The organism is Methylomonas aurea, assembly GCF_024505045.1.
Lineage (GTDB): Bacteria > Pseudomonadota > Gammaproteobacteria > Methylococcales > Methylomonadaceae > Methylomonas > Methylomonas aurea.
Genome location: NZ_JANIBM010000013.1, coordinates 1 through 57,671, shown reverse-complemented (window position 1 = coordinate 57,671; position 57,671 = coordinate 1). Strand labels below are relative to the sequence as shown.

Here is a 57,671-nt window from a genome sequence, read left to right as displayed (position 1 = left end):
ATAGACGGCGAATACCCGTTGCGCGACGGCGTCGCCGCGTTCGCCCATGCCGCCCAGCCCGGCGTGCGTAAAATTCTGCTGCGGCGCTAAACCGAGTCTTGCCGATGTAAACCGACGATGGTCCGAATATTGACCAGCATGGCCACACTCTCGGCCAGCAACGCCGGCCAGGCCTGCCAATACAGGTCGTTGCCGATCCAGGCCAGGCTGGACGCCAGCAAGGCCATGCGCATGCGCCGATTGTCCAGATAAAACAACGCGACGGTGGTATTGATGGTCGCAAAGCCCGGCGCCAACGATATCGGCCCCTGCCAGGAAAATGCGGTGAACGCGGCGAACGCCAAAGTAAAGCCCGCCGCCGTCCAATGTTTGCCGGCCCCGTGGGTCACGTAAGCGGATAACAACGTGCGCAACGCGGTGCCGGCCATGTTCAAGCCGGCAGTCCAGGCATTCAGTAAAAAATACTGGCCGGCCCAAAACAAGGCGCCGGCCGCCGACCAGCGCCGAAACGCCCGGCCGCCCGGCAACCAGTAGGCACGCCACTCCAGCACGATGCCGATACTGCCGACCGCATAGGCCAGGCTGTGCAAATCCAGGGTGTCGATCAGTGCGGCCAAATGCGGTAGATTCCTTGTCGTAGATTAAATGCGACCGCTAGCGTGTTACCTGCCGGCGCGCCCGTTGTTCGGACCGGGCCGTTAATGTCCGATACGGCCCCCGTCCGACAGCGATGATATACACTAATCCGGATCGGGCATACCGTCGGCCAAAGCCAAGCTTCGCAACCCGACCCAGCAAACCCGCCATGTTTCATTACCAAATCGATACCGAAATCGAAATCGCCGCTCCGGCCGCCAAAGTCTGGGCTATTTTGTCGGACTTTGCCGCCTACCCGGCCTGGAACCCGTTCGTCCGCGCCATTTCCGGCGAAGCCAAAGTCGGCAGCCGCTTGCAAGTGCACATCCAGGCCGGCAAAACCATGAAATTCCAACCCATCGTCATTACTGTGGAGCCGGAACGGGAACTGAAATGGCTGGGCCGGGTTCTAGTCCCCGGCCTATTCGACGGCGAGCACCGGTTTACCATCGACCCGCTGGCCGCCGACAAAATCCGCTTCCGCCACAGCGAGCGTTTCAGCGGACTGCTAATCCCACTTTTCGCCGCCGGCTTGCAACGCGACGTGCTGCCCGGTTTTGCAGCGATGAATCAGGCGCTGAAAGACCGAGCGGAGCAGCAATAATGCGGGCTGAATAGGATTCGGCAGAACCGAAACGCCATATTCATTACCATAATTTGTATGACTGGATTGAACAGTGTGAAACACAGCTTGAAAATTAATTATTATCCGTTTATTGAAAAACAGTTTATTAGGCGTTAGTTTGGTTAAAAAACAACTATATTCCGTGATATTTTCAACCTCATCAGCTAAATATAGATTACCCACCTTGACAAATATAGAAAACCAACAACCTGTTAAAGATGAAAAATCATAACATAAGTATTTATACGCATTGTGGTAATAGTTAATTTAATGTAAAAAACAAAAAAGTTTTTGACTTCTGATTCGGAAAAACCAAACTGCCGGAAGTTACTTAGGAAACGTCATATTTTTTTGTCAAAAGGTTGAATTTTATGAGCAGAAATATTAAGTCACATTTAATTAGTCTGGCTGCACTTCTCGTTTCCAGCATGGGATATGCAACAGATAATTCGCATTTTAGTGGCGTTTACACTGGAGCAGCGGAATGGACAGACTGGAATACAGCCGAAACAGGCAATCCGGGCAAGGCTCATGGTATATTGCGCAGCACTCGCACTATCGTAGATTATTTTGGGGAAGTATACGGAGAAATTAATCACCCGCCGGTAGATAATAATGTCGCAAGCACATATACAAACGGAAAATTTTGGGGCTGGGTGCCTGAAGCCTCATTCAATGTTGTCGATTCGCTTAATACACCGGACTCCGTGGGCGATATTATTTTGATACAGGGGAATTTTCCTCAAGAAAATAAAATTGTTTTTTCGGAACCGGTATTGAACCCCTATATCGCCATCTGGAGTCTTGGTAACATCACTAACCCGGGTCCGGACTCGTTTACCTTCAATTTGAAACCGGAATTGGTAGTGGGTGGGCCAGCAAATGCGGCGCAAGGTAATTATGTATTTGCCGGCAGTGAGTCAATCACGGTAAATGGTAACACCGTTTATGGAGTAGAAGGGAATGGCATCGTACAGTTCCACGGATTAGTGAAAGAAATTTCTTGGACGGATTCGGCAGAGGGTAACAACGGTATTGGTGGTAATTACGGTTTTACCGTTGGTAGTGTTAAGTTGTCTAAAAACGACTGTAAAAAAAATGGTTGGCAGAATTACGGCATATTTAAGAACCAGGGCGACTGCATTAGTTTCGTTACCACTCATTTTAAGAATCAGCCAGCTAATGAAATCCAATAGACTACTTACTAATCTCTACGGAGACTACGAGAGGTTAGATCGGACATTTCGCTAAGCCACGTAGGGTACGCACCGCGTACCTTCAGGTCCTCGCTAACATGATGGTCTTCTAATGGTACGCGATGATTACCCTACACCTGGATTAGGCGACAAACCAAATCATTGACAGCCTCCCCCTCGACCTTGCTGGCGCAGCATCAAGGCGACGGAAAAACAGCCCCTGTCATGGCATTCACCCCGCTGCGGCCATTAAAACCGATGCGCGACAGTCTGGTATTAGCCGAACTCAGCCAAAATATACTGACAGGCGCTTCTGCAAATTACGTATCCTTGAATAAACTGCTCGGCAAGTAGCCAACAATTGCCAGCTCACCCCCCAAGCGCCCGAATCTCCCCACGCAACCACGCCAACTCCGGATTGGCTTCTACCCCCGTCCGCCAGATCGCTGCGAAATCGAACGGTGGGATGGGTAGCGGCGGTTCCAGCATGATCAGATTGGCCGGTAAAGCCGATCCGGCGACGGCGCGGAAAGCGACCGTCAAAACCAGGTCGGTGCCGGCGAGCAAGGCGGCGGCGACGGTAAAATGCGGCATGATCACGGCGATGCGGCGGCGCAGACCGCGCGCGGCCAACGCGGTATCGACGTGGCTGTGGTGCATGCCCTGCACCGAGACGTGCACGTGCGGCGCCTGCAGATAATGATCCAGCGTCAGTTTGGCCGTAACCGGCAGGTTGTTGCGGTCGGTCAGTACGACGAAATGCTCCTGAAACAATACGTCGGCTTGCAGGCCCTCGGCCAGCATCGGAAACACGCCGAGCGCCGCGTCGAGCTCCCCTTCCGCCACTTGGCGCAAGGTTTCCAGCCGGGAATGTTGCGACAACTGCAAATCGACGCCGGGTGCGATTTGGCGCAGCCGTCGCACCAGGCCGGGCAAGACCACCGCCGATCCGTAGTCGCTGATTCCCAAACGAAAGCAACGCCGGCAGCGTTGCGGCTCGAAAGCCCCGGCCGCGACGACGTTACGCACCTGAGCCAGCGCGTCGGCCAACGGTTGCGCCAAGGCGGCGGCTCTGGCCGTCAACCGCATTTCGTTGCCGACCCGCACCAGCAACGGGTCGGCGAACAGATCGCGCAACCGGTTCAAAGCATGGCTGACCGCCGGCTGCGTCATTGCCAGCCGTTGCGCGGCGCGGGAAATATGGCGCTCGGCCAGTAACGCGTCCAGCACCACCAGCAGGTTCAAATCGATATGCCGCAAGTCATGCACCGGATTCATAGCGCTATTGCCATTTCTTCATTTCAATTACTTTGAATAATATCCGAAACTCAGCCACGTCCCATTTTCCGAACGCTAAAGCGCAGGAGACCGCCATGGCAGATAACTCTACAGCACTCGAATTCAACGCCGGCTTGCGCGTCGCCCAAGTCCGGATCGCCCGCCCTACCCGGCAACTGGACGCGGTGACCCGGTTTTACCGCGACGGCCTGGGGCTGGCGGTAATCGGCTCGTTTGCCGGCCACGCCGGTTACGACGGCGTCATGTTTGGCTTACCGGGCAGCAGCCATCATCTGGAATTTACCCAACACCACGGCGACAGCCCGTGCGGGATTCCGGCTCCGGATAATTTATTGGTGCTGTACGTGCTCGACGCCGGACAGCGGCAAGACCTGTACCAGCGCCTGGCTGCGGTCGGCGCCCGCGAAGTGGCGCCGGAAAATCCGTACTGGCTGGACAAGAGCCGCACATTCGAGGACCCGGACGGCTGGCGGGTGGTCATCTGCGCGCAAACCGGAGTCTGAGGCGATGGCACTGCGACACGGGCTGCTGGCCTTGCTCTGCGTGCTGGTCTGGGGCGGCAGTTTTGCCGTGATCCGCTGGGGCTTGCACGATTTGCCGCCGCTGGCCTTCGCCAGCCTGCGCTTTTCCGTGGTGGCGCTGTTGATCCTGTTCGTCGGCCGGCCGGCCATCAGCTGGCGGATGCTGTTGCTCTACGGCTGCGGCTGGGGCGTGGTGCAATTCGCCGGCCTGTTCCTGGCCTTGCGCTTCGGCTTGCCGACCAGCCTGAGCTCGGTGCTGGCGCAATTGCAGGTGTTTTTTACCTTGCTGTTCAGCGTCGCCTTGGGCTGGGAATCGCTGAGCCGGCGAAAATTGTTCGCACTGGCCTTGGCCGTTATCGGCGTCTGTTTGATCGTGTCCTACCGCTCCGCCGATTTGCCGGCCGCGGCGCTGGGTTTCAGCCTGCTCGGCGCGGCCGGCTGGGCCAGCGGCAACCTGGTGGCCCGGCGTTTGGCGGTCGACGGCCTGCGCGCCGACACGCTGGCCTTCGTCGCCTGGGCCTCATTGCCGCCGGCCGTGATCTTGGGCGGGCTCAGCGCTGCGCTCGAATCGCCGCAACAAATGCTGGATTTGTCCGCGGAGGCCGCCGGCCGCGCGCTGGCGGCGGTGTTGTACCAGGCGCTGGGCGCGCTGCTGATCGGCACGCTGTGCTGGAACCGGCTGCTCAGGCATTACCCGGCCACGCTGGTCGCGCCGTTCTCGTTGCTGGTGCCGGTGATCGGCTTGCTGTTGGGCGTGATGCTGTTCGACGAAAAGCTGTCCGCGGCGGCGATCGGCGGCTGCCTGTCCTTACTGCTGGCCTTATGCGGCAACCTCGGCGGGGCCCGGCGGGCGCGGATTTGATCCTGGCACGAAGTAGTCGGCTTACATCAAATGCCGTTTTGGAACAACATCCCGAATTGAGCTTCTTGTTCAAAACTGCCTGGTTTCGACAAGGATGTGGAACGCCTGCGCCATCCTTGGCTCCTGAATTCGGGCATTCCCTGCCGGAACCAGGTACTTTCCTTGACTTAACCGCATCGGGCATTGCCTGCCGGGGCGACCTGCTGTGCTCAAACTAACGCCCCCCCAGGATCCGCCTGCCGCCTGCCTTGTCGGCGTTGGATTAAGCACCGTCGGTGACGTACACGATTTCGGGCAAAACCAGTTCCCACGATTCGGTTCTGAGTTTGGCTTTGTTGTCCTGCTTTTTGTCCCGCACCAACACCGCCGCCACTCTGACCGCAATGATGCGGCCGGGCGGCGGCCGGAACGCCTTTGCCATGCGGCCGACCGCGATGCCGTTGGCGTCGGCCAGTTCCCAACCCTCGCTGCCGTTACCGAGTTCGCGCAAGACCAGTTCGCTGCCCCAATCCAAGCCGGCCAGCGCCCGGTGTATCGGCTGGTTGGCGGCAAAACTGCCCGGCCAGGACAACCAAACCTGCGACGGGCCGGCGACCCAGACCCGCTCCAGCGTGCGGCCGAGGCCCTCGACGCGCTGGCCCCGGCTTTTCAGGCAGAGCGGCTCGCAATCGGCGATGAAGGCATGGCGCCCGCCTTGGCGGGAACATAACGCCAGCGTTTTACGCGCGCGGGTCATCGCCACGTAAAACAAGCGCCGTTCGTCGTCGGCGGCCGAGCGCCAACCGCCGCCGTCCAAGACCAGGACGTGGTCGAACTCCAGCCCTTTGGCGCGATGGGCGGTCAGCAGTGTCAACGGCGAATTGATTTGCTGGCCGGCAGCCTGGCTGCCGGCACCGAATTCGTACAGCGCGTCCAGCACATCGGCGGCTACCAGTTGGCAGCCGGGCGTGGCGGCTTCGGTTTCGGCGATGAATTGCGCCAACAGCGCACGGTACGGATGGGCGATCTCTGCCGTCACCGCTTGGCGGTAGCGGCAGCGGAACCAGCGCGACAACGCCCCCCAGCGCAGCAACAGCCGCGGCTTGCCGCCGCGCCGCTCCCGCTTGCTCAACAAGCGGATCAAGACCCGGCCTTCGCGCGTGCTGTGCAGATCCAGCAAATACTCGTCGCGCAACGAACGCACCGGAATTCCTTGCCGGCGGCACAAGGCCTCGAGCGGTTCCAGGCTTTGCCAATGGCGGGCAATCACGGCGAACCGGCCCCAATAGCCGGACGGGTTGCCGGGTTGCAACCGGTTCAAACGCTGCAGTTCGGCCAGGACCGCCTCGGCTTCGGCGACGGCGTCGGCGGCGACCGCCAGAATATGCACCCGGCCCTGGGCCAGACTGTCCAAATCCTGCCATTCGCCGCCCGGCGCCGCCTCGCGCCGGGCGTGGTCCACCCTCAAGCTCTGCCCGGTTTTCATCCGACCGCGGGCCGGAGCGATCACCCGGCTGGCGCAGTGGATGATTTGCGCCGTGGAGCGGTAGTTTTCCAGCAGATAGAAGGTTCTGGCCTGGTAGTCGGCACTGAATTGCTTGATAAAGCCGACATCGGCGCCGCCGAAGGCATAGATATTCTGGTCGTCGTCGCCGACCGCCATCAAAAACAGCCGATCTTCCTCACTGCGGATGCTGCGGCCGGCCAACGCGCTGATCAAGTCGTAATGGTCGGCGTTGATATCCTGGTACTCGTCGACCAATAGATAGCGCAGCCCGGACAGCACGCGGTCGCGGCGCACCGACGGCCCGGCCTCGTCGCCGGCCTCCGCCTGGCGCAAGTAGGCCGCCGCCTGTTTGATCACCGCCGAAAAATCCACGCTTTCGCCGTGTTCGGCGGCCACCGCGTAGCTGGTGCCGGTCAATTGCATCGCCAGGCCGTGCAAGGTGCGGACGCTGACACCGGCGGCGTCGGCGCCTGCCAACGCCCACAGCCGTCGGCGAATCTCGACCGCGGCGGAGCGGTTATAGCTCAGCACCATGATCTCCTCCGGCAACGCCATGCATTCCCGCAACAACCAGGCCACGCGGTGCACGATGACCCGGGTCTTGCCGGCGCCGGGGCCGGCCAGGACCAGATAATTGCCCTCGGCGGGCGCGGCGACGATGCCTGTTGCTCCGGATTCTTCAGATCGGTCAGAATCCGGCGATGCGCGGCCTCGGTGGTCGCCATTTCCAACACGTCCTGGCGGCCGGCGAAATAGCGGCGGACGAAGGCTGCGCGGTCCATGCCGAAATAGTCGACGATAAACGCCATCGCGGCCTGGATTTTGCCCAGCGCCAGCTTGGCGTATTCGGCCATCACATGGACCTGGACGATTTTGTCCTGGTAATGCAAGGCCAATTCGGCGTAATCGGACTTCTTGAACTGGCGGCGCCGGGCCTCGGCGTTGAGCTGTATGCTCATCGCGGCGCGAAACACGGCTTTGCCGCGGGCCAAATGCAATACTTCATTGGTGTCGAGATAGACCAAAGTCGCCGCCAGCGCGACGCTCCAGTCGCGCACCTCCAGATCCTGCAGGGTCAGGTCGGCCTGCAACGCGGCTTCCAACTCGCCCTGTTTACATACCACCAACAAGTTGTTGCCCTGGCGCCGCTCGGCAAAATAATGCAGCAAGGCCTGAGCCAGGCGCATGCGCTTATGGCGAATGGCATCGATTTCGCGCCAGTCGCGCAGCAATTTGACGTAACGATTGTCCTGGCCGCCGGGCCGCAACGCGAAAAAACCGCGCTGGCCGACGCTGCCGCCAAAGGCTTCGGCGAAAGACTTCATCAGCCTGGTCAAGCGTTCCGGCTCCAACTCGACGCCGGACTCGCGCCGCAGCGTGTCGCACAAACGGCGCACGTTCAAAATCTGCCATTGCTCGCGGTCGGCGTCCGGTGCCGCTTCGCGCAGACAGGCCACCAACGCATCCTCCAATTTGCGCAACGCTTCCAGCCGCTCGGCGCTGTCCGGGTCGCGGTAAAAGGCGATGCCGATTTCAGTATCGTTGGACAGCAGTTTGAACCGGTCCAGATCGCGCAACATGTGCATCACCTGAAACGAATCACGCCTGGTGGCCAGCATCAGGTCGTCGGTGCTGATGCCGGCGTCGTCCTCGCAGGCAAATAATTGAGCCAGCATGGCCAGATAAGGTTCGATATCCGCCTGCGGCCCGAGTTTTTTCTCGAGCACGTCGCGGGCCTGGTCGAGACTCGACACCAGCAGGCTGCCCGGAAACACGCGGGTATGGTTTTCCCGCCGCTCCAGCAAACGCGCCTCTTCCAGCCAGGCTACGGCGATCCTGACCTTGGTGTCGGCATCGGCGGCGTCCGGGTCGATACCGTGTTTGTCCGGAATCTCCAGCAAAATTTCGCCGCTGGTGACGACGACCTCGCCTTCGCTGCGGTCTTTCCGCTCGATGCTACGCAACGCTTTCAGAATGGCGTGGATATCGTGCTGGCTCAAGCGGGAATTGCGCAACAGGCGAAATTGCACGTCCAGGTCGGCCTCGTCGTACAACAATATGCAACGCGCCGGTTGCTGGTCGCGGCCGGCGCGGCCGGCTTCCTGCAAATAATTTTCCAGCGACCCCGGCGTATCCAGATGCAGCACCAAGCGCACGTCCGCCTTATCCACGCCCATCCCGAAGGCGTTGGTAGCGGCGATTACGCGCAATTCGCCGGCGATGAAAGCTTCCTGCACCCGGCGCTTTTCTTCCGGCAACATGCCGCCGTGAAAATAGCCGCACTCCAGGCCGGCCTGCTGCAAGAATCCGGCGACATCCTCGACCGTTTTCTGCCGGGCGCAGAACACGATCGCGCCGCCGTCGTCGCGTAGGGCCTGTTCCAGCAGGCGTAACGCTTCCGGATATTTCGCCTGGGCCGGTACCGCGTGGACTTCATACCACAGGTTTTCCCGCTTGACGCCCCCGGTCAGCACTTGCAGCGAAACGCCGAGGCGGTCGGCGAAATGGCCGACGATGTCCTGCACCACGTCCGGTTTGGCGGTCGCGGTAAAGCAATGTAGCGGCGACGGATTGCCCGCTTGGCGCTGCTTGATGTAACGCGAGACGTACAAGTAGTCCGGCCGAAAATCGTGGCCCCATTTCGACAGGCAGTGCGCCTCGTCGAACACCCAAGCTCCGATTTCGCGCTGGGCCAGAGCCTTGGTGAACGCCGTACTGCGAAATTGCTCCGGCGCCACGAAAATCAAGCCCAAATCGCCGAGCCGCAATTTGTCGAGCATGATGCGCCGCTCCAGCGGATTCAACAGGCTGTTCAGATATCCGGCGCAGGTAATCCCGCGCGACTCCAGGTTGTCGACCTGGTCCTTCATCAAGGATTGCAGCGGCGAAACGATCACGGTCAGGCTGCCGTTACGGTAAAACCGCGCCAATGCCGGCAACTGGTAACACAAGGATTTGCCGCCGCCGGTGGGCAATATCGCCAGGGTCGGCGTGCCGGCGAAACCGTTTTCGACGATGGCCTGTTGCAGCGAGCGGCCGTCGGCGCTGGCCGGTTGCGGGCGGAAATGGCTGATGCCGGGAAAATAACGCGGCAATAGTTTCGATAGATCGTGCTGTTCGCTGCACCAGACGCAATCCGGATCGCCGCAGGCGATATCGCGCAGCCGCGCTATCAGCTCGCGGGTTTTCGGAAAATTGGCAACCACCCACGGCGGCAACACCGAATTGGCGCCTGCCACTCGCAGCCAAGCCAGTACGTAGGCCAGCGGCTTGTGCCATTCCGGGTCGGGCAAACAGGCGGTAACGGCTTGCATCTGCGCCCGCCGGCACACCTTGCCGTCCGTCGCCCGCCGCCATGCGGTTTGCGCTTCGGCCAAGGTCGGCCGCAACGCGGCGCGCAACGTCGCGAAGAAATTGGCAACGCCCTTGCCGTTTTCCGGCGCCAACAAAAAATGCAGGCACAAGGCCTCGTCGGGATGTTCCGCCACGCGTTGGCGCAAGGCGGCGGCCTGATCCAGAAACAGCTCATAGGCCAGTTCGGCGTCGCGGACCGGGTCGTTGCGGGTGGTGGTACAAAGCTTGTAGTCCTTGACCAGGCGATGGTAAGGGTTTTGCGGAAAGGCGACCGGCGACAACTCCAAGGTATCGACCAGCGGCAGCCGGTGCAGCGCCAATTTCGGATGCAACAGTGCCAGCGCCGGTTGGTCGAAGGCTATCACATTGTGGCCCAACACGAAGGCCGCACCGGCACAGGCTTGATCCAGTTTGTCCACCAGATCGGCCGCCTTGCCGGCAATTCTGAGCCTGAGGCCGGTATCGAGCCGGTAGGCGCCGATTTCTTTCAGTTGCAGGTGGTCGTGGCGTGCGGTTTCGATATCGATGCAAAGGCAACGGGCCCGCAATTTTTCCGGCTGTTGGTCCATTAAGCGACGTCAGGTGGGTGGTAAATCAAGCGGCTCGCGAGAACGCTCGAACCATTCAGTTTGCCAAAGCGGCCGGCACCTGAAAAGTTCCCGGCGACAAAAAGGAATAAACCACATTGCTCGAACGGCCGCGGCCTGTTAACGCCGGCGCGGACAGCCTGCCGCCCCCCAAAAACACGATGCCGTAAAAAAGCCCCGGTCAAGGGGCTTTAGCCGGCTCGGTAAACCTGCTTTAAAAAGGAATATCGTCGTCGAAATCGTCGTAAGCGGCCGGGCCTGAGGGCGCCGGGCTGCCGGCACCGGCCGGACGGCTGTCGTAAGCGCTCGGCGGCGGCGTATTGCTGTCGGCGTAGCTGGCGGTTCCGCCGCTGCGGCTGTCCAACATATGCATATTTTCGGCGACGATTTCGGTGGTGTAGCGGTCCTGGCCGTCCTGGCCCTGCCATTTCTGAGTGCGGATGCGGCCATCGACATAGACCTGGCTGCCCTTCTTAAGGTACTCGCCGGCGATTTTGGCCAAGCCGCTGAAAAACACCACCCGGTGCCATTCGGTTTCTTCCTTGCGCTCGTTGGTATTGCGGTCTTTCCAACGCCGGCTGGTCGCCAGGCGGATCGTGGTGATGGCGTCTCCGCTCGGCATGTAACGTACTTCCGGATCGGCGCCGAGGCGGCCGATCAGCATGACTTTGTTCAGCATGGTTGTCTCCGTGTGTTGTTCAGCAGCAGCCTAACGCCATTGCTGTAAAAATTGGTTGAGTTGGTCTTTGTCCAGGCGTTGGCTGTCGACCTTCAGATAAGCCGCCCGTTCTTCGAAATGCAGCCGGACTTCTTCGACACCGGCAATCGCCAGCAATTGTTTGGAAAATTCGCTACCCCGTTCGGCGGCAACGCCTTGCAACGGCAGCAGCAGATTGGCCCAATAGCGCGGCGGCGACATGAACAGCGCGATCAACGCCCAGCTGGCGGCCACCCCGGCCGAGAACAGGAACACGGCGACGGCGCCGAATTCGCCGTACAACCAACCGCCGGCCGCCCCGCCCAGAAATGCACCGAGGAACTGCCCGCTGGAGTAAATTCCCATCGCGGTGCCTTTCAAATCGCCCGGCGCGGTCTTCGAAATCAACGACGGCAAGGTCGCTTCCAGCAAATTGAAACCGCAGAAGAAAATCCACAGACAGGCGATCAGGCCGATCAGCTGGCCGTGCAATACCACGAAGCCGACATTGGCGACGACCAGGGTCGCAATTGCGCCAAGAAACACCGGCTTCATCTTGCGTTTCTTCTCGGCAATGATGACGAACGGAATGATGCCGGCCATCGAGGTCACCAACACCGGCAAGTACACCATCCAGTGGCTACCGCCCTCCAGACCGGCATCGCGCATCAGCAAGGGCACCACGACGAAGCTGGCCATCAGGATCAAATGCAAGGCAAAAATGCCGTAATTCAGGCGTAGCAGGTCGGGGTTGGTAATGACGCTGCTCAATTCCGACGGGATGTATTCGGCGTCACGGTGAGTGCTGATTTTTTCCGGATTGGGTACGACGAACAGAATCACCAGAATCGCCAGCGCGGCCAGTAACGCGATCATCCAGAAAATGCCGGCAATGCCGAACTGGTGGGCAATGATCGGCCCCAGCGTGATGGCGACCCCGAACGACACGCCGATGCTGGCGCCTATCGTCGCCATGGCTTTGGTGCGGTGTACTTCCTGAGTCAAATCGGCGAGTAGCGCCATGACCGCCGCCGAAATCGCCCCGCAGCCCTGCAAGGCCCGGCCGATCAGAACGCCGTAAATATCGGTAGCCAATGCCGCCCAAATGCTGCCGGCCACGAACAAGACCAAGCCGATCACGATCACGGTCTTGCGGCTGAAGCGGTCGGACAGCAGGCCGAACGGGATTTGCAAAATGGCTTGGGTCAAGCCGTAAATACCCATGGTCAAACCGACCAGTTTCGGCGTGGAACCGGGCATTTGCTCGGTGAACAGCGACAACACCGGCAACAGCATGAACAAACCCAGCATTCTGAGCGCATAGATACTGGCCAGCGACACGGTCGCCCGCTTCTCCATGGCCGTCATCGGACTGGTAATATCCTGAACCTGTGTCAAACCCTTAACTCCTCTTTGCCTCGGTACGATTTAAGCCGCTTATAGTACCAGTTTCTCGCCGGCTTCCTCCAGCGCGAACCGGCGAAATCGGCCGGTCGCCGGGCGCGGATTGCCGGCATACGCCGGTTGCGCGACAAGCCAAGGCACGGCCATCTTACCGGCTGCCGACGCAGGCGATATACTCTGGCTTTGTTGCGGACTCGGCCGGGTCCGTTAACCCCGAATTTCAAACTCGCATCCCGGAGGGAAGCCATGAACCGTTTCACCCTGCTTCATTTGACCGCCTTGCTGCTGAGCGGCAGCCTGCTCGGCGCCTGCTCGTTTTCGACCAGTTCGGAAAGCGCGTTCGACAGCTCGAAAGGCTTGTTCAACAGTGCCTCCAGCCCATTCACGTCCAGTTCCGATTCGTCGGGCGACGCCAAGGAAAAATACGAGGCAGACGTCGCCGATTACACGGCCGATTTCGTGGTCAGTTCCAGCGGCACGCTGGACAGCTTTCGCACCCGGTTGAGCGAACTGGCGGAAAACCACGGCATCACCGATTGGGAGAACGACCGCTACACCTACCTCGGCATCGGCCGCGGCCTGCGCAAAGCCAAGCTCGGCAAGCCGCAAATCTCGGCATTTACGGAAAGCCTGAGCCGAAACGATCCGATGAAAAAACAAGCCATCGAAGACGGCCTGAAAAAATAACCGGACACCGCCATGTCGCAGCGTGCGCGCTTGGTTTTCGGCCGCTGGCTGGTTAGCGCGCTACTGGCGGTCGCGTCCGGATCGGCCGCCGGCGCCAGTTTCGACTTTTTATACATCGAAGCCAACGAGGGCAACGCCAGCGGCGGCCACGCCGCGCTCCGCTTCGGCGACCGGGTTTACCATTTCCAGCACGTCGAGCCGGGCTTGTTACGACTGTACCGCGACGACTTCGCCGCGTTCCGCTTCGCTTATGCCGACCAGCAGAACCGCACCCTGCACGGTCACCGCATCGAAGTCGCCGACGCGTACTACCAAGCCTTGCAGGAGACTTTCGATAGCCGGCTGGCGCAACAGAATCGCGAACTCAGCGTGTTGCGCGAGTTGCAGGAAGACGCCGATCTGAGCCGCGATTTGTACGACTCGGAGCAGGTTCCGCAACTGCGTCTGCGGGCTCTGGGCTATTTTCTGGAAGAGTATCGGGCCGCACCGATTCCGGCCGCGGGCGAAGGCGGCGATAGTCCGGAACTGGCAACATTGCGCACGATGGCGCTGCAAAAGTACGGCGCGGATTTTCTGGCGCAAAAACGCCGAACCCTATGGCAGGAGTTGTCGACGCTGGCGCCGGACGATTCGGCGCAAGCAAGCGCTTCGGTCCCGCCGGCCGGCAGCCTGACTTTCGCCCAGCATTATAAAAACCGCTTGCTGAATCTGGCCGCACTCGACCTGCTGCTGGCCGGCAAGTCGCCGCGCGCCGATGCGTTATTGACCCTGAGCGGCGCGCATTACCGGCTGAGCGAAGCGCAGCAAACCGCGCTCCGCCGATACCGGGATCAGACCCGCGCCGATCTGCTCCGGCTGCTGAACAGCGAGCGGCCGGACTGGGGTTATCCGTTATTGGTGGGCATGGCCCGGCTGCACGCCCTGCAGCAGTCCTTGGCCGGCGGGTATCTGACGGTACTGGATCGGCGCGCTGCCGACGCCGACCCGTATGCGCCGGCCGTCGACCTGCCGGCCGCGCTGCAGTATTCCCGGCAATTATTGGGCGCCGCCAACGCCCAATTGGCTGCAGCGCAAGCGCTCGACGAACGCGGCTACGCCACGATCGAACACGGCGCAAATGCGGTATTCGCCTTGGAACGCGCCGAACGGGAACAGCAAGCCGCCGCCCTACCCCGCTTCAGCAATACGCCGGACAAATCCGCGCCGGCGGACTGGCCCCGGCCACCGCTGCCGGCCGCGACAGCCGAGGCTTACCGCACCGGTGCCGCAGCCCGTTTGGCCGATTACCGACAGCAATTGTTCGAGCGCTACGCTTACCATTTAGTGCAGCGCAATTGCGTGACCGAAATCTTTCGCTTGCTCAACGCGACCGCCGCCGCGCAAGCGTCGGCCACAGTCGATGCATCCGACCTGGCGACGCTATCCGAACAGGCTCTGGGCGCTTATCTGGACAGCGAATTTCCGCATCCGATTCCGTTCGCCGCCTTCGATCGGGTCGGCGAGCGCTACCGCACCGTTGCCAGCTACCAACTGCCCGCCTACCGCGACCGGCAGATTCGGGAGCGTTACCGGACCGCGCCGGATTGGTGGGTGGATCTACAGGAATCGAACAGTTTGACCTCGTCGTTATACCGCTGGCAAGGCAGCGACGCCGCCTTCGTGTTTTTCACCCAGGACGCGGTCTGGCCGCGGCCGCTGCAAGGCGGCTTCAATCTGGCGGCAGCGGCGCTGGAAACCGGATTCGGCCTGCTGAGCTGGCCGTGGGACGCAGGGCAACACGTGGCAAAAGGCATCAAAGGCTGGGCGGTGAGTCTGCCGGAGTTGATGTTTTTTAACATTCGCAAGGGCTCGTTTCCACAGTTATTGCCCGGTAACTCATCAAGAAAAAACGAACAGTCGAATTGATTTGCCGTTATAAGGCGTCGGAACAACTAGCCAGCGCGTCGGTTCCAGCCACCTTTTCGAAATGGAGACCAATTCCCACCCCCAATTCCCTCTGTTTTCCAACGAAACCTTAAAACCTCAAAGTGACCGCTGATTAAAGCAGATTTTTAAGATAAACCGAGACATAAGCCATTGATTTAATTCGAACCAAAATTCGAGAAAGCGAATTAATCAGAGACTCCCAAACTCTCTATAACACCGGATAGAAATATCCTTATTTACTGCGCGGAATTAATGTATAAATCTGCCCGGAGCCGATCACGCACAGCTCACGTTTCCAAAGGGGAATCTATGCCAGAAACCAAACGTCCCATAGAAGAAAAAACCTTCACCACCCACGATGGCCTCGCCTTGTTTTATCGCCATTGGCCTGCGCTAGAGGAGTCCAAAGGCGCTATCGTGTTGATTCACCGCGGCCATGAACACTCCGGACGTATGGCCCATCTGGCCGAAGAACTTGAGTTACCCGAGTTTGCCTTTTTTGCCTGGGATGCGCGCGGCTACGGGCGTTCTCCCGGCGTGCGCGGCTATAGTCCAAGTCTGGGTACATCGGTGCGCGATATACAAACCTTCATCGACCACATCGCCGAGACCTATCGCTTTGCCGTCGAAAATATCGCGATTGTTGCGCAGAGTGTCGGCGCCGTGGTCGCCGCAACTTGGGTACACGATTACGCGCCGAAGATCCGCTGCATGGTACTGGCATCGCCGGCGTTCGACGTGAAGCTTTATGTGCCTCTCGCCAAACCGTTTTTGAGGTTGATGCTGAAGCTGCGCGGTAATTTTTTCGTCAACAGCTACGTCAAAGCCAAGTTCTTGACCCACGATCCTGAACGAATTGCCAGCTACAACTCCGACCCGCTGATTACCCGGCCGATTTCGGCCAACATCTTACTGGAGTTGTATTCGACCTCGGAACGCATCGTCGCCGATGCCGAAGCGATTCACGCTCCCACGCAGTTGCTGGTTTCCGGCGACGATTGGGTGGTCAGGCCATTGCCGCAATACGAATTTCTGGCTCGAATCAACTCGAAAACCAAATCCTTGTATTTTCTGCCGGGATTCTTCCACGATACCTTCGGTGAAATCGACCGGGCATTGCCGATCAGCAAATGCCGTTCATTCATCAAAGATAATTTCGCTCGCGCTCGCCAAAATCCCCATCTGCTGAACGCCCACCACGACGGATACACGCAACGCGAAGCGGCGGCGTTGGCGGCGCCGTTGCCGGCCCATTCCTGGCGCGCACTCTATTGGAATCTGACTCGAGCACTGTTGAAATTATGCGGCTATGTCTCGGACGGTATCCGCCTGGGCCACCAAACCGGATTCGACTCCGGCAGCACCCTGGATTATGTCTACCGCAACCAGCCGTCCGGAACCACCCCGCTCGGCCGCATGATCGACTGGTTTTATTTAAACTCCATCGGCTGGCGCGGCATACGCCAGCGCAAGGTAAATATCGAAGAATTGCTGCAAAAAGCGCTGGCATTGTTGAGTCGGAACAATCAAGCAATACGCATCGTCGATATTGCTGCCGGCCATGGCCGATACGTATTGGAAGCATTAGCCGCAAGCGAGATACAGGCGGACTCGATCCTGCTGCGCGATTATTCCGACATCAATGTCGAGGCAGGTAACGCCCTGATCCATGAGAAAAATTTACAACACATCGCGCGTTTCGAGATCGGCGACGCCTTCGACAAAGACGGTCTGGCGGCTCTAACACCAAAGCCAACGCTGGCTATCGTTTCCGGTTTGTACGAATTGTTTTCGGATAACGCTTTGATTCGGCGTTCGCTGGCCGGTTTGGCGGAAGCCGTGCCTCCGGGCGGTTATCTGATCTATACCTGCCAACCCTGGCATCCGCAACTGGAATTCATTGCCCGCGCCCTCACCAGCCACCGCAAAGGCGCGGCATGGGTCATGCGCAGACGGACGCAAATGGAAATGGACCAATTGGTGGAAGACGCCGGTTTCACCAAATTGGAACAACGGATCGACGACTGGGGGATTTTCACGGTCGCTTTAGCGCAGCGTAATGCCTGAAAATACGGCCGAGTCGGTCGCCAGCCGCCGCCCTTGGCGGCGCGGCCTGCTCTGGCTGGGGTTTCTCGGCCCGTTTTTTTTCGCCAGTTACGGTTTAAGCAATTGGTTGGCCGTCCGGCGCGACGACGTGGGATCCATCGTCTTTAACTGGGAATACCAAATACCTTTCCTGCCTTGGTCGATTCTGCCGTATTGGTCTATTGACCTGTTCTACGGGCTGTCTTTGGTGGTGGCGCGTAACCGTCAAGAATTGGACGCGCACGCCAAACGCCTGCTATTCGCGCAATTGGTTTCCTGTATCTGTTTCATCGCCTTTCCGCTGAAATTCAGTTTCGATCGGCCGCAAACCAGCGGTATTCCCGGTTGGTTGTTCGATGTATTGTTGGGTTTCGACAAACCGTTCAACCAAGCGCCTTCATTGCACATCAGCCTGCTGGTCATTCTGTGGACATTTTATGCCCTATATTTGTCGGGCATCCGGCTTTGGTTGCTCCGCGCCATTGCGATAGTGATCGGTTTATCGGTACTGACAACCTGCCAACATCACTTTATCGACATTCCTACCGGCGCTTTGGTCGGTTGCATCGCGGTCATGCTGTTTCCGTTGACGCCTCAAACCGGGCTAACACAACGCGATCCGGCGCGATTCCGCATCGGCCTTTATTACTTGGCCGGCAGCCTGGCACTTGCCGCGACGGCTTGGACGCTGGCCGGCGCCTGGTTTTGGCTAATGTGGCCCGGATGCGCATTGGCGGCGATGGCAGGTATTTATTGGCTGGGGAACGCTGCGCTGTTCCGCAACATTGGCGGACGCATGGATGATGCGGTCAAGGTGCTGCTGGCGCCCTATTTGATTGGCGCGTGGCTGAATTCGCGCTTGTGGACTTACAGAAATCCGGCGCCGAACGAAATTACCCCGGATCTATGGCTGTCCCGCTGCCCTTCGTCCGCGGACATACGGCAATTCAACATCCAAGCGCTAGTTTCTTGCTGTCCGGAAATCGCGATCGATGCCAAAAATTTACCGATTTACTCGATAGCGGTGTTGGATTTGCTGGCACCGGAAATCCAGCAAATAGATCAAGGCGTTGCGGCAATCGACGCAGCCAGACGTCATGGCAAAACCTTACTGTTTTGCGCCTTGGGTTATTCGCGCAGCGCCACCGTTGCCGTAGCGTGGCTATTGGCCCATGGCCTGGCCGATTCGATCGATTCGGCGGTGGCCCGATTGCGCGGCGCACGTCCGGGGCTAATCGTATCGCCCAAACATATCCGGCAATTGGAGTCCTGGCAGGCATGGCGGGTGTCGGCTCGTTAAAAGCCATGGCCGAACTGCCCTACAGCATTAGGCGCAAAAAATAGTAACTGAGCGGCGCCACCAGAATCAGACTGTCGATCCGGTCCAGCAAGCCGCCGAAGCCGGGCAGCCAACTGCCGGCGTCCTTGACTCCGGCTTCGCGTTTGATCGCCGACTCAAACAAATCGCCCCACACCGAACCGACCGCAATCAGCGGCGGCAAACCGATCAACAGTAGCCAGTACAGGTGCTCCGGCAGCGCAAAGCTCATCAGCCCGGTACCGAGGTAGGCGCCAAGCAGGTTGCCGCCCACGCCTTCCCAAGTCTTGTTCGGGCTCAATGCCGTGAGTTTGTGTTTCCCGAACAGCGAACCGACCGCAAACGCCATGTTGTCGCTGAGCGCCACCGCCGCGCCGATCACCAGCAATACGCCGTCGCCGCCGGGAATATAGCGGCCGATCAACACCAGATGCGCCAGCAGCCAGGCGATGTAAGCCCAACCGAACGACGACAAGGCCAATTGGTGGATGCCGGCGCTGACCGCCTGAAACGCCAACGGCTGCGCCACGGCGACCAGCAACAACAACGGCGCCAGCAGATAAAACCCGTCCAGCGAGGCCAAGCCGACCGGCACCGCGGTAATGCCCATGACTTTCAATACCCACCGGTAATGGCTGACCAAGCCGACCATCTCGGCATATTCGCGCAAACCCTGCAAGGTCATGCCCAGCACTAGGACGCCGACCGCCAGCGGGCCGCCGAATACCGCGCCCAGATAAATCGGCGCGATGATGGCCCAGGTGCGCCATTTCAGGAACAAACCCTGGCGCAACAAGGCGCGGCCGTGCTTGCGCAACACCCACAGGATCAATAGCAGCGACAGGCCCAGCAGCAGCCCGATGCGCTCGGCGGCGGGCTCAAACAGTGGGTTTAATAACGGATTAGCAACCAGCGTGGACAAAACAACCTCCCAGAAGACCTGTGTGCGGACGGATTATTAACCCGGCTCTTAGATATCCGTTCGTCATGAGCTCGTCGAAGGACGTTCCACCCGGCCTCCGACAAACTCGACCCAACCGGATTACCGGCGCTAAAAATGGCCGGGTGAATAATCAAGCATTGGCATGCAGATAGTGCGCGGCGCGGCGCACTCGCAGCACGCAAGTTACGACGCTACCCAGCGCAATAATCGCCAAGGCCAACGTCATCAACCCGTAACCGGATGCGCCGAATTGCAGACGCCAAGCGTCCGGGGTAAATCCGAGATAGGCGCAGCAGACAATCACAATCGCCATCCGCATCGGTTTGGCCATCGGTCCGCCGAAATCGCTCGGTGCGCCGACGCTACGCGCCGCCACGCGCACATAAGCCGTGAATACGGCAGCGAAGGCCGCCGCGTAACCCAACAGCTCGTGGCCGCCGGCACTGAAGCCGGCCCCGGCCAGAATCAACAGATCGGCGACCCGGTCCGGAATTTCGTTGTACAAGGCGCCGACCGGCGAGGCCTTGCCCCACTCCACCGCCACCATGCCGTCCAGCATGTTGCATAACAAGCGGGTGCCGACCAGCAAACCCGCCGTAATCCACAGCGCGTGCTGCACGATGCCTTCGGTTCCGCGGGTGGCGGCCAACGCGACGGCAGCCAGCGCCGCGGCGGCTACCCCGGCCAGCGAAATCGCGTTGGCGGAAATATTGGCGTGCGCCAGCAGGCGCGCCAACGACTTGGACCAGCCCAACTCGCGGGCGGGAACGTGGCGGCGATCGGAATTTGCGGATTCTTGGTTCATGCCGGAATCTCCTCAGGTTAGTCGGAATCGGGTTGCTGAGCGTCGATCAACGCCGCCAAGCGCTGGCGTAACAGGTCGGTCGCTTGCTGCTTGTCCATGTTCGGGTCGACGACGATCGCGCTGCCGAACGTAACAACCACCGGGCTGCGCCGCGGCCAATGCGCCCCTTTCGGTAAAATCCGGTGGCCGCCGGAAACCGCAATCGGCAACACCGGTAGCCCCAGTTCGGCCGCCAGATAACCGATGCCGGGTTTGAACGGCAACAATTGCCCATCCGGCGAGCGGGTGCCTTCCGGGTAAATCAGCAGCGACCAGCCGTTATCCGCCAACTCGCCGCAATGCTCCAGGCTGCCGCGGATCGAGCCTTCACGGCTGAAGGCAAAGGCGTTGATCGCCAACTGCAGCAACCAGGCCAGCGGCCGCTTACTGAAAAAATAGTCCGCCGCCGCGGCAATGCACAAGCGCCGGCGAACCGGCCGCGGCAGCGCTCGCAGGACAGACAGGGTATCGACGTGGCTGGCATGGTTAGCGATGAACATGACCGGGAACTGCACCTGCTGCAACTGCTCCAGACCTTTGACTTGGAACGAACTGCTGACCGAACCCTGCAACAGCGGCAACAACAGGTTTTGCAACTGCCCCCGCACAGCCACTGCCCAGGCGGACAAAGGCCAACCCGGGAAACGTATTTTCTTGGCCGCCCGCTCGCTGCGGCCCAGCAGCGCCTTCAACTCGCCGACCTCGCGCACCGCGATTAGCTCGGCGTCGTCGCAAATGATGCCGAGCTGAGCCTCGATCAACCCGGCCAGTTCGACCCGGGTCAACGAATCGCAGCCCAAATCCAATACCAAGTCGGTACTGTCGCTGACGCTCTGCACATCGACCCGGCAAACGTTGGCCAGCAGTTGTTCCAGCGTAATCGACGCGTTGCCGGCCGCGACCACATCGGCTACGGCATCCTGGCCGGCTGCGCTATCGGCAAAGCGGGACTTGACTTTCCAACGCTGGATCTTCATCAGCGCCGTTCTGGGAAAATCGCCGCTCCAATAACGGATATCGGAAATGCGTTGGTGCGGCGCCAGCGCCGCGTTGGCGTTGCGCACCGCGTCCTGGCCACGGCGTTGCCGTTCCGCGTCGGCCATCGTTTCCGGAAAACTCAGGATCGCGGCGATGCCCTGGCGGCCGTGGCGGTCGATCAAATCGGTCACCATGCACGGCCCAATGCCGGGTTGTTTGGCCAATTCCAGTTCGATATCTTCCGGAAACACGTTCAGGCCGTTGGCCAGCACGATCATGTCCTTGCTGCGGCCCTTGATGTACAGCTCGCCGCGAGTGCCGAACGCCCCCAAATCGCCGGTGCGGTAACCTTCCGTTTCGCTGAACACCTGCCGGGTCGCTGCCGGATTTTGCCAATAGCCGCGACTGACGTTGGCGCCGCGCACCAGAATTTCGTCCTGTTCCGACAAGGTCACCGTGACCCCGGCCACCGGCCAGCCGACCGAACCCGGCATCCTCTGATCGTAGCGGTTGACCGAAATCACCGGCGCACATTCGGTGGTACCGTAACCTTGAATCACGCGCACGCCGAGCAATTCCCAGTGCCGCTCCAAATTAAGTGGCAACGGCGCACCGCCGCTGACGAAGAACACCGGCGTGCCGGCCATGGCCGGAAACAGGCGCTGCGTCAATGCCCGCCGCCAGGCGAACGGCACCTGCTCGGCGAAGCGCCACCACAGCCGCCAGCGCTGTTGGCCGCCGCTGGCGGCGATCTGCTTTTCCAGGGCGTGCCAGACCAGTTCCAGCATCTGCGGCACTGCGATGACGCCGTCGATGCGCTTGGCTTCCAGCTTGCGCATCACCACCTCGGACTGAAAGTTGCCGGCGTAATAGACCGTCGCCCCCAACGCCAGCGGCGCGAACAAACCGGCTGTCTGCTCGAACAGGTGCGACAACGGCAACAGCGACAGAAACCGTAACGGCCGCTGCGTCGGGTAAATATCCCGGATCGCGTTGACGCTGCTCAATATGTTGCGGTGGCTCAATACCACGCCCTTGGGGTTACTGGTAGTGCCGGAGGTGAAGACGATTTCGGCGATGTCGTCCGGCTGCGGCCGATATTCGAAATCGGCCAGATCCTCCGTCGCAGCAGCCAAATCGGCGACCGCGAATTGCGGCAAGGCCGAATAGTTGGGAATTTCGCCGTTGCCGAGCACGGCGCGGGCGCGGGTCGATTCGGCGACGCGGCTGACGAAATCGGCCGACAGATGCGGATCGAGCGGTACCGCGATCAAGCCGGCCTTGAAACAGGCGAAGTAGGCCGCCACCAATTGCGGATTGGGCTGGCCGCGCAGCAACAGGCAGGTGCCGGGAGCGAAGCCGTATTCGTGAACCAACCGGCCGGCGATCCGCTCCGCCGCCTGCAGCAAGCGGCGGTAGCTCCAGCAGTCGTCGCGTAAGCCGGCTCTGCCGACCAAGGCAATCCGTTCCGGAAATGCCGCCGCCGCGCGTTGCAGAAGATCGAACAGATTCGTCGGATGAGTCATGGCAAACGGCAGGCTGAAGGATTGGCCGCATCTTAGCCAGCGTTGCCGGGATATGTCCATACGATTGTTCCGGTCACGGCGTAACGGAATGCAAGCGCCACTTTCCCTATACCGCTAAAGCCTCGTATAGTATCCGGCTGTTAAAAATCCCAGGACTTTACCGCAGTGGACACCATCAGCATACGCGGCGCCCGCACCCATAATCTGAAAAACATCGACCTCGACTTGCCGCGCGACAAATTGATCGTCATCACCGGCCTGTCCGGTTCCGGCAAGTCGTCGCTGGCCTTCGATACCATTTACGCCGAGGGCCAGCGCCGTTACGTCGAGTCGTTGTCAGCCTATGCCCGCCAGTTCTTGTCGATGATGGAAAAGCCGGACGTCGACCATATCGAAGGCCTGTCGCCGGCGATTTCGATCGAGCAAAAATCCACCTCGCATAATCCGCGTTCGACAGTCGGCACCATCACCGAGATTTACGATTATCTGCGGCTGCTGTATGCCCGGGTCGGCATTCCGCGCTGCCCGGAGCATGGCGTGTCGTTGCAGGCGCAGACCGTCAGCCAGATGGTCGATCAAGTGCTGGCGCAGCCGGAAGGCGAGCGCTGGATGCTGCTGGCGCCGGTAATTAACGATCGCAAGGGCGAGCACGTATTGTTGCTGGAAGACTTGAAGGCGCAAGGCTTTTTACGCGCCCGCATCGACGGCGAAGTCTACGAACTGGACGAGCCCCCTGCCCTTGATTTAAAGAAAAAGCACACCATCGAAGTCATCGTCGACCGCTTCAAAATCAGGGACGACATTCAATTGCGTTTGGCCGAATCGTTCGAGACCGCACTGCGGCTGTCGGAAGGCCTGGCAATCGCCGCCTCGATGGAAAACGATCAGCAATTGCTGTTCTCCGAGCGTTACGCCTGCCCGCATTGCGGCTATAGCCTCAGCGAGCTGGAGCCGCGCATCTTCTCGTTCAACAACCCGAAAGGCGCTTGCCCCAGTTGCGACGGCTTGGGCGTGCGCCAGCATTTCGATCCGCAATTGGTGGTGCACAACCCGGACATCAGTCTGGCCGGCGGCGCGGTGCGCGGCTGGGATCGGCGCAACGCCTATTACTACCAGATCATTTGCGCGCTGGCCGCCCATTACAACTTCGACCCGGAAGCGCCGTTCGCCAAGATTCCGCGCGACGTGCAAGCCATCATTCTTTACGGCAGCGGCAACCAAAACATCGAGTTTCAGTTCCAGATGGGTAACGCCAAGCCCAAAGTGTCGCGCCATCCGTTCGAAGGCATCATTCCCAACATGGAGCGCCGCTACCGGGAGAGCGACTCGCAAATGGTCCGCGACGAGCTGGCGAAATATCTGGCGCAACAGACCTGCTCGGTCTGCGACGGAGCCCGGTTGAACATCGGCGCCCGCAATGTGTTCGTCGAGGACCAGCCCTTGCACCATTTGACCCGGCTGCCGATCCGCGACGCCTTGCATTTTTTCCAGGCCTTGACCATCGCCGGCCACCGCGGTGAGATCGCCGCCAAAATTAATAAAGAGATTCAGGAGCGGCTGGAGTTTTTAGTCAACGTCGGCCTGGATTACCTGACGCTGGACCGCAGCGCCGACACCTTGTCCGGCGGCGAAGCCCAGCGCATCCGCCTCGCCTCGCAGATCGGCGCCGGCCTGGTCGGCGTGATGTACGTGCTGGACGAGCCGTCCATCGGTTTACACCAGCGCGATAATGAGCGCTTGCTGAACACGCTGTTCAGACTGCGCGACCTCGGCAATACCGTGATCGTGGTCGAACACGACGAAGACGCGATTCGCGCCGCCGACCACATCGTCGACATTGGCCCCGGCGCCGGCGTCCATGGCGGCCAGATCGTTGCGCAGGGTACGCCAGAACAAATCCTGGCCGACGCCAACTCGCTGACCGGCCAATACCTGTCCGGCGCGGAAACCATTGCGGTACCGAACAAAACCACGCCCAACGATCCGGCCCGGCAATTGACCATCAAAGGCGCCAGCGGCAATAACCTGAAAAACGTCACGGCCAGTTTTCCGGTGGGGCTTTTGACGTGCGTGACCGGCGTGTCCGGTTCCGGCAAATCGACCTTGATCAACGATACGCTTTATAGCCATGCCGCTCGCGTCATCAACGGCGCCAGTTGCATACCGGCGCCGTGCGCGGCCATCGAAGGCCTGGAGCAGTTCGACAAGGTGGTGGACATCGACCAAAGCCCGATCGGCCGCACGCCAAGATCGAACCCGGCCACCTACACCGGCATTTTTACGCCGATCCGCGAATTGTTTTCGGCGGTGCCGGGAGCCCGCTCGCGCGGCTACAACCCCGGCCGCTTCAGCTTCAACGTCAAGGGCGGCCGCTGCGAAGCCTGCGCCGGCGACGGCGTGATCAAGGTGGAAATGCACTTTCTGCCCGACATCTTCGTACCCTGCGACATCTGCCACGGCAAACGCTACAACCGGGAAACGCTGGAAATCCGCTACAAAGGCAAGACCATCCACGAAGTACTGGAAATGACGGTCGAAGACGCCGCGGCGTTTTTCTCGGCCATCCCCAGCCTGGCGCGCAAACTGCAAACCCTGATCGACGTGGGCCTGAGCTACATCACGCTGGGCCAGAACGCCGTGACCCTGTCCGGCGGCGAAGCGCAGCGGGTCAAACTGGCGAAAGAACTATCGAAACGCGACACCGGCACCACGCTGTACATCCTCGACGAACCGACCACAGGCCTGCACTTCCACGACATCAAACAATTGCTGAGCGTACTGCACACGCTGCGCGACCACGGCAACACCCTGATCGTGATCGAACACAACCTGGACGTGATCAAGACCGCCGACTGGATCGTCGACATGGGCCCGGAAGGCGGCAGCGGCGGCGGCACCCTGGTCGCGGAAGGCACGCCCAAACAAATCGCCAAGCATAAGACTTCGCATACCGGGGCTTATTTGAAGCGGTTTTTTGCGTGATTGAAAAAACACGCAGAGTACAATCGGCAAAAACCCAGACTCATCGAGGGCAACATCATGCAAGCCGAAAAAGTCTACTTGCGTACCGACCAACAGGGTCGGCTGTTAAACGTCCCGGCTTTGCCGCCGAATGTCCAATTTGAAGCTATTTTTTTGGTTCTGGACCAATTGCCTCAAACCAAACGGCGTAGACCCTCTCCGTTAATTGCCGGCAAAGGTGCGTTGATCGGGGATCATCATGGCTCCCGCAGTCGAGAAAAGCGACTGGGATGCCCTTGAATGATTCTGCTGGATACGCATATTTGGCTGCGTTGGTTGGTAAACGGCAACCCCTTGCGGCAACACATTATCGATACGATTGAAACCGGCGATGCCATTGCGGTTTCCGCGATCTCCGTATGAGAAGCGGGATTGCTACTCCAGCGCAAGCGCGCAATGAAATCAAACACAGGAATATGGAATGACTGAAGACTTCTTGGATTCGCACCAGCGACATTGGGATGATGCCGAACGGCTGTATGTGGCAAATCGTTGGGCCAATGCGGATCATCTCTATGGGCTAGCCGCCGAATGCGGTTTGAAAGGTTTAATCGAAAAACTCGAAGGCAGGTCTTTAACGAGTGATGAAAGAGTCCACGTCATGGAAGGGAGAAAACCTAGCAATGCTTGGGACAAATTCGAATCGTGTAGACATGGGAAAACTCATGGCTGCAAATTTGTCATGCCAGCATCAAATCCATTTACCAATTGGGATGTTTCGCAGCGCTACTACAATCAAAGCCAGTTCGATCAAGCGCGGGTCGATCCTCACCGCGAGGGAGCGAAAATGGTGTCGAGATTTATCGCCATTGCCGATCAGGAAGGGCTTCTATGATAACGTTCGATAAGGTATTACCAATCGTTAGCGAGATACTGGCTAAATACCAAGGCGCTGCTTTAGATAATTTAGGCCAAATCTTATTGAATCGGGATTTGAATGGGCGCATCCGGCTGATCGTATCCGACCGTTTATCCGATAATCCAACCGCTCTTGAAACGCTCCAAGCTATCTCAACCGAATTACAAGCCCAACTGGGCCGACGAACGTACTCGACTGATCGGGCGATATTGTTTGAACAGGACCTCAATAAAATCATAGCCGAAACACCGAGTTTTCCAGTGGAAGGTTTCGAACACATTTCCGTGGTTGATCGACTAGCAACGGAAAGCAATTGGGCCTCGATTAACCCGGAATCTTCCGGCGTACCCCGCGTGGTTTTCTTTTCCATCAAGGGGGGCGTTGGACGTTCTTCCGCGTTGGCTACGGCAGCATGGTCGCTTGCTCAATCCGGAAAGCGCGTACTGGTTTTAGATTTAGACCTTGAATCTCCTGGTCTATCGACTTCATTGCTACCCGCAGACAAACAGCCGGCGTATGGTATCGCCGACTGGCTAGTCGAGGACTTGGTCGACAACGCCGACTCCATCATCGACTCCATGTTTGCTACGAGTAATTTTTCTCACGACGGAGAAATTTATGTCGTTCCAGCACATGGAGCTGATCCTGGCGAATATGTTTCCAAACTTGGCCGAGCCTGGATGCCAAAAGTGGGCGTCGATAGCTCCCGCGAGAGTTGGTCGCAACGACTACAGCGGCTGATTACGGCCTTGGAGGAGCGAATCAGACCCAACGTACTATTGATTGATTCGCGCGCTGGCATCGACGAAGTGGCCTCGAGTTGCGTAACCGACTTGGGCGCGAACCTGGTGCTCTTGTTCGCGATTGACGGCACACAAACGTGGTCGGGCTACCGCATTTTATTTGATCATTGGCGCCGAGCCAAAGTGGTCAACGCGATTCGCGAACGCTTGCAGATCGTTTCGGCTTTAACGCCGGAAACCGATCAGCTGGATTATCTCGAACACCTTCGCGACAGTGCCTACGATCTTTTTCTGGAAACGCAATATGAAGAAATTCCGCCGGGTAAACTCGCCGATCAACGCTGGAGTTTCGAATCGTCAGACATCTCGGCACCACATTACCCATGGGCGGTAAAATGGCATCGTAGTTTTTCGGGCATTTACTCCCTGCACGGCCGTCTGGCCGAAATCGATACCGATACGGTGCGCGCCTTGTTTGGCCCGTTGATCGACGGTATCGAACAAACCCTAAACCTGGAAGACACCAATGCATCATGACTTGGCCGCATTGCGCGACGCAATCATTCACTCGCCACTGGAAACCAGTAATTTTGGCGAAGAACCAGCCCCCGGAACTTTATACGTTCCCTCCTCGCATGTGAAGGCACTCCGACTGGATGCCAATGTCGTCGTTGGCGGCAGAGGCGTCGGAAAATCGTTCTGGACATCGGCATTGCGTTCTACAAATTTACGTTCCATTTTCGACGCACACGTGCCAGAGCTGACTAACCTCGAAATTACAGTCGGCTTTTCCAATCGGGAAGAGATTGCTCTCTACCCCAATGAGGATGGTTTCGCGGCAATGCTGGATTTGGGTTTTGACCCTTACGATGTTTGGCGCGCGGTAATAATGCGTTGGATTGCGCATCGCACCAAGCAGGCGATACCCAGCGACTCGTGGCAAACCACGGTTTCTTGGCTTAAACAGCGCCCCGAAGACGCCGCAAAAATGATGCAAGCGCCGCGCGACTGGCGCGGATTGATCATTTTCGACGCGCTCGATCGAACCAGTAACGATTGGAGGCGCATGGACGAAATCGTTCGAGGTCTATTAAAAGCCGTGTTGTGGCTAAAATCCTTTCCCGGCTTATTCGCCAAGGTTTTTCTTCGGGAAGATCAAGCTGAACGCACGGTATTCAATTTTCCCGATGCGTCGAAGTTATTGGCGACCAAAGCGGAACTCTCCTGGCAACGGCACGACCTTCACGGCTTGCTATGGCAACGCTTGATAAACGCGCCAGACGATGACGGACAACTTTTGCGCAACGTATGCGAGTCGGTATCAGGCGCTCCGCTGGCTAAACAATTGCAACACTGGCAGTTATCGGAAAACATGAAGCGCGAGGGAGATGTCCAACGAGGCGCATTCGAACTATTGGCAGGCCCGTGGATGGGCAAAGATAAACGTCGCGGTGTACCTTACACCTGGTCGGTGAGCCACTTGGCCGACGGTCGCGGCCTGACCTCGCCACGCTCATTTCTCGCCGCCATACGCCAAGCCGCCGAGGATTCTCGTGAACGTTATCCATCGCACGAGTTTACCCTTCATTACGAAAGCATCAAACGCGGGATCCAGAAAGCTTCGCAAATACGGGTAGCGGAAGTCGCGGAGGATTATCCTTGGGTACAAGACGTGCTTTCGGCTCTCGAAGGCTTGAATGTCCCCGCCGATTACGACACGATTCGCCAACGTTGGGAAGATCGTTATCCCATCGGCCCTCAAGGAATTGGTAGCAGTCGTCTACCTGCTCAACATGCGGATCGAGGCTGGGAAGGCATTCGAGACGACCTTGCACGGCTCGGCTTAATCAAAATCAAAACAGATGGCCGTATCGATATGCCAGACATCTACCGCGTTGGTTTTGGTCTGGGCAGAAAAGGCGGTGTAAAACCGGGCAATTAAAAACAGGCAAAACTCCTTGGATAAACGACAAAGCCGGAAGCGTTCGCAAAGTCGCACATTTCGATCTTTGTCTTGTTACAAAAGCAGCCCTAACCATGAGCGATCCAAACCCACCCTTAGCTCCGACACCCAAACCATGCTGGACTGCCTCCAACTCGCCGTAAATAAAACCTTCGAACGTAAGCGCCGTCTCGGTCAATACGTGGTTCAATGGGATGGCAAGGCACCATTTGCCATAGGCGACGATGCGCCGGAGGAACTGAAGCCAGTGCTTTCCGACTCTGCTTCATCGGGCGTCGCCGAGGTCCCGCCGTCATAAGTCAGTATCCATCGGCTTCCCCCATTGGTTTACTCAGCCCGCCTGCAACCGCCTTTTCTCACTCTCCGCCATCATCGCCGATAAATCCTCTACCGGGCGGATTTCCCAGGGGCCCATTTTGATGCCGGGATGGTTGGAGATCAGTTGGATGGCGTGGTTCATGTCCGTCGCTTCCAGTATCAGCAGGCCGCCGAGCAGTTCCTTGGTTTCGGCGTAAGGTCCGTCGGTGCAATGCACGGTGCCGTTACGATGGCGTAGCGTGACGGCGGTATCAGGGCCTTGCAGGCCTTCGCCGCCGATCCAGTTGCCGTTTCGTTTCAGGACGGCATCGTAGGCAAAGCAGGCGTCGATCATGGCCTGTTGTTCGGTTTCGGTTTTGTTCGCCCAGTTTTCCAGGTCCAGATAGCCGAAGCAGAGGTATTTCATGGTGTTCTCCTTTAAACGCGGTTGAGACTATGGTGCTTTCCGAACCTTGTCGTTTGGGAAATTGCGGAATCGACATGCGCTGGAAAATTTTCCGCTGCGGCCCGGCGGGCCGCTCCGCCCGCTGGTTTCCGCGTCGTGCCGAACCGAGTCATAATTCTAAAAAGAGCAATTGCTGAGAGCAACGTCGAAGCATGAACCGCTGACAATACACTCACCCAACGGGTGAATGAAAAATCCCGCCCTTCGACAAACTCAGGACGAACGGGATTTTTCATCGCCCAATTACTCTTTTTAGGATAATGGGCCATGACCATAGCACCCGCGCGCCCTACCCGCCTCGGTATCATCTCCGACACCCACGGCCTGCTGCGCCCGGAAGCGCTGGCGGCGCTTCGCGGTTACGAGCGGATTTTGCATGCCGGCGACATCGGCAAGCCGGAGGTGTTGCAAGCGCTGAGCCAGTTGGCGCCAGTGACGGCGGTGCGCGGCAATAACGATAAAGGCGCATGGGCCGAGGAATTACCTGAATGCGCCCGTTTGACGCTGGCGCAAACCGGCATTTACCTGATCCACGATCTGGCCGATCTGGACATCGATCCGGCGGCAGCCGGAATTCGGGTCGTGATTTCCGGCCATTCCCACCGGCCGGCGATTACGGAACGGGATGGCGTGTTGTTTTTAAACCCCGGCAGCGCCGGTCCGCGCCGATTTAAGCTGCCGGTGACCGTCGCCGAACTGGTCATATCCGACCGAGTGCAGGCTAGAATCATCCCGCTACAGGTTTGAGAGGCTTTGTTTTAACGACTGGCGGGTAAGATCGCCGCGGCCGCAACTTAAACACGTAAGCGCAAACTGCGCCTACTCAACCCGCTTAACCACGACAAAACCAACGACCATGAGTTTCGACTTCAACGCTTACCTTAACCGCATCGGCATAGCCCGCCCCGAACCCACCCTGGCCGGCCTGAGCACTTTGCAACAGGCGCAACTCGGCGCGATTCCGTTCGAGAACATCAATCCGCTGTTGGGCCTGCTGCCCGATTTGGCACCGGCGGCATTGATGACCAAGATCGTCGCCAGCCGGCGCGGCGGGTATTGCTTCGAGCTGAACGGCTTATTCGAGCAGGCGCTAATCGAACTGGGATTTACCTACCAGCCGATCATGGCGCGGGTGCGGATGGGCCGCAGCGAGGGCGGGCCGCGGCTACATTTGGCCTTTATCGTCGAGGCCGACGGCGAATCCTGGCTGGTCGATGTCGGTTTCGGCGGCCCCAGCCACTACCGGCCGTTGCGGCTGGGCACCGAGCAGGAACAAACCCTGGACCATAACCGGTTTCGCTTGCGTTTGGAGGCGGAATCGGGGGAAACCGTGCTGGAACGGCAGCAAGACGGCGAATGGTTTGCGCTGTACAGTTTCGACCGCTCCAGAGTGCAGCGCTGCGACCTGGAAGCGGCCAATCTGGTCTGCACGACCTGGGATCAGTCGCTGCTGTCGCAAAATCTGTTGATTTGCCGCAATACCGCCTCGGGCTGGGTGCAGTTGTTCAACACCAACTTTTCCCAATTCCATGCCGGAGAACAGGTCAGCGCGCCGGTTGACAGCAGGACGCATTTGCGCGATTTGCTGGGCGGCCATTTCGACATCGAGCTGGCAGACGAGCAATTGGCTAGGCTGGCTGAGAGGCTGGCGTTATCAGAAGCTTGAATCGGAACAAGACAAGGTCGCGACGTGATTAAATGCCAAGGCAGGCAACCCAAATCGAGAGATGACTCTGCGAGTCGAATGATCGAGAGTAGAGTCAGGTGCAGGCCGAAACCGGCTGCAACGACATTGAAACTTCGAGTCTGGTGGGTGCTGAGGGGTTCGAACCCCCGACCCTCGCCTTGTAAGGGCGATGCTCTCCCAGCTGAGCTAAGCACCCGACTCGAGGCCGCGCATTTTATCGAAAACCCCGCTCCGCGCAAACTGTTTTTGCCGTTTTTTATCCGGCCCGCCTGCGATCCGATCTTGCCGGACCAGGAAATAACGGTAGCGGCTTTGGCGAACCGCTGTACGCACGACAATCCGTTAAACCAACAAGACCGAGTTGCTCTACAGCGAAACTCGGGGGCTGCCGTTGGCGAACGGCAATCGCGAAACCCGTGCGGTTGAAAAATTCGCGTTTTGGTTTACTTTAATGTAGGTATAAGACTACATATAGTCGTCGTATCGATACTCCCATTAACCGCCGCTAGGTTTACCGTCAAAAATCGCATGAGTAAAAGTTCTTCTTTCATACCTATTTACGATTTTTCTCCTAGCGTAAACGCCAACTACCTGAAACAAATTCTACCGCTGCTGGTCCGGCATAATGTAGCGGCCAACCCGATCAATTACGCGATCTGGTACGACTATGTCGCCGAAAGTAATGCCAGCCTGACCCGGGCGGTCGACAACTTGATCGCCGAGCAAAAAAAATTCGATTACGAAACCAGCGTCGAACTGTATAAAACCCATATTTGCAACGCCTCGCTGGAATCGTTCGAGCAGATCAACCGCCAGTTGCATAAGGTGATCGAACAAGCCACCAGTGCGATCAACGACACCTATAACAAGGCAGAGGAAAGCAACGATAGTTTCCGGAAAAAGTCGGCGATTCTGGAAAACTTTTCCGCATCCGACGGCTTGAAGACAGTGTTGCAGGAAATCATCCAGGAAACCAAGTCGCTGGCGCTGACCAGCCAGGCCATGCAGGCCAAACTGACCGACGCCAACCGGGAAATGGAACAACTGCGGGAAGAACTGGCCCAGGTCAAGCAGATTGCTACCACGGACGGCTTGACCGGTTTGCTGAACCGGCGCGCTTTCGATATGACCCTGGCGGAGATCGTCGAACGCTCGGCGCCGGAAACCGCCTGCCTGTCGATGCTGGATATCGACCATTTCAAACGCGTCAACGATACCTACGGCCACACCATCGGCGATAACGTGATCAAATATGTAGCCTCGTTGATGAAAAAACACGCCGAAGACCACCACCACGTCGCCCGCTACGGCGGCGAAGAACTTGCCATCATCATGCCGAATACCAGCCCGGATCGGGCGATACAAATCTCGGAGAACATCCGTAGCGCCATGGAAGCCAGCAAGCTGCAGCGCAAAAACGACAACCAGCCCTTGGGCAAAATCACGCTGTCGATCGGCATCGCCCGCTTGCAGCAGGGCGACGACTCGGAAAGTTTTCTGGTCAGGGCCGATAAAGCGCTCTATCAAGCCAAACAAAGCGGCCGCAATAAGGTAGTGCCGTCGTAATCCGGCCCAACGCCGGAGCTTCAGGCCTCGGCAAAGCGTTGCACGACCAAGCAACCCACCATGTCGCCCTCGACGTTGACCATGGTCCGCACGGTATCCAACAGCCGGTCCACCGGTAACAAAATCGCGACCGCCTCGGCCGGCAAACCGACCGCTTGTAATACCATCACCATCGTCACCATACCGGCGCTGGGTATGCCCGGCGCGCCGATGGCGGCCACCATCGTCGTAAAACAGACTATCAACTGCTGCGCCAGATCCAGCTCGATTCCGGCCAGATTGGCGACGAATAATGCCGCAGCCGCCTCGTACAGCGCGGTGCCGTCCATATTCACTGTCGCGCCGAGCGGCACCACAAATCCCGCAATGCCGGGCTTGACGTGCAGATGCTGTTCCACGCAACGCAAGGTCACCGGCAGCGTCGCCGAACTGGAACTGGTGGCGAAGGCCGTAACCAAAGCGGCACGCGCGCCGCGGAAAAATTTCAGCGGCGCGACGCCGGTCGCCAGGAATAATAAGCCCGGCAACACCACGAAACCGTGCAGCAAGGTGGTACCGATCACGACCGCGACGAATTGGGCCAAACTGCTCAACAAAGCCATGTTCTGCGTCGCCAGCAACTGCGCCAGCAAGGCGCAAATCCCGAACGGCGCCAGACGCATGATCCAGCCGACCAGGCGCAACATCAATTCCAGCCCTTCCTGTAGCAATAACAGGATATTGCGGTAACGGTCGCCGCCGACCACTAGCGCAATTCCCAACAGCAGCGCAAATACCACTATCGCCAGCACGTTGGCCTGCGCCAACGCGGCAAACGGGTTGACGAACAGGCCGTGCAGGAAACTGGCGACGAATTCGGCGAAACTCATCTGCTTGGCGCTAAATCCTTGGCTGGCGTGCTGGAACAATTCCAAATTCAGACCTTTGCCGGGTTCGAACCAAATCGCCGCTCCCAGCCCCAGCAGGATCGCCAGAGCCATCGACAATACGAAAAAGCTCAGCGTTGCGATCCACACCCGGTGGAGCTGGCTGTGCAAGCGCAAATTGGCGACGCCGACTGCAATCGAAGTAAACACCAGCGGCACCAGCACCATTTTTAACAGATCGACAAACAGATTGCCGACCAAACCCAGCAGATAAATACCCTGCCGGCTAAGCTGCGCCTCCGGCCCCAATCCGGCGAAACCGATGCCTAGCGCGATACCCAACGCCGCCCCGAAAAAAATTTGCCCGTTCAATCCGATTTTCACCGCGTTCTCCGTTTGCACACTGGTCGCGCCGATTTTAACCCGGCCGCCGGCGCCGAACCCGGCCTTTTATTCCAAGCGCTGGCCATGGCATTCGGCTTCGACAGCAGGAGTGGATCGCTCTATGATTCATTGCCAACGCATCGGCACCTCGTTAAACGCAATGCAATTTTTAGAATCTAGCAGGACAAGCAAAGGAGCAAGTCGCCATGAAAATCGAAGCCAAACCGGAAGCAAACCGAGCCGGCAAGCGGCTGAAACCCAAAATCGGCGTGACGGCGAGCGAGCGACGCTTGCAGCAGGCGTTGGCGCGGATCGCCGAGCTGGAACAACGCTTGGCCGCCCTGGAACAGGCAATTCGAATCGCGCCCGACGGATCGATTAACATCAGTGCGGCCGCGGGCGTCGAAGTCAACGCGAATCGGGTAACATTCAATGCCAACAGCGTACAGGCCGCCAACATAATCCAATGCGACACGCTGATTGCGACCAATGTCGTGGCAGCGACCTATACCCCGGGCGCCGGGAACCTTTGGTAGGTCGTGACGAGTGGGCAAAGAGTGGCGCCAGCCGGCAGCCGACCGGCGCAATGGACATTACCTGCGTGCCGGTTTTCTAGCGGCGTTTGGCCCAACCGATGCCTCCGGCCAAAACCGTACCGAATAACCAAATCGCCGACGGCAGCGGCACCGCCGCCACGGTAGCCGCAGCGATGAACGGCTCGCCCGCCAAGCCTTGTTGGTTGGAATGGAAGCGGATGCTGAGCAAGGTTTGGTTGGCGAACGCGACCGGCAAGTTGAAAATCTGCTGGTCCAACCGGGCCCGGCCGCTGCCGGCAGAAAACGCCGGGATTGCATCGACGCCGTTGATGGCGTTAGTGAATGCGCCGTCGTAATGGTCGCGGACGTTTTGGCCTTCGATCAAGTCCACGGTGTAGACGTCGCCCGAACTACCGCTGAAGCTGACGTAGCCGACATTGGCTCCATCGGCGCCGAATGCGGTATTGATCAAAGTAAACGCCTGGGTGACGCCGAAGATATTGACCGGGATATCGATTTGGCCGTTATGGAACGCGGTGTTGCCGTCGCCATCGACCGCCAGTTGAAACGGCACCCCGTTGAAGGTCTGCGTACCGGGGAACAGGCTGTCGTAACTGCCTCCATCGGTCCAGGTTCTGATATCCGCATTGAGGCTTGGCAAGGCCAGCGTGGTGTAGGAAGCGTTGGCAGCCGCCATGTCCGCCGTCAATAACAGCGCAGCAATAATTTGAAGTTTCATATCGGTTCCCCCGTAAACAACTCAAATAACCCCAGAAAAAGCCGAGGTATCGCAGCCCATTCTATTTGAACTAAATCACAAAGTCATACTGTGTCGCCGGATTGTCATCCAGAGCTGCGGACAGCGTTCCCCGGTAAGTCGTCCAGAGTTTGCTCGAAGGTTAAATTCGGATGATCAGGCAGGTTACTGGCCTTTGCGGTGGTCGAGGCAATACAACGTTCGAGCGATCTGAAGGCCAATTCGCCGAGGTCTGTCGACATATCTGACCGGTACCGATTGATGCGGAATTTTACGAGAGCGTGCCCAAGGATAAGGGCCGGTTGTTTCGAGAGGGTTGCAAGACGTTTCAGCGCCTGGCCGAACAATGCACCTTCAAGCTGCCGAAAGGCCAACTCACCCACGTCTTGCGACACACTTTCGCCAGCCATTTTATGGTGAACGGCGGCAATATCCTGACCCTGTAAAAAATCCTAGGCCACGGCTCACTCAACATGACGATGCGTTACGCGCACCTGGCGCCGAAGCATTTGGAGGAAGTGAAACGATTAAACCCTCTCAGCAAAGTGAACACTTTATGGACAAGGCAATTAAAAAGGCCTAGGTCTTTCGACATAAGCCTTTGATATATATGGAGCTGGCGATGGGACTCGAACCCGCGACCGGCTGATTACAAAGCCTGACATTACAGGCGGTAACCTTATTTATCAATAACTTGCCGGCGTCGCTTATACCAAACCTACCTCATTCACACTGGAGTTGCAGGGCTCCAATAGCATGCGCTGGTACAATTTTGGTACAGTGGCCAATCATCTGATTTAGCTCAGTCGTTGATTCGACAGAACGCGTATACCAACCCGTTGCAGCCTTTTATTCAATTTGATCCAATGTCTCCAATATAGACATTTCCAGCCAAAACCAGATTAGTTTCCACGTGTTTTGCTTGGTTAGACACCTATAAGGAATTCAGAAATAATGAGCATTCTAAGCGATGACTCTCTAGAGTTTGCTAAAAAACATATTACTAAATTCTATGATTCGGACTTTTTTCCTAGAGCGTTTGAGTTTGATGCGCTTTGGCATTCATGGGATGAAGTTAAAAAGGAATTATCGTCAAAGAATATAGCAAAGCACTGGGTTACATCTCCGAAGACGTTAACATCGATGAAACCAAAAGGGGGCTTCCGCGTCGTTCAGCAGTTAGACCCGCTAGATACGATTGTCTATACCGCCCTTGCTTATTCAATTGCTGATGAGGTGGAAAACGCACGCATACCCAAGGATCAGCATGTGGCTTGCTCTTACCGAATAGATTTAGATGAGGGAAGTCTTTTTGCGGAAGGCAATGGGTTCGGGGAATTCACAGCCCAATCGGAGAAACTAGCAAATGAAAAAGAATATGTTTTAGCGACTGATATTACTGATTTTTACAATCAGATTTATTTGCACAGGTTAAATAATGCTATTGAATATGCAGATTCAAGTTTGAAGCCAATTGGTGATGACATAGAAGGATTTTTATCGAGATTAAATGGAAAAGCTTCCCAAGGAGTTCCTGTTGGTCCGGCAGCTAGCATCATTATGTCCGAAGCAGTTATGATGGATATTGATGAGTTTCTCATAAATAAAGGTGTTTTTCATACTAGATATGTTGACGATTTCCGAATTTTTTCGAATTCAAAGGAACAACTTCTATCTGTATTGGAGGATTTGACTCTATATCTTTATGAGAATCATCGACTGACACTTTCTGGTGACAAAACTAAAATCATAGAAACTGAAAAATACGTAAGTGAAATTCTGCATAACCACTACGAGCTAGAGCGTGTAGACATATTTCATACACTTGAAATATTCAATCCATATTCGGGTGAGCATGAAGAAATAGAGGTGCCAATTGAAAATGAGGAAGAATTAGCTGATGAGCAGATTAGCCTGCTAGCAGAAAAGGTGTTGGAAAGAAAAATCCTTGATTTGGGTCTATCTAGAGCGCTTTTAAGGAAAGCAAAAAGCTACAAGACACCAAGTCTTGCAGAAATTATTTTTGAAAACTTCGATTTTTTTACACCGGTTATAAATGATGTATGCCTTTATCTAAGTGCAATTACGAACGCGGATTTTGTGGATCAATGGAAGAATGAACTAATTGCCTTAACACAGACGGCTTCAATGAATAGAGACCTAGTGCGAATTTGGTTTGAGTGGTATTTATCGAACAATCTTGACTTACTCAAAGTTACACCGCTGAAGCAATTCATATTTTTGGGGCCAAATATTATAAGCCAATCTCAAGCCGCGATAGTTTCTAAAAATTTAGCATGGGTGCGAGATAAAAAAGCTGATTTGTACACTGTTGGAGCATGGGAACGAAGGTCTATACTAAGAGCCACACAAATACTTCCTAGTGATGAGCGAGAGCATTGGCTAAAATTAACAGAAACGACCTCACCCATTATGATTGATCGCTGGGTAGCAAAATGGGTCCGAGAGGCGCTATAGTCGTGAAACTCATCGTTCACGAACTGTGTGGTTCGTATAAACACCATCCTATGACTGCTTTGGGATATGCATTGACCCTTGATATTTTAGTTTAGTTCGTTGTTTTTGACCCACAGCCATGATATAGCTTCAGACTGCATGCCCTTTAAGAATCAGACAACACTCTCATGACTTCTTATATATCTATTTAAATGCTGAAATCACTTGCACACCCACAAAGAATAAAATTGATAAAAAATATTTGTGGTGAGGCCGCAGAAGATGAGTTAAACAGTATCTTCGAAAAAGCAATGTCATTTTTGACAGTAGACTGTTCATTTTTAAGAGTAATTGAACTTTTCTATTTGATTGACAACCTTGACAATATAGACTTTGAAAAACTAGAGCGCTATTCAATTGGTCAGCGCAAAATCAAAATAGTTAAAAACAACAATGACCTTAACAGCGCAATTCAGAAAATTGGGAAAAATAGAATTATAGGTTTTGATACAGAGAAAAAACCAAGCTTTAAAAAAGGAGCGCCACCCAATCAAATTTCCATAATTCAAATTGCGAACGACTCTGATTGCTATATTTTCCAAGTAAAATCTCTAAAAGATGTCTCACCCTTACTTAAAGTTCTAGAAGATATCAATACAATAAAGATAGGCAGTGGACTTAGCGAGGATATTGAAAACATGTTAAAGGAATTTGGAGTTAGGCCGCGTTCATTTTTGGATTTACATCAAATATTTAAAACTTACCTCTACTCAGAAAATGACATCGGAGCTAAAAAGGCGGTTGCTATTTTTTTAGGGAAAAATATGAAGAAATCGAAAAAGATGTCTCGGTCAAATTGGGAAAACAAAGACTTGTCTGAAAATCAGATTATATATGCCGCTGAAGACGCCTCTGCCGTATACGATGTCTTCAAATATTTGATAAATAATTATCCATTTATTATTAATACGTTGCCAAAATGGTTTCATGAAAAAGCAAAAATTCAATCATGTATCACTGATTTAAATAAGGGGATTTTATAAATAACACTGAGTTATAAATATACAGACACATGAAAAAACTTAATTCGGAAGATTATATAGCGTAAATCTTTATCGTTTTAGTCATTGCTCACTTGGAAAATGCTCCCCAAACCCAGCAAGAAATTTGCTACTCTTTACGTTCAACGCCTCCTACCCGACTACGGCGAAATGCTGGCTAAAACTAGAAAAGACGGCGGCTGGATTAAGCTCCAGCCCTGGACTTACGAAATCTTGAACAATCTAAAACTCACCGACTACGCCAAGCACTACACTATTGAAAATGTGGTCGTGAAGGCATTCATTGCCGCTATGTTCGATAAAAACGAATTTAAGGACTTAAATGCCGAGCTTGAACAGTATACCGACGAAGAGCGTACCGTGTTGGCGCCGGGCGAAAATTGACCGACCGTACCGGTTGAAATTTGACCAGGGGGCGGAGCCGGTTTTTGGAGTGGCCGGCTGTGGATAAGTGTAATGGAAACGGATGACGAGAGATAGCCGACTATCCGTTTCCAAGCTGGCTTTTTAAAACAGATTCTCCTCGTACAAACTATCTTCCGGTGTTTTGCCGCTACGTTTAAGCTTCTCGCGAGCTTGTATGCGCACCTTGGCTTCTTCAGAGCTTTGTCGGAAGCGGTAGGACTCATTACCTGTTTCAAGGATGTAGCAATGATGCGTCAGCCGGTCCAGTAACATCGAGGCATTGACCTGCTTGTTGAATTCCAGCATCAAAGCCATGGTGCGCCGCGATTCTTCGGCATCGGTAATGACTTCACCGCAGGCCAAGCAAAAATCGCCGGTTACATCCGGGATAATCGTAGACTCGCCTTTGTAGGTGTAAGGCATGTCTCGGGTATCTCTTACCAGTTCGGCAGCGCCGCAAGGCAGACATTTCAAATCACAGCTCCTTAAACGAAACAATCAGCTAGCGCTCTGGCTAACGATAGATTTCTCGACGGTGGCCGATGGCAACCACAAGGATTTTTAATTGACAATCTTCGATGGTATAGACCATCCGGTAATCGCCTACGCGGATGCGGTAAAGATCATCAACGCCGTGCAGTTTCTTGAAGCCTGGCGGCCGTGGATTTTCGGCTAAATCGCAAGCCGCCGCATAGAGGCGCTTTTGAATCTCGTTTGGAAGTTTTGAAAAGGCTTTTTCGGCGCTTGGTTTGAATACAACGCTATAGGTCATATTTCAAACGCATCTCGTCCAGGCTGATTTCGCCGGGTTCGGTCAATGACTGGGCGGCGGCCTGGATGTCGGCTTGATCATCGAGGTATTCTCGTAATAGGTTATCGAGAAACGTTAACGGCGATTGACCAGCAACAGTTGCGGCGTTGATTAACAGCGTTTCAGTAGGTTGTGGTAACTGGATCATTTTAGAGCCTCCTTTTTCGTTACATTTAACGCTGAGGATGTCGCTTGTTTTCAGCATCGAATTTTATAGCGTTTATCGGCAACAGGATCAAACGCCCAGCAAAAGCCTGGACGCGCGCTACCTGATGGGTAAGCAACCAAGTCGACAGTGATTTAAAGTGCCATTATAAAATGGACACTTTATGAACAAGGCAATAAAAAAGGCCTAGGTCTTTCGACATAAGCCTTTGATATATATGGAGCTGGCGATGGGACTCGAACCCGCGACCGGCTGATTACAAATCAGCTGCTCTACCAACTGAGCTACGCCAGCAAATTGGCTCGCCATTATACAAAAAAAATCCGTTTAATCCATTTCTTTTTTCACTGCCGCCCTATTTATTGCGGATACTATCTATCATGCCGGACAAGTAATCCATGATTTGCGCCAAGAACAGAATCAGCCGGTCGAGTTCAGCCTGCAAGAAGAACAGGAAATGGCTATGGTCGAAATCCTGGTCCAGATAAAAACTCAAGCCGTTGTTGATGGTATTCAACCCCATCGCCAACATAATTAGGGCTGCCGCCTTGAACATGTAGCCGCGCAGCTTGGCGCTCATTTTGCCGAAGGCGACGCTGATGAACAGCATCATCGGCAAGGTTCCGGAACCAAACGCCAGCATCAACGCGCCACCCTCTAAAACTGTGGTTGCCGTCGTCGCTTTTACCGCCATCGCAAACGTCAACATGCAGGGCATCAGGCCATTCAGAAAGCCGGCGATCACCGACCCGATCAACGGCCCTTTTTGATTGGCGGTAGCATACCCCTTGCGCAGAACCGCCAATGGAATCAGACGCAAAGAACCCTGCCAGGGAATCCAGCCCAGCACCCCCATCGCCAGCGCGATAACCACCAAGCCCATCGCGATCTGCAAAATACTTTGGATCTTGCCGAACAAGCCGCTCGATACCAGCACCACACCCAACGAAGCCGCCAACATTCCAATAGCCGCGTAAACCGAAATCCGCGTAAGTTGGTAGGCCAGATAAGGCAGGTAGCTTTTGCTTTTTCCGGCTTTCATGAAATAACCGGACACCAGCGCTCCGCACATGCCTAGGCAATGGCCACTGCCCAGGAAACCCGCGGCAAATGCCAACGTGTAATCGAATCCGCTGGCCGCAGCCATTTCGGTCATGCCGTGCATGGCATGATCCATCCCTTCCATATTGTGGTGGTTCATTTACTTGTTCAATCTCAGAGAATTGACGATTACGGATACGGAAGACAACGCCATCGCCGCCGATGCGATCATAGGATTCAGTTTGCCGAGCGCCGCAACCGGAATCGCTACTGTGTTGTAACCGAAGGCCCAGAACAGGTTTTGTTTGATGACGCGGATGGTAAAAGCGCTGAGTTCGATGGTATCGGTCACCTTGCCGATATCGCCTTGCACCAAAGTCAGATCGGCCGACTCGATGGCAATGTCGGCGCCGCCGCCGACCGCGAAACCGACATTGGCCGCCGCCAGCGCCGGCGCATCGTTGATGCCGTCGCCGATCATACCGACGTTGCGGCCGTCCTGTTGCAATTGGCGGATGATTTGCAATTTTTGCTCCGGCCTGGCGTTGGCGACGACATCGGCTATGCCGACTTTGTCGGCGATGAAATGCGCGGTTTTTTCGGTGTCGCCGGTCACCATCATGGTTTTGATACCGAGGCGATGCAGGCGGGCGATGGCATCCGCGGCCTCGTCGCGCGGATTGTCCGATACCGCAAATACTGCGGCTTCCTTGCCGTCCACGGCCATATAAACCGGGGTCTGGCCCTGCCGGGCGAACAAATCGGCGTGTTCGGCCAGGCGCTCGATCGCCACTTGCTGGCTTTCCAGCCAAGCCTGGTTGCCCAGCAGAATTTTGTATCCGGCCACTTCGGCCCGGATGCCGCGGCCGGTTTCGCTGTAAAAATAGGCGCACTCTCCCGGCTCGACGCCCTGTTCGCGGGCGTGGGCAACCACAGCTTTGCCCAGGAAGTGCTCCGAATTGTTCTCGGCCGATGCCGCCAACAACAGCAGTTTGGCTTCCGCCATCCGCGAGATTTTGACCAGTTTGCTAACCCTGGGCCGGCCCTCGGTGATGGTACCGGTTTTGTCGAACACGATTGCGTTCAATTTGCTGGCGATTTCCAGGCTTTCGCCGTTGCGGATATAGACGCCCTGCTTGGCGGCCTGGCCGGCGCCGACCATGATCGCCGCCGGCGTCGCCAATCCCAGTGCACAGGGACAGGCAATCAGCAGTACCGTAATCGCATTGCCGAAGGCAAAGCCGAACGGCGCACCGGCCAGCAGCCAACCGGCCAACGTCGCCGCGGAAAGCACCATCACCACCGGCACGAAGACCGCCGAAATTTTGTCGACCTGTTTCTGGATCGGCAATTTGGCCGCTTGCGCCTGGTCGACCATGTGCACGATGCCGGCCAACACGGTGTCCATGCCGATCGCAGTTGCTTTGACATGCAACACGCCGTTGCCATTAACGCAACCGCCGATCACGGTGTGGCCCGGATTTTTCACTACCGGCATGCTTTCGCCGGTAATCATGGCTTCGTCGACCGTGGAAATGCCGTAGACGACCAAGCCGTCGGTAGGAATCTTCTCGCCGGGCCGCACCAACAACAAATCGCCAATGCGGATATCGTCGATATCGATGCTACGCTCGTGACCGGCCTCGAGCAGCAACGTCGCGGTTTGCGGTTGCAAATCGACCAACTTGCGAATCGCTTCGCCGGCTTTGCCGCGAGCGCGCTCCTCCAGGTAGCGGCCGAGCAAGACGAAGGTGACAATCGCCGCGGCGGCTTCGAAATAGATGTGGCCGCGGCGGCGGAATAAGGCCGGCACGCTGTAACCGTAAGCCGAACCGACGCCCAATGCGATCAGGCTGTCCATGTTTGCCGCTCGTTGTTTAGCCAAACGGTAAGCCTTGCTGAAAAACTGACGCCCGGAACCGAATACCACTTGGGTGGTTAACGCGAATTGCAACCAGTGCAGCCAATTCCGGCTACCCATCGCCATCGCCGAGACCACCACCGGTATGGTCAATAGCCCTGCGGTTACGAATCGACGCCGGGCCACGTCAATTCGATGCAACTCCTTTTCAATGAGTTTTTTTCTTTGCGACAGCGTATCGACCGGCATCGCGCTATAGCCTAAGCGTTCAATGACTTCGACCACGTCGGCGGAAGTCAAGCAACCCTGCACATTTACAGTTTCGGTAGCGAAATTGACAGCCGCCTTCTTCACCCGCTCGTCGCGGTTCAGCACCATTTCGATCAAGAGCGCGCAGGACGCGCAACTCATCCCCTGCACGGCCAAATCAATATCTTGCAACGGACCGCCAAGGCTTTTCCGTTTGTCTTGTTTTAAATCGGCCTGTTTGTGAGCGATATTCCCCAGCACCGCGTCCAGCAGAATTAACAGGTTCTTTTTCGGCAGCCGGCTAGAATCGAATTCGATCACGACAGAACCGATCGCAAAAACAGAACGCACCCGCTTAATTTCAGGTCGCTTTTTCAGCAGAATTTCCAAAATATATCCGCGTTCCGGATCACCGGCCAGAACGCTGGAAACGATGCGCACCCTATTTCGCAACTGGTGGCGCAACTCGAAGTTTTTGGGGATCGGGATCTCGGTTTCCATGGGGGGGGACAATCCTGTACTGGAAAGGCGAACCGGTGCGGCGCCGGCCAAGCGGCGGCTCCGGGCTGAAAGCTATTTAGGCCTGCGGGAGCGGACCAGTAAGAAAAACATATAGAACAAGGCCATCCATTCGTAACGGTATACGAACGGCCTGACCAGCCATTCCTGGGTAATCCGCGTCCAGTGGGTTTTGATCAAGTACAGCACCAACACGTCGTTGAGAAAATCGATCGTGGCCTTTTCCGGATCCTTGATCAGCGCTTTCGGACCTTTGACGCCCAGTTTGCCGACGATCTTCGCCGCTTGCAAAGTTTCCCGGCCGGCTTGGTATTTTTCGCGAAACCAGCCGCCGACATGGGTCTTCCGCAACCGCTGGCCGATATTGAGCATCGATTTTTTCGCCTTGTCGGCCAAAGGCGTCTCGAACAGGCCCTGTTGTTCCAACTCGGCCACGATCCGGGCTAAGCGGACCGCCAGTTGGTTGAAGCCGCAAACCGATTCGTGATAGCGGATAGACAGTTTACGCTGGCTACGGTACAGGTGTACCGAGCGGACGCCATCGAGTTCCACCAGCTTTGCCGCCAATTGCCGGGCGGGCTCGGCTTGGCAGGCCGGCTCCGGCAATTGAAACCGCACGTGGCCGTCGCCTCGATAACGCAATAAAAATTGTTTCTGGATAGCCATAATCGTAAAAACAAAACGGGCGGCTCGGAATGCCGAAACCGCCCGTTGTCAAATCAGTGAAGCTTCACATTGAAAATGCAAACCGGCATCCTCACTCGCCTTCTTTAGCCTCGGCGACGATATCTTCCAGGTTTTCTTTTTGGTGCAGCACGAAGTCCTTGCCGGCCTCTATGGTCTTGCTGGCGCTGGAAATGATCTCTTTTCGGTATTTGTAGACGAAATAACCGGCAACCATCCCGGCACCGAAAACCAACAGTGGGTGTTTCGCTAACTTGCTCATTAATTTTCCTCCAGTATTAACCGTTGCGGTCGCCAACGTACCAGCCATCACTTGTTTAGCCATTGACGGGCCGTTGACGTCGGATTTGGGATCGTGTTTGTGCGCCATTGCATCCTCTATGCATTTTAAGAATTCGGCTGCCGGGCGTCATCCTGATCCGGTAATACCTGCGCCTCATGCAACATTTGGTAAATACCCTTACAGCCTTCGCAGCAAAATTTTTTGTCGCCGTCGACAGTTTTAAGTTCAAAACCCGCTACTTCAACCGTCAAGCCGCAAAGATCGCAATCTTTTTTGATTTCATCCGTCATGACACAAACCCGTTTTCGTTCGGCAAATTCCAGCAATCCATGATGGAATTATACCCGATCCGGCATAACCGGCTTGCTGAAAACAAACGGCGAGATTTCCCTAGCGACTTATCGAACATAGCTTTCCCGAAAGGCAAATACTGAGTCGTGCAGCGCCGGCCGCATCAAGGGCAGACGCCGAGGGCAATTATTTGAGTCCCCTTGCTGCCTGGCTGGAAGCCTTCATCAACGCGATTCTGAGAGCGCCGGTGAGACTTGCACTCAAACCCAGACGCATCGCCAATGCCGGCACCAAAATCATCGAAGCGACCGCCAACCCGGCCCCCAAAACCAAGCCGGCAGTGTTTAGTTGCTGGGCAACCACTTCTTGATTCGCAACTACTAATTCTTGAGCCATCTGTTTACCTCGCGCAGAAAAAATTAATGCAACGCCGATAAACAGCATAAAAAATGCCAGAATCGTAACTACCTGATAAAGCTTAAAAAAACAGAAAAAAGGACAAATTCCTAAACAAAAAACAAGGCAAATGCCTTGTTTTTATTAAGTCATTTAACACAGTTTTTTAAAAATCACCTGCACCTCCCCCATCTAACGTGGATCGGCGAAGCTCCGCACTCCATCGCGAGCTACTGCTGATCCAAGCCAAAGGCGGTATGTAGTGCTCGCACCGCCAGTTCCAGATATTTCTCGTCGACGACGACCGAAATCTTGATTTCAGAGGTGGAAATCATCTGAATGTTGATACCCTCGTTCGCCAATACTTTGAACATGGTACTGGCAATGCCGGCGTGCGAACGCATACCGACGCCGACGATCGACACCTTGGCGATGGTGTTGTCGCCAATCACGGTGGTGCTACCGCCCAAATCGGCTTTTAAACCTTCCAATACATTCTTGGCGCGGGCAAAGTCATTGCGATTCACGGTGAAGGTGAAATCGGTGGTGCCATGGGCGGAAATATTCTGCACGATCATGTCCACCTCGATATTTTCGGCAGCGATCGGCCCCAGAATTTTCGACGCCACACCCGGTAAATCAGGCACGCCGGTCAAGGTCAGTTTGGCCTCGTCCCGGTTAAACGCGATGCCCGAAATTAACGCTTTTTCCATTTCTGATTCCTCGTAGGTAATTAGGGTGCCGTTACCTTCCATAAACGAAGACAACACGCGCAATTTGACGTTGTATTTGCCGGCGAACTCGACCGAGCGGATCTGCAGGACTTTCGAACCCAAGCTGGCCATTTCCAGCATTTCCTCGAAGGTAATCTGTTCCAAACGCCGCGCTTTGGGTACCACGCGCGGATCGGTGGTGTAGACGCCATCGACATCGGTATAGATATGGCATTCGTCGGCTTTAAGCGCCGCCGCCAGCGCCACGCCGGTGGTATCCGAACCGCCGCGGCCTAAAGTGGTGATATTGCCGTGCTCGTCGACCCCCTGAAAACCGGCCACGACCACGACTCGACCAGCCTCCAGGTCGGCGCGGATATTGGCTTCGTCGATTTCGCGGATGCGGGCCTTGGTAAAGGCGCTATCGGTCAGAATCCGCACCTGCGGACCGGTATATGACTTGGCTTCCACACCGATGTGATGCAACGCCATCGACAACAGCGCGATGGTCACCTGTTCGCCGGTAGACAGCAGCACGTCCAACTCGCGGTCGGTCGGTTGCGGCTGCATTTCTTTGGCCAATGCCACCAACCGGTTGGTTTCTCCGCTCATCGCCGAAACGACAACCACGATTTGATCGCCCTTGTCGTGGGCGTTTTTGACTTTTTCGGCGACAGCCTTGATCCGCTCGACCGAGCCGACCGAAGTACCGCCGAATTTATAAACGTACAATGCCATTCTTTATAGACCTTCTTGGCTTTCTTACACTGAAATTGTTGGTGGACGCTCTGGCCCGCCGTCGCGATTAACCCAGCTTGGCTTTAACCCATTCCGGTACAGCAGCCAACGCCGCCGACAATCCGGCAGGATCGCTGCCGCCGGCTTGCGCCATATCCGGCCGGCCGCCGCCTTTGCCGCCGACCTGGGTGGCGACGAAATTAACCAAATCGCCGGCTTTGACCTTATCCATCGCGTCTTTCGAGACGCTGGCGATCAGGCTGACCTTGTCGCCGCTGACGGTGGCCAAGACCAATGCGGCGCTGCCCAGCTTGTTTTTGAGTTGATCGGCCAAATCGCGCAGGGCTTTCGGATCGACATCTTCAAGCTGCACCGCCAATACTTTTACGCCGTTGACCTCGACGGCCTGGCTGGTCATCTCGTCGCCGGCCGAACTGGCCAGTTTGCCTTTGAGTTTTTCCAGCTCCTTTTCCAGATGGCGGGTTTTCTCCAGTAGTTGCTGTACCTTATCGGCGGTCTTGTCCGGCGCGGCTTTCAACAAGCCGGCGACACTCAACAAGGCCTGTTCCCGCTGAGCAATCCATTCCAATGCGCCCTCGCCGGTCACTGCTTCGACCCGGCGCACGCCGGCGGCGACGCCGGTTTCGGTGACGATTTTCAACAAGCCGATGTCGCCGGTGCGTTGCACGTGGGTACCACCGCACAGCTCGGTGGAAAAATCGCCCATCGTCAACACCCGCACTTCGTCGCCGTATTTTTCGCCGAACAAGGCCATCGCGCCGGCTTTGACCGCGTCATCCTTCGCCATGATTTGCGCGCAGACCGCGTTATTAGCGCGGATTTGTTCGTTGACCAGACGTTCGACGGCGGCGATTTGCTCGGCGGTCATCGGCTCGAAATGCGAGAAGTCGAAACGTAAACGCTCATTGTTCACCTGCGAGCCTTTTTGCTGCACGTGCTCGCCCAACACGTTGCGCAATGCAGCGTGCAACAAGTGGGTCGCCGAGTGGTTGCGCTCGGTCGCCTTGCGGATCTCGGCATTGACGCTGACTTCGCAAGCCATGCCTTCGGCAATCACGCCTTTGACGACTTTGCCTTTATGCAAAAACAACTGACCGCCCTGCTTTTGGGTGTCGGTGACTTCGAACGTGCCACCGGTGCATTCGATCAAGCCGCTGTCGCCAACCTGACCGCCGGATTCAGCGTAGAACGGGGTTTGATCCAGAATCACCACACCTTCGTCGCCGGCTTCCAGACTCTCGACCAGCTGGCCTTTTTTGAACAGGCCGATGACTTGCACCGAGCCGTCAAGATGCGAATAGCCGGTAAATTCGGTAACGCTGTCGTGGCGAATGTCCTGGTCGTAATCGGCCGAGAACTGGCCGCCGGCCCTGGCGCGGTCGCGCTGGGCGCTCATTTCGACTTCGAAACCGGCGTGGTCGACGCTGAGGTTGTGTTCGCGGGCAAAGTCGGCGGTCAAATCCACCGGGAAGCCGTAGGTGTCGTACAACAAGAACACCACGTCGCCGGGGATGACGTGGCCATCCAGTTTGGCAACGCAGTTTTCCAGAATTTTCATGCCCTGGCCCAAGGTTTCGGCGAAGCGCTCTTCTTCTTTTTTCAGCACCCGTTCGACTTGTTCCTGTGCCTTGACCAATTCGGGGTAGGCTTCACCCATTTCGGCAGCCAGCGGCGCAACCAATTTGTAGAAAAAGGTCTCTTGAATGCCCAAGCGGTAACCGTGGCGAATCGCCCGACGCACGATACGGCGCAACACGTAACCGCGGCCTTCGTTGGACGGCAGCACGCCGTCGGCCACCAAAAACGCGCAGGAGCGGATATGGTCGGCGATGACGCGCAACGAGCTGTTGCTCAAATCGCTGGTACCGGCCAACGCGGCGGCGGTTTTTACCAGATTTTGGAAAATATCGATTTCGTAGTTGCTATGCACGCCCTGCATTACAGCGGCGATGCGTTCCAGGCCCATGCCGGTGTCGACCGACGGCGCCGGTAGCGGCGTCAGGTTGCCGTCCTTGTCGCGCTCGTATTGCATGAACACCAGGTTCCAGATTTCGATGTAACGGTCGCCGTCATCGTCCGGACTGCCCGGCGGGCCACCGGCCACGTGTTCGCCATGGTCGTAGAAAATCTCGGTGCAAGGGCCGCACGGACCAACATCGCCCATCGACCAGAAATTGTCCTTAGCGCCGATACGCGAGAAGCGGGTCGGATCGATTTTGACCTCTTCCAGCCAAATCGCCTCGGCTTCGGAATCCTCGTCGAACACCGTCACCCAGAGTTTGGACGGCGGAATCCCCATTTCCTTCGTCAAAAAGTCCCAGGCAAAATTGATCGCGTCGCGCTTGAAATAGTCGCCGAAGCTGAAGTTGCCCAGCATCTCGAAGAAGGTATGGTGGCGGGCGGTGTAACCGACGTTCTCCAAATCGTTATGCTTGCCGCCGGCCCGCACGCAACGCTGGCTGGTCGCGGCACGGTTAAAATCGACTTTCTCCCGGCCGAGGAACACGTCCTTGAACTGCACCATGCCGGCATTGGTGAACAACAAGGTCGGATCGTTGCCCGGCACCAAGCTGCTGGACGGACGCACGGCGTGGCCGCGCTGGCGGAAAAATTCCAAAAAGGCGGCGCGAATTTCGGCGCTGGTCATATGTTTCATGGGTTTACTTCAGTTGTTTTCTAGTCCATAACAAACTCGGCCTTGGCCACGCCAGAGCCACCAAACCGGATACAGCACTGAACCGAAAGGATCAGCCCGACCGAGATAACTTGATTTTTAATGCGGCAAACACCTGCTTGATCGTCTCGCCGCTAAAGCCGCGCTGCTGCAAAAACCGGCTGCGTTTGGCCCATTCGTTCGGCGGCAATGCCTTTTCGTCGCCGTATTTACTCGCATAAACGTCCACCGCCAGATTCAGCCAACCGCCCTGCTCTTCGGCTTGCGCATCCAAATCGACGCCGCTGATACCGCGCTGCTGCAATTCGTAGGCGATACGGATCGGGCCGTAGCCTTTGCCGATACGGTCGCGGACGTAACATTCGGCGTAGCGTTCGTCGTTTTGCCAGTTCTGCTCGGTCAGCGCATCGATAACCGGATTCACTTCGTCGCGCTCGAAGCCGCGCAAGGCCAACTTATCCAGCAACTCGCGGCGGCTATGCTCGCGCCGCGCCAACAATCTCAGACAAATCTCTTCGATTTGCCGGCCGCGCTCATTCGCCGTCGTTGAACTCGGGGTCTTCGTCTTCATGGGCCGGAGCGGTCGTCACTCTGCTGGCAAAGGCCTTTTCGCGAATGGCTTTTTCCAGCTCGGCGGCGATTTCCGGGTGCTCGCGCAAATACTGCTTGGCGTTATCCTTGCCCTGGCCGATTTTGTCGTTGTTATAGCTGTACCAGGAACCGGACTTTTGCACGAAGCCGAACTCGACGCCCAAGTCGACCAATTCGCCGAGGAATGACACGCCCTCGCCGTACAGAATTTCGAAGTCGGCCTGTTTGAAAGGTGGAGCCACTTTGTTCTTGACGATCTTGACCCGGGTTTCGTTACCGATCACCTCGTCGCCCTTCTTGATCGAACCGATGCGGCGGATGTCCATCCTGACCGAGGCGTAGAATTTCAGCGCGTTACCGCCGGTGGTGGTTTCCGGGTTGCCGAACATCACGCCGATTTTCATCCGCAACTGGTTGATGAAAATCACCAGCGTGTTGGAGCGCTTGATGTTGGCGGTCAGTTTGCGCAAGGCTTGCGACATCAAACGCGCCTGCAAGCCCATGTGCGAGTCGCCCATGTCGCCTTCGATTTCGGCTTTCGGCGTCAGTGCCGCGACCGAGTCGATGACGACGATGTCGACCGCCCCGGAACGGACCAGCATGTCGGTGATTTCCAGGGCCTGTTCGCCGGTGTCCGGTTGCGACACCAGCAGGTCGTCGATATTGACGCCGATCTTTTGCGCATACACCGGGTCCAGCGCATGCTCGGCATCGACGAAGGCCGCGGTGCCACCCAATTTCTGCATCTGGGCGATGGTTTGCAGCGTCAACGTGGTTTTACCGGACGACTCCGGGCCGTAGATTTCGATAATCCGGCCACGCGGCAAACCGCCGCAACCCAGCGCGATGTCGACGGACAAGGAGCCGGTGGACACCACTTCGATGTCGCGGGTCGCGGCGACGTCGCCCATGCGCATGACCGAACCCTTGCCGAATTGTTTTTCGATTTGCATCAACGCGGCGCCGAGAGCCTTTTTCTTGTTTTCGTCCATATCCTACCTACTGTTGTCTGCCCGGTGAAAACGCGGCATTATCCCATAGAGGCCGGCCGTGAAACAGTTTTTATCGGCCGGATTGCCGGAAAAAACCGGCCGCCGCGCGGGGGTTGAACGGGAAATACAGGTGGAGATAAGACGCCTGCAAAGCGCCGTCGCGAAAAAAACCTTCGCCGTGACCGAAGCTGCGTAGCGGCAGCGAAATCTGCAGCGGCTGCAGTTCGGTTTCCAAGGTCGAAAAATGAAAACTGTGGCCGCGAATCTCGCCTTCCGCCAAGGTCAGACTATGCATGCCCAGGTTTGCCAGCCGACTCTGCATCGTCGCCCGGCCGGGCAACAAACCGACCATCTCGGCGGCCTGGCCTTGCTTGTCTGCCAAACTCTCCAGCAAGTACAGAAAACCGCCGCATTCGGCGTAAATCGGCTTGCCTAGACCATGGTGCTCGCGCAAGGCCTGCTTCATCGGCAGATTCTCGGCCAGCGCCGACAAGTGCAGCTCCGGATAGCCGCCCGGCAAATACAGACTATCGACCTCCGGCAGCGCCGAGTCGGCCAACGGCGAGAAGAACGCCAACTCGGCGCCCATCGCCAGCAGACAATCCAGATTGGCTTGATAAATAAACGAAAACGCCGCATCCCGCGCCACGCCAATCCGCAACCCGGCCAGCAGTTGCGGCAGCGGCTCGCAGCGGACCGGCTCGAATCGCACCGGTTGCGGCAACCGACACGGGCCAAAGCCGTTCAGCAGTTCGGCGGCTCGCGCCAAGCGAGCGGAAAGATCGCCGATTTCGTCGGCTTGCAACAAGCCCAAATGGCGCGAAGGCAATCCGATGGCATCGTCGCGGGCGACCGCCGCCAGCATCGCCATGTCGGAGGTCAAGGCTTCCTGCAATAGCTTGGCATGGCCGGCGCTGCCGACTTTATTGGCGATGACGCCGGCAAACGGCAGTTCCGGCCGGTAACTCGCCAAACCGTGGGCGACCGCGGCGAAGGTCTGCGCCATACCTTGCGCGTCGATCACCGCCGCCACCGGCACGCCCAGCGCCTGGGCCAAATCGGCGCTGCTGCTGTCGCCATCGAACAGGCCCATCACGCCCTCGATCAAGATCAAATCGGCTGCCCCGGCTGCACGGTAGAGCAACTCCCGGCAATGACTCTCGCCCATCATCCACAAATCCAGTTGGTAAACCGGATGGTCCGACGCGAACGCCAATATCTGCGGATCGATGAAATCGGGACCGGTTTTGAACACTCGCACCTGCAGACCCTGGCTGCGGAAATGGTAAGCCAGTGCAGCGGTGATGGTGGTTTTGCCTTGGCCCGAAGCCGGCGCAGCGATCAGCATTGCCGGGCAGGCTACGGAGTTTTGCAAGGATGTCATGATGAAAACGAGAGTAGCCGACCGGCGGATTGCCGCCGGCCGGGAGCTTAAAAGCGCGGGATCAGGAAGCCACCAGCATATTGTCCAGCGCCTGCTTGGCCAGCGCGGCTTGTTCGGCAGCTACGGCGACTTGGTTGACGACGTGGCCGGCCGCCAGATTTTCCAATACCCAGCATAAATGCTGCGGATCGGTGCGGAACATGGTCGAGCACATGCTCAAGGTCGGCGCCATGAAATGCACGCTTTTACCTTGGGCCTTGCATTCCTGGGCCAGGCGGTTGACCAGATTCAGCTCGGTGGCCACCAGCCAGCGGGTATTGGCTTCGGCTTCGCGAACAATCTTCAGAATCATCTCGGTCGAGCCGATGTAATCCGATTTTTCGCAGACTTCGAAGCAAGCCTCCGGATGGGAAATGACGATAGTCTCCGGATATTTAGCTTTGAAGTTGTCGATCTGCTCCGGCTGAAATGCCTGATGCACCGAGCAATGGCCTTTCCACAGGATCATTTTCGCGTCGCGGATTTGCTGCTCGGTCAAACCGCCTTGGGGTTTGTTGAAGTCCCAGGTCACCATCTGTGCCAACGGGATGCCCATCCGAAAACCGGTATTGCGCCCCAAATGCTGGTCCGGGAAAAACAACACTTTCTCGCGGCGGGCAAAACTCCAGTTCAGGATTTTCTGAGCGTTGGAGGAGGTACAGACGATACCGCCGTGCTGGCCGCAAAACGCTTTCAGGTCGGCGGCGGAATTGATATAGGTCACCGGCGTGACCGTGTTTTCGACGTCGATGATCTTGGCCAATTCGTCCCAGCATTGCTGGACTTTGACTTTGTTGGCCATATCGGCCATCGAACAGCCGGCCGCCATGTCCGGCAGAATCGCGATTTGTTCCGGCCGCGACAGAATGTCGGCGACTTCGGCCATGAAATGCACACCGCAAAATACGATGTATTCGGCTTCCGATTGCGCGGCTTCGCGCGACAGTTTCAAAGAATCGCCGAAAATATCGGCGTGCTTGAATACCTCGTCGCGCTGGTAATGGTGGCCCAGAATAATGCAGCGTTTGCCGAGCTTGGCTTTGGCGGCAACAATTCGCACGTCGCACTCGGCGTCGTCCAGTAAGGCATAATCGTGGATCGGTAAAGCGGCGGCTGTCATGTATCGTTACCTGGCAATAAAAAACGCGCCATTGTAGCGCCAAGCCGCTGTTTTCGATACCGCTTAGCCGGCCTGCAGCGCGAAACGCAATAAGGTCCAGGCGATCCAGCCGAATCCCAGCGTCGTCGCCATGAAGCTGAGCAGCGAATAGATCCGCCACACCGGCTTGGCCCAGAAATCGGGGTCGAAGGCCGCGACCACAAACACGCCGGGATTGGTCATGCCGCCGATCACGACCAGCCAACAGGCCGCCACCGGCAAATCCACCTTGGTCGCGTAAAACCCGAGACAAAACAGCGCCATCAACGCAAAATCGACGTGCGCGCGAATCATGGTTTTGTAATCCTTCAAGAATACGCCATCGATGCCGGGAATCGGGAACCACTTGGCGAAGGTCATCAACCACGCAGACATTAAAATCGCAGCGATCATCAGCACCGCGCCTACCAGTAATATTTCCATGTTGTTATTTTATTTTCTTAAATTAAGGAACGAACGGCGGAGTATCAGCGTAGAGCGCTTTGCAGCAGATTCATCGCGCCGGCTCCGCCCTGGCTTTGCACATATTGCAATACCACCGGCACGAATTGGCTGACCATGGACGGGTTCATCCCCAGGGTTTGGAACGAGCCGGCCAACGCCGCCAAACTGCCCAAGGCATTGTTCTGGCCGCCCAACAGGCTGCCGGCGGCACCCAACAAACCGGCATTGGCGCCGTTGGCAGGCAGTTGCGGCGCCGACGACAGATAACGGTCCATGCCCGGTACGCTACCGCTCAATTGCGAGAAATCGCCAGGATTCATACGTTGTTGCGCCACTGAAAAGATCGAACCGACGCCACCTAAAGCCTGCTGCGGGCTGATGCCCAATTGCCCGACCAGAATGTTGATCAAACTCAATTCGTTGCCGATACCGGCAACCGGGGCGCCGGTGCTACCGATCGCCGCCGGCGCTTGTTGCAAGACCGCATTCTGCGTCCCGCCCAAGGCAATGGTTTGGCCGGTCGGCTGTTGTACCGGAGCGCATGCGCTCAAAGCCAGCGCTGCCCAAGCAGCACTACAAATATTCACGTTTTTCATGATTTCCGCCTGAAGAAAAATATGCCTGACGAAGCGTGCCGGCCATCGCCGCGCCGTCGCTCAGCGCGCTGACTTTAAATCGAAACGCTGCCGGCTGACAACACCAGGCAAAATCTTAATCAGAAAACCGGCTGGCCGAGCGACCGCGTCTGGCGCCGCCCCGCAGGCTATCCGGGCAAATTGCCGCTCGCCGAGCATAAATCGCCATCTTGGCCGGCGGCCGGTTTGGCGAATTCAGTATAATCCTGCGCTTGGCCTAACCATCGATCGGGTAACGACATGCTGAACATTCAAAAAACACTGGAAGATTACTACCTGCGCTTGCAAGCTCACCCCAAATATCTGCAAGTCATGACTCTGCCGACATTACAACGCTGGGGAGTCTTGATCGGCCTGTTCACCGCATCGCAAATTCTGGTATTCGGCAGCCTTTACCTTATTTTCGGCAAAATCGTCGTGATCGGCTTTCTCGCCAGCGTACTGGCCGGCTGCGCCACCGGCGTCGGTGCGTTACCGGCCCTGTTCTTCAAGGACATTTCCGAACGTTTGTTCAACAGCCTGCTCGGGGCCGCAGCCGGCGTCATGTTGGCGGCAACGGCATTTTCGCTGCTGGTGCCCGGCATGGAGTACGGCGAACAAGTCTGGCCCGGCAAAGGCTTGTGGGTAGTCTCGGCCGGGATGATGATCGGCGCCCTGTTTCTGCATTTCGCCGACAGCCGCCTACCGCATCTGCATTTCGATTCGGTCAGCGACCATTCGCTGGATTCGCTGCAAAAAATCTCGCTGTTCATCATTGCCATCACGATCCATAACTTCCCGGAAGGCATGTCGGTCGGGGTCAGCTTCGGTTCCGGCGATTTGAATAACGGCTTGGTGCTGTCCATCGCCATCGCGTTGCAAAACCTGCCGGAAGGTTTGGCGGTGGCCCTGCCGCTGGTGGGCTTGGGCTACGACAAATGGAAAGCCGTCGGAATTGCCACCTTGACCGGCCTGGTCGAACCCGTCGGCGGTTTGCTGGGGATTACGATGGTGACGCTGTTTTCGTCGATTCTGCCGATCGCCATGGGCTTCGCCGCCGGCGCCATGCTGTTCGTGATCAGCGAAGAAATCATCCCGGAAACCCACTCCAAAGGCCGTTCCCGCATTGCCACCTTCTCGCTGATGTTCGGCTTCATCATCATGATGGTACTGGACCGGCTGCTGGTCTAACTTCCGCAACAGGCTTATCGCCCGCCGGCAGGCTTGCGGCCGCGGCGGGCCAATTTTTCCCCGCTTCTGCCGAAACTTAAGATTTATCCATGGACTCTCTCGTCTCGCTGCTCGCTCAACTCCTCGCCGTAAACCCTGCAGAACTGTTGGCCGCCGGCGGCACCAGCTTCGCGCTGATAGCCGCCGCCGAAATCGGCGATAAAAGCCAGTTGGTATGCATGACATTGGCGTCTCGGCATCGGCCGGGGCCGGTGCTGTGGGGAGCGATTGCCGCATTCATGCTTTTGAATACGCTGGCCGTCGTGTTCGGCGCCGCAATCGCCAATTGGCTGCCGGACTATGCCGTGGCGGCCAGCGTAGCCCTACTGTTCGCGGCATTCGGCATTCACGCGCTGCTGAACGGTGGCGGCGACGATGACGGCGAACAGGATGTGGCCGAAAAAAGCGGCCACGGTATATTCCTGACCACGTTTTTGCTGATCACGGTAGCCGAATTCGGCGACAAAACCCAACTGGCCGTGGTTGCCTTCAGCAGTACGGCGCAACCCTTGGCGGTTTGGCTGGGCTCTACGCTGGCGCTGAGTTTCACCTCGGCGCTCGGCGTGTTGGCCGGGCGCACCGTGCTGCAACGGATTCCGCTGAGCCTATTGCACAAGGCGAGCGGCTTGATTTTTCTGGCCTTGTCCGCCACCGCTGCCTATAAGACCTATCTGATTCTGACCGCTGCCGGACTGCTCCAGCCCCTGTAGGGACTGCCGCTGAATGAAG

The 57,671-nt window shown here is 56.8% G+C and carries 54 protein-coding genes and 2 tRNA genes (1 of these 56 running past the window's edge); 25 read left to right on the top strand and 31 right to left on the bottom strand.

Annotated elements, in window-relative coordinates:
• Positions 1 to 90, top strand: partial view of an alcohol dehydrogenase catalytic domain-containing protein gene (locus NP603_RS12345; protein WP_256611187.1) — the 3' end only. Its footprint begins 870 nt before the window's first position; the window shows 90 of its 960 coding nt (coding positions 871-960); its start codon lies off the left edge, out of view; the stop codon is at positions 88 to 90.
• Here the strand turns inward: NP603_RS12345 and NP603_RS12340 are convergent.
• Positions 87 to 617: a YgjV family protein gene (locus tag NP603_RS12340; protein WP_256611186.1), complete on the bottom strand. Its 531-nt coding sequence runs from the start codon at positions 615 to 617 to the stop codon at positions 87 to 89. The two genes, NP603_RS12345 and NP603_RS12340, sit on opposite strands and share 4 nt — an antisense overlap.
• Positions 618 to 805: 188 nt before the next feature.
• Between NP603_RS12340 and NP603_RS12335 the strand changes: the two genes are divergently transcribed.
• From NP603_RS12335 to NP603_RS12325, 3 genes are all read left to right on the top strand, one after another.
• Positions 806 to 1,240 carry an SRPBCC domain-containing protein gene (locus tag NP603_RS12335; RefSeq protein WP_256611185.1) on the top strand — a complete coding sequence of 145 codons (435 nt, stop codon included), beginning with the start codon at positions 806 to 808 and terminating at the stop codon, positions 1,238 to 1,240.
• 392 nt (positions 1,241 to 1,632) lie between these two features.
• The gene (locus tag NP603_RS12330; protein ID WP_256611184.1) at positions 1,633 to 2,457 is read left to right on the top strand and encodes a hypothetical protein; all 825 of its coding nucleotides are present in this window, start codon (positions 1,633 to 1,635) and stop codon (positions 2,455 to 2,457) included.
• Positions 2,458 to 2,682: 225 nt separating this feature from the next.
• Positions 2,683 to 2,811, top strand: coding sequence for a hypothetical protein (locus tag NP603_RS12325; RefSeq protein WP_256611183.1), 129 nt, complete (start codon positions 2,683 to 2,685; stop codon positions 2,809 to 2,811).
• Positions 2,812 to 2,826: 15 nt separating this feature from the next.
• On the opposite strand, the gene NP603_RS12320 is transcribed toward NP603_RS12325, so the two are convergent.
• Positions 2,827 to 3,735 (bottom strand): LysR family transcriptional regulator, encoded by a 909-nt coding sequence (locus NP603_RS12320; RefSeq protein ID WP_256611182.1) that lies wholly within the window; start codon positions 3,733 to 3,735, stop codon positions 2,827 to 2,829.
• 95 nt (positions 3,736 to 3,830) lie between these two features.
• On the opposite strand from NP603_RS12320, the gene NP603_RS12315 reads away from it, so the two are divergent.
• Both NP603_RS12315 and NP603_RS12310 read left to right on the top strand, forming a co-directional pair.
• Positions 3,831 to 4,259: a VOC family protein gene (locus NP603_RS12315; protein WP_256611181.1), complete on the top strand. Its 429-nt coding sequence runs from the start codon at positions 3,831 to 3,833 to the stop codon at positions 4,257 to 4,259.
• A 4-nt stretch (positions 4,260 to 4,263) separates the two neighbouring features.
• Positions 4,264 to 5,139 carry an EamA family transporter gene (locus tag NP603_RS12310; RefSeq protein ID WP_256611180.1) on the top strand — a complete coding sequence of 292 codons (876 nt, stop codon included), beginning with the start codon at positions 4,264 to 4,266 and terminating at the stop codon, positions 5,137 to 5,139.
• Positions 5,140 to 5,401: 262 nt separating this feature from the next.
• Here NP603_RS12310 and NP603_RS12305 read toward each other — a convergent pair whose 3' ends face one another.
• The 4 genes from NP603_RS12305 to NP603_RS12290 form a co-directional block, all read right to left on the bottom strand.
• The gene (locus tag NP603_RS12305; protein WP_256611231.1) at positions 5,402 to 7,216 is read right to left on the bottom strand and encodes a UvrD-helicase domain-containing protein; all 1,815 of its coding nucleotides are present in this window, start codon (positions 7,214 to 7,216) and stop codon (positions 5,402 to 5,404) included.
• A complete protein-coding gene (locus NP603_RS12300; RefSeq protein ID WP_256611179.1) occupies positions 7,150 to 10,548 on the bottom strand; it encodes a RecQ family ATP-dependent DNA helicase in 3,399 nt (1,132 codons plus the stop codon). The genes NP603_RS12305 and NP603_RS12300 overlap by 67 nt, the downstream gene beginning before the upstream one ends.
• A 232-nt stretch (positions 10,549 to 10,780) precedes the next feature.
• The gene (locus NP603_RS12295; protein ID WP_256611178.1) at positions 10,781 to 11,245 is read right to left on the bottom strand and encodes a single-stranded DNA-binding protein; all 465 of its coding nucleotides are present in this window, start codon (positions 11,243 to 11,245) and stop codon (positions 10,781 to 10,783) included.
• Positions 11,246 to 11,275: 30 nt separating this feature from the next.
• Entirely contained in the window at positions 11,276 to 12,661 is a 1,386-nt protein-coding gene (locus NP603_RS12290) for an MFS transporter (RefSeq protein WP_256611177.1), read from the bottom strand.
• Positions 12,662 to 12,913: 252 nt separating this feature from the next.
• Between NP603_RS12290 and NP603_RS12285 the strand changes: the two genes are divergently transcribed.
• The 4 genes from NP603_RS12285 (at position 12,914) to NP603_RS12270 (ending at position 18,665) form a co-directional block, all read left to right on the top strand.
• On the top strand, positions 12,914 to 13,354 hold the full coding sequence (locus tag NP603_RS12285) for a putative lipoprotein (RefSeq protein ID WP_256611176.1): 441 nt from the start codon (positions 12,914 to 12,916) through the stop codon (positions 13,352 to 13,354).
• Positions 13,355 to 13,366: 12 nt separating this feature from the next.
• Positions 13,367 to 15,259, top strand: coding sequence for a hypothetical protein (locus NP603_RS12280; RefSeq protein ID WP_256611175.1), 1,893 nt, complete (start codon positions 13,367 to 13,369; stop codon positions 15,257 to 15,259).
• Between the two features lie 330 nt (positions 15,260 to 15,589).
• Positions 15,590 to 17,347 carry a bifunctional alpha/beta hydrolase/class I SAM-dependent methyltransferase gene (locus tag NP603_RS12275; protein ID WP_256611174.1) on the top strand — a complete coding sequence of 586 codons (1,758 nt, stop codon included), beginning with the start codon at positions 15,590 to 15,592 and terminating at the stop codon, positions 17,345 to 17,347.
• Positions 17,340 to 18,665: a phosphatase PAP2/dual specificity phosphatase family protein gene (locus NP603_RS12270; RefSeq protein WP_256611173.1), complete on the top strand. Its 1,326-nt coding sequence runs from the start codon at positions 17,340 to 17,342 to the stop codon at positions 18,663 to 18,665. The genes NP603_RS12275 and NP603_RS12270 overlap by 8 nt, the downstream gene beginning before the upstream one ends.
• Before the next feature lie 19 nt (positions 18,666 to 18,684).
• On the opposite strand, the gene NP603_RS12265 is transcribed toward NP603_RS12270, so the two are convergent.
• The 3 genes from NP603_RS12265 to NP603_RS12255 form a co-directional block, all read right to left on the bottom strand.
• On the bottom strand, positions 18,685 to 19,605 hold the full coding sequence (locus NP603_RS12265) for a phosphatidate cytidylyltransferase (protein ID WP_256611172.1): 921 nt from the start codon (positions 19,603 to 19,605) through the stop codon (positions 18,685 to 18,687).
• A gap of 151 nt (positions 19,606 to 19,756) precedes the next feature.
• Entirely contained in the window at positions 19,757 to 20,431 is a 675-nt protein-coding gene (locus NP603_RS12260) for a CDP-alcohol phosphatidyltransferase family protein (protein ID WP_256611171.1), read from the bottom strand.
• Positions 20,432 to 20,448: 17 nt separating this feature from the next.
• Entirely contained in the window at positions 20,449 to 23,034 is a 2,586-nt protein-coding gene (locus tag NP603_RS12255; protein WP_256611170.1) for an AMP-binding protein, read from the bottom strand.
• 105 nt (positions 23,035 to 23,139) lie between these two features.
• Between NP603_RS12255 and uvrA the strand changes: the two genes are divergently transcribed.
• The 5 genes from uvrA to NP603_RS12230 all read left to right on the top strand — a co-directional run bounded on the left by uvrA (position 23,140) and on the right by NP603_RS12230 (position 29,858).
• Complete coding sequence (gene uvrA / locus NP603_RS12250; protein WP_256611169.1) at positions 23,140 to 25,956, top strand: excinuclease ABC subunit UvrA; 2,817 nt, start codon at positions 23,140 to 23,142, stop codon at positions 25,954 to 25,956.
• Between the two features lie 460 nt (positions 25,957 to 26,416).
• Positions 26,417 to 26,830: a hypothetical protein gene (locus NP603_RS12245; RefSeq protein ID WP_256611168.1), complete on the top strand. Its 414-nt coding sequence runs from the start codon at positions 26,417 to 26,419 to the stop codon at positions 26,828 to 26,830.
• On the top strand, positions 26,827 to 28,134 hold the full coding sequence (locus NP603_RS12240) for a KGGVGR-motif variant AAA ATPase (RefSeq protein ID WP_256611167.1): 1,308 nt from the start codon (positions 26,827 to 26,829) through the stop codon (positions 28,132 to 28,134). Before NP603_RS12245 ends, NP603_RS12240 begins: the two co-directional genes overlap by 4 nt.
• Positions 28,124 to 29,539 carry a hypothetical protein gene (locus tag NP603_RS12235; protein ID WP_256611166.1) on the top strand — a complete coding sequence of 472 codons (1,416 nt, stop codon included), beginning with the start codon at positions 28,124 to 28,126 and terminating at the stop codon, positions 29,537 to 29,539. The genes NP603_RS12240 and NP603_RS12235 overlap by 11 nt, the downstream gene beginning before the upstream one ends.
• Before the next feature lie 136 nt (positions 29,540 to 29,675).
• Entirely contained in the window at positions 29,676 to 29,858 is a 183-nt protein-coding gene (locus tag NP603_RS12230) for a hypothetical protein (RefSeq protein WP_256611165.1), read from the top strand.
• 33 nt (positions 29,859 to 29,891) lie between these two features.
• Here the strand turns inward: NP603_RS12230 and NP603_RS12225 are convergent, their stop codons facing one another.
• Positions 29,892 to 30,284 carry a YciI family protein gene (locus NP603_RS12225; RefSeq protein ID WP_256611164.1) on the bottom strand — a complete coding sequence of 131 codons (393 nt, stop codon included), beginning with the start codon at positions 30,282 to 30,284 and terminating at the stop codon, positions 29,892 to 29,894.
• Between the two features lie 306 nt (positions 30,285 to 30,590).
• On the opposite strand from NP603_RS12225, the gene NP603_RS12220 reads away from it, so the two are divergent.
• Both NP603_RS12220 and NP603_RS12215 read left to right on the top strand, forming a co-directional pair.
• A complete protein-coding gene (locus tag NP603_RS12220; protein ID WP_256611163.1) occupies positions 30,591 to 31,070 on the top strand; it encodes a metallophosphoesterase family protein in 480 nt (159 codons plus the stop codon).
• 109 nt (positions 31,071 to 31,179) lie between these two features.
• Entirely contained in the window at positions 31,180 to 31,989 is an 810-nt protein-coding gene (locus NP603_RS12215) for an arylamine N-acetyltransferase family protein (protein WP_256611162.1), read from the top strand.
• Positions 31,990 to 32,130: 141 nt separating this feature from the next.
• Here NP603_RS12215 and NP603_RS12210 read toward each other — a convergent pair.
• Positions 32,131 to 32,206, bottom strand: a tRNA-Val gene (locus tag NP603_RS12210).
• A gap of 332 nt (positions 32,207 to 32,538) precedes the next feature.
• Between NP603_RS12210 and NP603_RS12205 the strand changes: the two genes are divergently transcribed.
• On the top strand, positions 32,539 to 33,576 hold the full coding sequence (locus NP603_RS12205) for a GGDEF domain-containing protein (protein WP_256611161.1): 1,038 nt from the start codon (positions 32,539 to 32,541) through the stop codon (positions 33,574 to 33,576).
• Between the two features lie 20 nt (positions 33,577 to 33,596).
• Here NP603_RS12205 and NP603_RS12200 read toward each other — a convergent pair whose 3' ends face one another.
• Entirely contained in the window at positions 33,597 to 34,826 is a 1,230-nt protein-coding gene (locus NP603_RS12200) for a dicarboxylate/amino acid:cation symporter (protein ID WP_256611160.1), read from the bottom strand.
• Positions 34,827 to 35,032: 206 nt separating this feature from the next.
• Here NP603_RS12200 and NP603_RS12195 point away from each other — a divergent pair, with 206 nt between their 5' ends.
• Positions 35,033 to 35,362, top strand: a complete 330-nt coding sequence (locus NP603_RS12195) for a dynactin subunit 2 (protein ID WP_256611159.1) — start codon at positions 35,033 to 35,035, stop codon at positions 35,360 to 35,362.
• Between the two features lie 76 nt (positions 35,363 to 35,438).
• Here the strand turns inward: NP603_RS12195 and NP603_RS12190 are convergent, their stop codons facing one another.
• Entirely contained in the window at positions 35,439 to 36,101 is a 663-nt protein-coding gene (locus NP603_RS12190; protein ID WP_256611158.1) for a PEP-CTERM sorting domain-containing protein, read from the bottom strand.
• A gap of 299 nt (positions 36,102 to 36,400) precedes the next feature.
• On the opposite strand from NP603_RS12190, the gene NP603_RS22025 reads away from it, so the two are divergent.
• The 4 genes from NP603_RS22025 to NP603_RS12170 all read left to right on the top strand — a co-directional run bounded on the left by NP603_RS22025 (position 36,401) and on the right by NP603_RS12170 (position 40,021).
• Positions 36,401 to 36,565: a hypothetical protein gene (locus NP603_RS22025; protein WP_256611157.1), complete on the top strand. Its 165-nt coding sequence runs from the start codon at positions 36,401 to 36,403 to the stop codon at positions 36,563 to 36,565.
• A 508-nt stretch (positions 36,566 to 37,073) separates the two neighbouring features.
• Positions 37,074 to 38,597, top strand: a complete 1,524-nt coding sequence (locus NP603_RS12180; RefSeq protein ID WP_256611156.1) for an RNA-directed DNA polymerase — start codon at positions 37,074 to 37,076, stop codon at positions 38,595 to 38,597.
• Between the two features lie 191 nt (positions 38,598 to 38,788).
• Complete coding sequence (locus tag NP603_RS12175; protein ID WP_256611155.1) at positions 38,789 to 39,619, top strand: 3'-5' exonuclease; 831 nt, start codon at positions 38,789 to 38,791, stop codon at positions 39,617 to 39,619.
• Between the two features lie 99 nt (positions 39,620 to 39,718).
• On the top strand, positions 39,719 to 40,021 hold the full coding sequence (locus NP603_RS12170; RefSeq protein ID WP_256611154.1) for a hypothetical protein: 303 nt from the start codon (positions 39,719 to 39,721) through the stop codon (positions 40,019 to 40,021).
• Positions 40,022 to 40,144: 123 nt separating this feature from the next.
• On the opposite strand, the gene NP603_RS22165 is transcribed toward NP603_RS12170, so the two are convergent.
• From NP603_RS22165 to NP603_RS12080, 18 genes are all read right to left on the bottom strand, one after another.
• Complete coding sequence (locus tag NP603_RS22165; protein ID WP_256611153.1) at positions 40,145 to 40,516, bottom strand: type II toxin-antitoxin system MqsA family antitoxin; 372 nt, start codon at positions 40,514 to 40,516, stop codon at positions 40,145 to 40,147.
• A gap of 40 nt (positions 40,517 to 40,556) precedes the next feature.
• A complete protein-coding gene (locus NP603_RS12160; protein ID WP_256611152.1) occupies positions 40,557 to 40,814 on the bottom strand; it encodes a type II toxin-antitoxin system RelE family toxin in 258 nt (85 codons plus the stop codon).
• Entirely contained in the window at positions 40,804 to 41,001 is a 198-nt protein-coding gene (locus NP603_RS12155; RefSeq protein WP_140912349.1) for a YlcI/YnfO family protein, read from the bottom strand. The genes NP603_RS12160 and NP603_RS12155 overlap by 11 nt, the downstream gene beginning before the upstream one ends.
• A 236-nt stretch (positions 41,002 to 41,237) precedes the next feature.
• Positions 41,238 to 41,313: transfer RNA gene (locus tag NP603_RS12150), tRNA-Thr, on the bottom strand.
• A gap of 61 nt (positions 41,314 to 41,374) precedes the next feature.
• Positions 41,375 to 42,220, bottom strand: coding sequence for a sulfite exporter TauE/SafE family protein (locus NP603_RS12145; RefSeq protein ID WP_256611151.1), 846 nt, complete (start codon positions 42,218 to 42,220; stop codon positions 41,375 to 41,377).
• The gene (locus NP603_RS12140; protein ID WP_256611150.1) at positions 42,221 to 44,671 is read right to left on the bottom strand and encodes a heavy metal translocating P-type ATPase; all 2,451 of its coding nucleotides are present in this window, start codon (positions 44,669 to 44,671) and stop codon (positions 42,221 to 42,223) included.
• Positions 44,672 to 44,743: 72 nt separating this feature from the next.
• Positions 44,744 to 45,355: a hypothetical protein gene (locus NP603_RS12135; protein ID WP_256611149.1), complete on the bottom strand. Its 612-nt coding sequence runs from the start codon at positions 45,353 to 45,355 to the stop codon at positions 44,744 to 44,746.
• A 91-nt stretch (positions 45,356 to 45,446) separates the two neighbouring features.
• Positions 45,447 to 45,635 (bottom strand): hypothetical protein, encoded by a 189-nt coding sequence (locus NP603_RS12130; protein WP_256611148.1) that lies wholly within the window; start codon positions 45,633 to 45,635, stop codon positions 45,447 to 45,449.
• Positions 45,636 to 45,760: 125 nt separating this feature from the next.
• Positions 45,761 to 45,946: a heavy metal translocating P-type ATPase metal-binding domain-containing protein gene (locus NP603_RS12125; protein WP_256611147.1), complete on the bottom strand. Its 186-nt coding sequence runs from the start codon at positions 45,944 to 45,946 to the stop codon at positions 45,761 to 45,763.
• A 187-nt stretch (positions 45,947 to 46,133) separates the two neighbouring features.
• Positions 46,134 to 46,391: a hypothetical protein gene (locus NP603_RS12120; RefSeq protein WP_256611146.1), complete on the bottom strand. Its 258-nt coding sequence runs from the start codon at positions 46,389 to 46,391 to the stop codon at positions 46,134 to 46,136.
• A 182-nt stretch (positions 46,392 to 46,573) separates the two neighbouring features.
• Positions 46,574 to 47,794 carry an aspartate kinase gene (locus tag NP603_RS12115; RefSeq protein WP_256611145.1) on the bottom strand — a complete coding sequence of 407 codons (1,221 nt, stop codon included), beginning with the start codon at positions 47,792 to 47,794 and terminating at the stop codon, positions 46,574 to 46,576.
• A gap of 67 nt (positions 47,795 to 47,861) precedes the next feature.
• The gene (alaS, locus tag NP603_RS12110; RefSeq protein ID WP_256611144.1) at positions 47,862 to 50,471 is read right to left on the bottom strand and encodes an alanine--tRNA ligase; all 2,610 of its coding nucleotides are present in this window, start codon (positions 50,469 to 50,471) and stop codon (positions 47,862 to 47,864) included.
• A 91-nt stretch (positions 50,472 to 50,562) separates the two neighbouring features.
• Positions 50,563 to 51,060, bottom strand: coding sequence for a regulatory protein RecX (locus tag NP603_RS12105; protein WP_256611143.1), 498 nt, complete (start codon positions 51,058 to 51,060; stop codon positions 50,563 to 50,565).
• Positions 51,023 to 52,072: a recombinase RecA gene (recA, locus tag NP603_RS12100; RefSeq protein ID WP_256611142.1), complete on the bottom strand. Its 1,050-nt coding sequence runs from the start codon at positions 52,070 to 52,072 to the stop codon at positions 51,023 to 51,025. The genes NP603_RS12105 and recA overlap by 38 nt, the downstream gene beginning before the upstream one ends.
• Positions 52,073 to 52,142: 70 nt before the next feature.
• Positions 52,143 to 53,456, bottom strand: a complete 1,314-nt coding sequence (locus NP603_RS12095) for a cobyrinic acid a,c-diamide synthase CobB (RefSeq protein WP_256611141.1) — start codon at positions 53,454 to 53,456, stop codon at positions 52,143 to 52,145.
• Positions 53,457 to 53,517: 61 nt separating this feature from the next.
• Entirely contained in the window at positions 53,518 to 54,615 is a 1,098-nt protein-coding gene (nadA, locus tag NP603_RS12090; protein ID WP_256611140.1) for a quinolinate synthase NadA, read from the bottom strand.
• Positions 54,616 to 54,678: 63 nt separating this feature from the next.
• Entirely contained in the window at positions 54,679 to 55,077 is a 399-nt protein-coding gene (locus NP603_RS12085; RefSeq protein ID WP_256611139.1) for a hypothetical protein, read from the bottom strand.
• Between the two features lie 44 nt (positions 55,078 to 55,121).
• Entirely contained in the window at positions 55,122 to 55,694 is a 573-nt protein-coding gene (locus NP603_RS12080) for a DUF2780 domain-containing protein (RefSeq protein ID WP_256611138.1), read from the bottom strand.
• Positions 55,695 to 55,973: 279 nt separating this feature from the next.
• On the opposite strand from NP603_RS12080, the gene NP603_RS12075 reads away from it, so the two are divergent.
• Both NP603_RS12075 and NP603_RS12070 read left to right on the top strand, forming a co-directional pair.
• Positions 55,974 to 56,903, top strand: coding sequence for a ZIP family metal transporter (locus NP603_RS12075; protein WP_256611137.1), 930 nt, complete (start codon positions 55,974 to 55,976; stop codon positions 56,901 to 56,903).
• Between the two features lie 89 nt (positions 56,904 to 56,992).
• Positions 56,993 to 57,652, top strand: a complete 660-nt coding sequence (locus tag NP603_RS12070; RefSeq protein WP_256611136.1) for a TMEM165/GDT1 family protein — start codon at positions 56,993 to 56,995, stop codon at positions 57,650 to 57,652.
• Positions 57,653 to 57,671: the final 19 nt, after the last annotated feature.

Bases quoted from the DNA above. Each gene is read 5' to 3' on its own strand.
- NP603_RS12160 (WP_256611152.1), bottom strand. From the start codon at position 40,814: ATGACCTATAGCGTTGTATTCAAACCAAGCGCCGAAAAAGCCTTTTCA.
- NP603_RS12285 (WP_256611176.1), top strand. From the start codon at position 12,914: ATGAACCGTTTCACCCTGCTTCATTTGACCGCCTTGCTGCTGAGCGGC.
- NP603_RS12085 (WP_256611139.1), bottom strand. From the start codon at position 55,077: ATGGAAATATTACTGGTAGGCGCGGTGCTGATGATCGCTGCGATTTTA.
- NP603_RS12140 (WP_256611150.1), bottom strand. From the start codon at position 44,671: ATGGAAACCGAGATCCCGATCCCCAAAAACTTCGAGTTGCGCCACCAG.
- NP603_RS12270 (WP_256611173.1), top strand. From the start codon at position 17,340: ATGCCTGAAAATACGGCCGAGTCGGTCGCCAGCCGCCGCCCTTGGCGG.
- NP603_RS12145 (WP_256611151.1), bottom strand. From the start codon at position 42,220: ATGAACCACCACAATATGGAAGGGATGGATCATGCCATGCACGGCATG.
- NP603_RS12180 (WP_256611156.1), top strand. From the start codon at position 37,074: ATGAGCATTCTAAGCGATGACTCTCTAGAGTTTGCTAAAAAACATATT.
- NP603_RS12240 (WP_256611167.1), top strand. From the start codon at position 26,827: ATGATAACGTTCGATAAGGTATTACCAATCGTTAGCGAGATACTGGCT.
- NP603_RS12105 (WP_256611143.1), bottom strand. From the start codon at position 51,060: ATGAAGACGAAGACCCCGAGTTCAACGACGGCGAATGAGCGCGGCCGG.
- NP603_RS12155 (WP_140912349.1), bottom strand. From the start codon at position 41,001: ATGATCCAGTTACCACAACCTACTGAAACGCTGTTAATCAACGCCGCA.
- NP603_RS12230 (WP_256611165.1), top strand. From the start codon at position 29,676: ATGCTGGACTGCCTCCAACTCGCCGTAAATAAAACCTTCGAACGTAAG.
- alaS (WP_256611144.1), bottom strand. From the start codon at position 50,471: ATGAAACATATGACCAGCGCCGAAATTCGCGCCGCCTTTTTGGAATTT.
- NP603_RS12195 (WP_256611159.1), top strand. From the start codon at position 35,033: ATGAAAATCGAAGCCAAACCGGAAGCAAACCGAGCCGGCAAGCGGCTG.
- NP603_RS12260 (WP_256611171.1), bottom strand. From the start codon at position 20,431: ATGAACCAAGAATCCGCAAATTCCGATCGCCGCCACGTTCCCGCCCGC.
- recA (WP_256611142.1), bottom strand. From the start codon at position 52,072: ATGGACGAAAACAAGAAAAAGGCTCTCGGCGCCGCGTTGATGCAAATC.
- NP603_RS12220 (WP_256611163.1), top strand. From the start codon at position 30,591: ATGACCATAGCACCCGCGCGCCCTACCCGCCTCGGTATCATCTCCGAC.
- NP603_RS12245 (WP_256611168.1), top strand. From the start codon at position 26,417: ATGACTGAAGACTTCTTGGATTCGCACCAGCGACATTGGGATGATGCC.
- NP603_RS12080 (WP_256611138.1), bottom strand. From the start codon at position 55,694: ATGAAAAACGTGAATATTTGTAGTGCTGCTTGGGCAGCGCTGGCTTTG.
- NP603_RS12315 (WP_256611181.1), top strand. From the start codon at position 3,831: ATGGCAGATAACTCTACAGCACTCGAATTCAACGCCGGCTTGCGCGTC.
- NP603_RS12175 (WP_256611155.1), top strand. From the start codon at position 38,789: ATGCTGAAATCACTTGCACACCCACAAAGAATAAAATTGATAAAAAAT.
- NP603_RS12235 (WP_256611166.1), top strand. From the start codon at position 28,124: ATGCATCATGACTTGGCCGCATTGCGCGACGCAATCATTCACTCGCCA.
- NP603_RS12130 (WP_256611148.1), bottom strand. From the start codon at position 45,635: ATGAGCAAGTTAGCGAAACACCCACTGTTGGTTTTCGGTGCCGGGATG.
- NP603_RS12275 (WP_256611174.1), top strand. From the start codon at position 15,590: ATGCCAGAAACCAAACGTCCCATAGAAGAAAAAACCTTCACCACCCAC.
- NP603_RS12070 (WP_256611136.1), top strand. From the start codon at position 56,993: ATGGACTCTCTCGTCTCGCTGCTCGCTCAACTCCTCGCCGTAAACCCT.
- NP603_RS12190 (WP_256611158.1), bottom strand. From the start codon at position 36,101: ATGAAACTTCAAATTATTGCTGCGCTGTTATTGACGGCGGACATGGCG.
- NP603_RS12170 (WP_256611154.1), top strand. From the start codon at position 39,719: ATGCTCCCCAAACCCAGCAAGAAATTTGCTACTCTTTACGTTCAACGC.
- NP603_RS12330 (WP_256611184.1), top strand. From the start codon at position 1,633: ATGAGCAGAAATATTAAGTCACATTTAATTAGTCTGGCTGCACTTCTC.
- nadA (WP_256611140.1), bottom strand. From the start codon at position 54,615: ATGACAGCCGCCGCTTTACCGATCCACGATTATGCCTTACTGGACGAC.
- NP603_RS12325 (WP_256611183.1), top strand. From the start codon at position 2,683: ATGGCATTCACCCCGCTGCGGCCATTAAAACCGATGCGCGACAGTCTG.
- NP603_RS12335 (WP_256611185.1), top strand. From the start codon at position 806: ATGTTTCATTACCAAATCGATACCGAAATCGAAATCGCCGCTCCGGCC.
- NP603_RS12255 (WP_256611170.1), bottom strand. From the start codon at position 23,034: ATGGACATATCCCGGCAACGCTGGCTAAGATGCGGCCAATCCTTCAGC.
- NP603_RS12280 (WP_256611175.1), top strand. From the start codon at position 13,367: ATGTCGCAGCGTGCGCGCTTGGTTTTCGGCCGCTGGCTGGTTAGCGCG.
- NP603_RS12205 (WP_256611161.1), top strand. From the start codon at position 32,539: ATGAGTAAAAGTTCTTCTTTCATACCTATTTACGATTTTTCTCCTAGC.
- NP603_RS12095 (WP_256611141.1), bottom strand. From the start codon at position 53,456: ATGACATCCTTGCAAAACTCCGTAGCCTGCCCGGCAATGCTGATCGCT.
- NP603_RS12215 (WP_256611162.1), top strand. From the start codon at position 31,180: ATGAGTTTCGACTTCAACGCTTACCTTAACCGCATCGGCATAGCCCGC.
- NP603_RS12075 (WP_256611137.1), top strand. From the start codon at position 55,974: ATGCTGAACATTCAAAAAACACTGGAAGATTACTACCTGCGCTTGCAA.
- NP603_RS12300 (WP_256611179.1), bottom strand. From the start codon at position 10,548: ATGGACCAACAGCCGGAAAAATTGCGGGCCCGTTGCCTTTGCATCGAT.
- NP603_RS12320 (WP_256611182.1), bottom strand. From the start codon at position 3,735: ATGAATCCGGTGCATGACTTGCGGCATATCGATTTGAACCTGCTGGTG.
- NP603_RS12115 (WP_256611145.1), bottom strand. From the start codon at position 47,794: ATGGCATTGTACGTTTATAAATTCGGCGGTACTTCGGTCGGCTCGGTC.
- NP603_RS12125 (WP_256611147.1), bottom strand. From the start codon at position 45,946: ATGACGGATGAAATCAAAAAAGATTGCGATCTTTGCGGCTTGACGGTT.
- NP603_RS12120 (WP_256611146.1), bottom strand. From the start codon at position 46,391: ATGCTGTTTATCGGCGTTGCATTAATTTTTTCTGCGCGAGGTAAACAG.
- NP603_RS12225 (WP_256611164.1), bottom strand. From the start codon at position 30,284: ATGAAATACCTCTGCTTCGGCTATCTGGACCTGGAAAACTGGGCGAAC.
- NP603_RS12135 (WP_256611149.1), bottom strand. From the start codon at position 45,355: ATGGCTATCCAGAAACAATTTTTATTGCGTTATCGAGGCGACGGCCAC.
- NP603_RS12295 (WP_256611178.1), bottom strand. From the start codon at position 11,245: ATGCTGAACAAAGTCATGCTGATCGGCCGCCTCGGCGCCGATCCGGAA.
- NP603_RS12310 (WP_256611180.1), top strand. From the start codon at position 4,264: ATGGCACTGCGACACGGGCTGCTGGCCTTGCTCTGCGTGCTGGTCTGG.